We start from the raw sequence: 56,217 nt of genomic DNA on the forward strand, positions 1-56,217 counted from the left end.
CAGCGGGTCTACCTTGGGAGGAGCCAACCCAAGGGACTCTTTTTAGCGAGGTATCGTTGCTGATCGAGGCGGCAGAATGTTCACAAGGAGTAGGACTAGTCCTGAGCGCCTTGGTGAAGTCCCAGCTCGAAAGTGGCGTGTTGCTCAAGCTCTTCGACGTTGTTCAGGAAACTGAGAAGGCCTATTACGTGGTCATGGCAAGAAATGCTGAGCACAGTCTGCAGGTCCGACGCCTGATTGATTGGTTGATCGACAACGCCTGAAGCAGCACGCGAGCGAATCGAGTAGTGGGTGGTGCGTCAGTGGTCTTCTATTCAAGCGTTATTGTGTGCCACCTCATCTCTAGAATGGGAGGCCATGTCGTCACGCCCCCCATCTAAGCTGTCGAGCTTCGTAGAGCTCTGCTTTGCTTCTTCTATTTCTTTTGATCATACTGCCGACTCTTTTCTCTTGAAATCGCCGATGCGCTGAGGATCCGTCTTGTTATAGAACTGATTCAATCGTGCTGCGACGTCCTTGCCAGATGCCATGCGGCTATATCCCGCAACTGCCTCCTGATGCAGCTGGTCGTCCAGGCCGCGCCCAATCATGTTCAGGATGGTCAATTTCGCAGACCGAATGGCAGCTTGGTCATTTCGGAGCAAACGAGCAGCCATGTCTTCGGCTGCATCCATGAGGCTGTTGTGCGCCACCACCGAAGAGACAAGGTTGAGCTGGTAGGCTCGTTCGGCGGTGATTGGGTCTGCAGTCAGCAGGAGTTCCAAAGCAGGACCAACACCGCAAGTGTTCACGAGCCGTGGGATACCGCCGTCGCAGTGGTGGAATCCGCGCCTGGCTTCTGAAGAGCAAAATACCGCCTCCTCAGACGCAATACGAATATCGGATGCCAGAGCGAGCTCGAATCCTGCCGCCATCGCCCAACCGTTGACCGCAGCGATAATGGGCTTATCGATTCGGTGCAGACCCCGTGTGATTCCACCCAGACCCATCTTGGCGATGTCCTGAATGTCTTGAGGAGATGCGCCAATGACTGTCGGCACAAATTTCTTGAGATCCATGCCCGCGCAAAATGCTTCTCCTTGTCCTGTCAGGATCGCCACATCGGCTTCCGGGTCGTCCCTGAACTGTGAGAAAGCTGCGATGAGCAGGCTGTGCACGTCCTGATCGATCGCATTCCTGGCATCAGGCCGGTTGATCGTGATTTTTGTGATCCGGTTTTTTGTTTCGCAGAGTAGCTTTTCCATGTTCCCTCCAATCATTGCATGACCTCTAAATGGGAGCCCTCTTAGGAGCGCATTTCCGATTTGATTTGCTTGATGGACTTGCCCTTGAAACCCCAGCACTCTGTAGGTACTCGTGTGAAAACCACGTAAGGGGGCAGTGCGTTTTTGCCAAGGAGATCGGTGAGTGTTGCTTGAATAGACTTCATCGCTGTAGCCATCTGCTGTTCGTCAACAGCATCCGCCGCGATCAGAATTTCCACGAAGGCGCCTGTGCCGGCGGTTGATTCGTCAATCGCAATGCCAGCAACTGACCAAGTGCCAGCGTCGTCCCAAAGCACACGGGTCGAAACAAGTGCTTTCAGGGCGCCGAGATCCCGTTCAATGATCAAGGCCATTTCCCGGTGCAACGTGTTGATCCTGGCCGCTTCCGGCTTCTTCCCACAAAGCACTACGGTTGCGCTCGGCATACGTTATCTCCTTCTGTTAAGGGTCTATTCCCTCGAAAAACTCTAGCCGAAGCACCTTTTCCTGGAATGATGTTTTTTCATGCCCCTATTAGAGGGGCTCATCGAAGGTTGGAAGTCTCATAGAGGCATGAGAAACTTTCATCCCACAAAACTTGGCCACTCGTACATTTGCTCCTCATTAAAGCGAGCGAATGGAGACGAAATGGACTTTCGCGATCACATTTATATCGACGGCCATTGGGTATCCCCGGCTTCCCATCGACGGATTTACGTCATAAACCCATACACGGAACAGGCGATAGGGAGGGTGCCTGATTCAGACTCAAGGGACGTGAATTTGGCTGTGCAAGCGGCGAAGCGCGCTTTTCAGAGTTGGTCGGCAACTTCCATTGGGGAGAGAGTTAGGCTTCTGAAGCGCTGCAGAGATGCTTTCTCGTCGAGGATAGACAAGTTGACTGCGGCAATTCTCGCTGAAGTCGGCATGCCGGAGACGCTGACTAGCAAAATTCAGGTGGGATTCCGGCAGCCATCTTCTCGACCATCCACGCTTTCAGCGATTTCACACCTGGTTGAAGTTCGTCCGCATCGGGGTGTACGAGATAGTATCCATTCGGCAGCGGCAGCGCTTTGCCGAACGGTTCGACAAGCGACCCTTCAGCAAGCTCGGACTCCACGAGGATGGGACTTGTCAGGACCACCCCTTGTGCGCGCACGGCTGCTTCGATTGCCATCAAGGACTGATCGAATTGAATGCCGGCGATCGCTTCGATCTGCGCTTCGCCAAGATTGCTGAAGCGCGTCAACCAGGCCGACCAGTGCGGATGCAACGTGTTGTGGAGCAGCGTCGCCAATCGAAGGTCTTCGGGTCGCTTCAATTTCCACTTCTTCGCGTAAGCCGGGCTGCAGTAGACGCGCCCCTCATCGGGGCAAAGCAGTTGAACTGAAAGCTGCGGATCGGCGCCGTTGAAATATCGGATCGCGAGATCGACGGCATCGAGTTCGAAATCGACGAGCGTGGTGGACGTCGAAAGGCTCAGCGCGATTCCCGGGTGCGCCTGCAGCAAGTCCGCCATGCGCGGAGCAAACCACTTTGCGGCAAAGCTCGGCGGCATCGAAAGCCGCAGGCCTTTGTTCCGACGTTCCCGCAAGCGGCGGCTTGCATGGATGATCTCCGCGAGCGCCGGCTGGATTCGCGCGAAATACGCGCGGCCTTCGGCAGTCGGCGTCACCTGCCTTATCTGCCGCACAAACAGGGCGACGCCGAGCCATTCTTCGAGCTTCTGGATTTGCTGGCCGACCGCGCCGGGCGTCACGCTCAGCTCTTCGGCAGCTAGAGTAAAACTGCCGAGCCGCATTGCAGCCTCCATAGCCACCAAGGCCTTCATGGGCGGGATGGGTCTCATGGCGTAGTTTTCCTATTGCATTGGAAAAATTTAATCATTTGTACCGCATCGGCGGCGTAACGACAATGAAGACTGGAAACATTCTTCGAGTTCGTCGCCATGAACCCCGCCTACCTCGCCTTTGCAGCGCTCGGCCTCATCTGGGGCACCAACTTCATGTTCATGAAATGGGCAAGTGTCGACATATCGGCGTCCCAGATCGTCTTTCTCCGGACGTTGTTTGGCTTCCTGCCTATCCTGGCAATCGCGCTGATCAGGGGCGAGCTGAAATGGCGCCATCTGCGCCACGCACCTCATTTTCTCGTAATGTCGCTGCTTGCCACCGTGGTCTACTACTACGCGTTCGCGAAGGGGGCGGCGCTGCTGCTATCCAGCGTGGCGGGCATGCTAAGCGGAGCGATCCCGCTGTTTTCTTTCCTCGCCGCATGGGCGCTATTGGGCCTGGAGCGCCCAACTGCGCGGATGATTTTTGGCATCTTGAGCGGCTTTGTGGGCGTGTTGATGATTGCACGGCCATGGAATGCCCATGCAAGCGGCTTGGATTTGCTCGGAGTCTTTTATATGGTCGCCGGTTCACTCAGCGTCGGATGCTCGTTCGTGTACGCGCGGCGCTTTCTCTCCGGCCTCGACCTCTCGCCACTGGCGCTTTCGACATGGCAGATCGGCTTCGCGCTTGTCGTACTGAGTTGCATCACAGACTTCCACGGCATGGCCCGTGTAACAGGTGACACGCGAGCAGCGCTTGGGCTCGTCTTGGGTCTCGGGCTGACAGGAACGGGGATTGCCTACATCCTGTATTACTACATTGTCGGGCGGCTCGGTGCGGTCGCGGCTTCCAGCGTGACGTATATCCCGCCTGTCATTGCCTTGCTGTTGGGATTGTCGATCGGCCACGAACCGATGCGCCCGCTCGATCTGATCGCGATGGCGGCCATTCTCGCGGGAGTCTACCTGCTCCAGAGCCGGGCGCGCGAGAAGCCGACTGGCGTGCCGCAGACTCGATCAGCGATGGGTTGGATGCGGTCGCGTTGATCGGAACGATGTCAGTGGCCGTTTGATTCGTTTGGGGACTGTTCAATGAAACCGCCGGCTTCCGCACGCCCCAATCAGGCGAAGTTCTGGCGAGAGCCGGCGTTCGCCGGCGCGGAATTACTGAGAGCGCAATACCGGTCACCAAGTGCCATCTGGAATTTCCGCGTATGCGTCTGCTTCTTGGGGCGGAGCGGCCAAAGGTATCGGCGTGGCGCGCGATATATGCCCGTTTCACTGTCTGGTTACGCCTTGTCAGGTAAAGCTCAGCGGCAGGTAAGAGCCCCCGTAACCAAAACTAAATCGAGGCCTCTTAACCGAAACTAATGCAACTTAGCACATGGACAATACCGGTGCCGCCCCCTCACTCCACCGTCACTGACTTCGCCAGATTCCTCGGCTTATCCACATCCGTGCCCCTTGCACAAGCCGTGTGATAAGCCAGCAACTGCAACGGCACAACGTGCAGAATCGGCGACAGCAGGCCGTAGTGCTCCGGCATCCGGATCACATGCAGCCCTTCATCATTGACGATCTTCGTATCGGCATCCGCGAACACATACAGCTGGCCGCCGCGCGCGCGCACCTCCTGAATATTCGACTTCAGCTTTTCCAGCAGCGCGTCGTTCGGCGCCACCGTCACAACCGGCATGGCTTCAGTCACGAGCGCCAACGGACCATGCTTCAGCTCACCGGCCGGATACGCTTCCGCGTGAATATAGGAAATTTCCTTGAGCTTCAGCGCGCCTTCAAGCGCGATCGGATAATGCAACCCGCGCCCGAGGAACAATGCGTGCTCCTTGCGCGAAAACTCTTCCGACCACGCGATGATCTGCGGCTCCAGCGCCAGCACGCTATTCAGCGCAGCCGGCAAGTGGCGCAGCTGCTTGAAATAGTCCGCCTCCTGCGCGGCATTCACATGCCCACGCAACTTCGCGAGCGTCACCGCCAGCACGAACAGCGCGACCAGTTGCGTCGTGAACGCCTTGGTCGACGCCACGCCGATCTCGCGCCCCGCGTGTGTCAAGAACGACAACTCGGTCAGGCGCACCATCGCGCTGGTGCCCACATTGCACACCGCCAGCGTATGTTTGTGCCCCAGCGATTGCGCATGCTTCAGCGCGGCCAGCGTATCCGCCGTCTCGCCCGACTGCGAAATCACCACCACCAGCGACTTCGGATTCGGCACCGACTCCCGATAGCGATACTCGCTCGCAATCTCAACCTGGGTCGGAATCTTCGCGATCGATTCGAGCCAGTACTTCGCGGTCAGCCCCGAGTAGTAGCTCGTGCCGCACGCCAGAATCAGCAGGCTGTCGATATCCGCGAACACCTTGTCCGCGCCTGCGCCGAATAGCGAAGCGTCGAACGAATCGGCTGGCGGAATCGTGTCGGTGATCGCGCGTGGCTGCTCGAAGATTTCCTTTTGCATGAAGTGACGATACGGGCCGAGTTCGACCGCGCCGCCATACGCCGCAACCTGACGCACTTCGCGGCGCACTTCGTTGCCGTCGCGCTCGGCGATGCGAACGCCGTCGAGCGACAACTCACAAACGTCGCCTTCTTCGAGGAAAATGAAACGCTCGGTGCTGCCGGCCAGCGCCAGCGCATCCGAAGCCAGGAAGTTCTCGCCGCTCCCGAGGCCCACTACCAACGGCGAACCTTGCCGCGCGCCGACCACCGTATGCGGCTGATCCTTGTGCAGCACCGCGATCGCGTAAGCGCCGTGCAACTGCCCGACGGCCTCGCGCACTGCGGCGAACAGATCACCGCGATACAGACTGTGAATCAGGTGTGCGATAACCTCCGTATCGGTCTGCGAGACGAACGCGTAACCCTTGCCCCGCAGCATTTCGCGCAAGGACTCGTAGTTCTCGATGATGCCGTTGTGTACCAACGCGAGCGCATCTTTCGAAAAGATCGGGTGGGCGTTGTCCGTCACCGGCGCGCCGTGCGTTGCCCAGCGCGTATGCGCGATCCCCGTGATGCCTTCAAGACGGCCCTCGTGCACCTGTTCGTCGAGATCCGCTACACGCGCGACGCTGCGTGCGCGGCGCGGCCCGTCATTGCCGAGCACGACGACGCCGCACGAGTCGTAGCCGCGATACTCCAGACGCCGCAGTCCTTCGATCAGGACGGGAACGATATTACGTTGCGCAACCGCGCCGACAATGCCGCACATGGCTTAATTCCTTTTCAAGGCCGGGTTTCAGGGACGCGCCTCACGCGCGTCGTACCCATCAGCTTTTCTTCTTGGTCGGACGGACATAGCCCGTCTTGCTCGTTTGAGTCTTGTCGTTCAGGACCAGCATGTCTTCTTCGACGTCCTTCCAGACCGTCGTGCCCGCCGCGATCGTCACGCCGCGCTTCACGCGTACCGGCGCGACGAGTTGGGTGTCCGAGCCGACGAACACGTCGTCTTCGATGATCGTGCGGGATTTGTTCGCGCCGTCGTAGTTGCAGGTAATGGTGCCCGCGCCAATATTCACGCGCGCGCCGATGTCCGCATCGCCGATGTAGGTCAGGTGGTTCGCCTTCGAGCCGCGGCCGAGCACCGCGTTTTTCACTTCCACGAAATTGCCGACGTGCGCTTCGTCGTGCAACGACGCGCCGGGACGCAGCCGCGCATACGGCCCGAGCACAACGTTCGCGCCGACTTCGGCGCCCTCGATATGCGTGAACGCATCGACACGCGTCCCCACGCCGATGGACGCGTTGCGGATCACGCAGTTCGGTCCGATCGTCACGTTGTCGGCCAGCGTGACGCGGCCTTCGAACACGCAGTTCACGTCGATCGAGACGTCGCGCCCGCATTCGAGCGTGCCGCGCACGTCGAGCCGCGCCGGATCGGCCAGCGTGACGCCCGCGACCAGCAACGCATCGGCGACGTTGTGCTGATGAATCCGCTCGAGTTCGGCAAGCTGCTGCTTGCTGTTCACGCCAAGCGTTTCCCACTCTTCGTCCGGCTGCGTGGTCACGACTTCGAGCCCAGCTTCGATTGCCAGCTCGACGGCATCGGTCAGGTAGAACTCGCCTTGCGCATTGTCGTTTTTCAGCGACGCGAGCCAGCCGCCGAGGCGCTCGGTCGGCGTGACGATGATGCCGGTGTTGATTTCGGCGATGCGCAGTTGTTCAGGCGTGGCGTCTTTCTGTTCGACGATGCGCGATACCTTGCCCTGCGCGTCGCGTACGATGCGGCCGTAGCCGCTCGGGTCGGCGAGCGTCACCGTCAGGACGCCGTAGCCGCCCTGCCCCGCACGGTCGGTCAACGCCTGCAGCGTGCTGGCGCGGGTCAGCGGCACATCGCCGTACAGCACGAGCGTGGGCACGGCAGGATCGAGCAGCGGCAGCGCCTGCTGCACCGCGTGGCCGGTGCCGAGCTGCTGCTCCTGCACGGCGAACTGGACATCCGGCGCCGCCACGGCTGCGCGCACGGCTTCGGCGCCATGGCCGATCACCACGACGAGACGCGTGGGCTTGAGCGTGCGGGCAGTGTCGATGACGTGAGCGAGGAGTGGCCGGCCGGCCAGAGGATGGAGCACCTTGGGAAGCGCGGAGCGCATGCGCTTACCGGTGCCTGCCGCCAAAATCACGATGTTCATGGCGTCGGCGAAGAGACGAGTTTGGAGCCCGCAATTCTATCATGCAGCGTCTGACGGCAAGGCCGCACGCGATACCCTGTTACAGGCTGAAATAGCCGGAAACATGCGGGTTCCGGGCGCTTCACAGCGACTCGGACAGCCGCTCGAACAACCGCCCCAAGCAGCCGCTCGAACAACTACCCGAACAACTACCCGAACAACCGGCCAATCAACCGCTCGAACAGCCACCCAAGCGGCCGCTCAAAGATCGTCGAACTGAACGATCGAGATCGGCTTCGATCCGATGAGACTTGCGCCTTCGCCGGCGTCGGTCGAACACGGTTCCTCGTCGAACGCGATATCGCCTTGCGGGTCGGCCTCGCCGGTTGCGCGCAGACCGGCGAACGGGAACAGCGTGTGATCCATCAGATGTGACGGCACGATGTTCGACAAGGCATTGAACATGTTTTCGACGCGGCCCGGGAAGCGCTTTTCCCAATCGCGGATCAGCGCCTTCATTTCCGCGCGCTTCAGGTTCGGCTGGCTGCCGCACAGGTTGCACGGAATGATCGGAAATTCGCGCAACTCGGCATATTTTTCCAGATCGGTTTCCTTCACATAGGCGAGCGGACGGATCACGATGTTCTTGCCGTCGTCCGATTGCAGCTTGGGCGGCATGCCCTTCAGCTTGCCGCCGTAGAACAGGTTCAGCAGCAGCGTTTGCAGGATGTCGTCGCGATGATGGCCGAGCGCGATCTTGGTCGCGCCGAGTTCGCCCGCGACGCGGTACAGGATGCCGCGCCGCAGCCGCGAGCACAGCGAGCAGGTGGTCTTGCCTTCCGGCACCAGCCGCTTGACGATGCTGTACGTATCCTGGTTCTCGATGTGAAACGGGATGTCGAGCTGCGTCAGATACTCGGGCAGCACGTGCTCAGGAAAGCCGGGCTGCTTCTGGTCGAGATTCACGGCGACGATGTCGAAGTGGATCGGCGCGCGCTCGCGCAGCCGCATCAGCACGTCGAGCATCGCGTAGCTATCCTTGCCGCCCGACAGGCAGACCATCACCTTGTCGCCGTCCTCGATCATGTTGAAGTCGCCAATCGCCTGACCGACCTGGCGCGCGAGGCGCTTGAACAGCTTGTTGTTCTCGTACGCTTCTTTCTGCTCGCGGCGCGTGAGCGGCGACCTGGCCTTCGCGGCGTGCCCGGCTTCGGTGGCTTCGGTGGCCTCGGTGGCTTCGGTGGCCTCGGTGGCTTCGGTGGCCTCGGTGGCTTCGGTGGCTTCGGTGGCTTCGGTGGCTTCGGTGGCTTCGGTGGCCTCGGTGGCCACGACGGCCGAGGTGCCGTTCAGGAGTTCCTGAGCATTCATGGCTCAATCCTCTTTGATACGGAAGACTTCGACGCCCACCGCGTCGCAGTCGGGATAAACGTCCGGCTTTTCGGTCGACACACGCGCCGCCCGCACTTGCGGATGCTCGAGCATCGTCTTGACGAGGTCGTCGCAGAGCGTTTCCTGCAAGTGGATGTGTCCTTGCTCGACGCGGCGCGCGATGGTCGAACGCATGAAGTCGTAGTCGACGACTTCGCGCAGCTTGTCTTCGACCGGCGTGGACAGCGCGAGCGGCACGAACAGTTCGACGTTGATCACGACGCGCTGTTCGCCGCGCTTTTCGAAGTCGTGCACGCCGATGTTGATGTGCACTTCGTAATTGCGCAGAAAGAGCCGGCGGCAATCGGCGAGCCGGGGATGCGAAAGTGCGGCAAACATGTTCGTTCCAGTCGAAAAAAGCGTGCGGAGCACGCAAAGGGACGCTTCAAAGCGCGGCAACCGCCATGATCGGCAAGCCGCGCGCGCTTCAGACGCCCGTCAAAAACATAACGTCGCGCGGCAGCGGCACGAGGTGCTGCCCGCCGTCGACCACCAGCGTCGTTCCGGTGACGCCCGCTGCATCGGCGAGATACAGCGCGGCGGCGACAATATCCTCCGGCCGCGACGCACGGCCCAGAGGCGTAGCCCGGTGAGCTTGCGCAAAACCGGCCGGCGTCTGATCGCCGGATTGCATCGTCAGACCCGGCGCGAGCCCGACCACGCGCACTTTCGGCGCCAACGCCTGCGCGAGCGCAACCGTCGCCGACTGCAACGCCGCCTTCGACAGCGTGTACGACAGGTAATCCGGGTTCATGTTGTACAGCTTCTGGTCCAGCACGTTGATGACCACCGCGCGCTGGCTTTCGTCGGCGCGCGCGGCCTCCGGCGTCGCCTCGAACAGCATACGCGCGAGCACCAGCGGTGCGCCGAGATTCATCGCCGTCAGCTTCAGCAGCAGCTCATAGCCGACGTTCTGCGCGGTATCTTCCTCGAAGCGCGACGCATTGTTGACGATGCACGCCGGGCGGCCCAGCGCGGCGGTACACGCCGGCAGGAGCCGCTCGACCTGGGCTTCGTCGCCCAAATCCGCGTGCAGAGCGACCGCCCGGCGGCCCATGGCGACGATTTCCTTGACCACTTCGTCGGCCTGAGCCTTCGACGCGCCGTAATGGACCGCCACGTCCCAGCCGCGCGCGGCAAAGCCGAGCGCGAGCGCCCGGCCGATGCGCCGGGCGGCGCCGGTAATCAGCACGATGCGCGGCGTTTCGGGCGCGCGGGCGGCGGCGGTGTCGAAAGAGGCGGTCATTTACAATGCGGGGATGAATCCGAAAGCTCACCAACCCGATAGTTTACCTGCTCCCGGCCCGAGCGCGCTTGCGCAGTCCGAAGCGCTGGTCGCGCAGCTGCGCGCGGAGCTCGAAGCCGCCGGCGGCTGGCTGCCGTTCGACCGCTACATGGAACGCGCGCTGTACGCGCCGGGGCTCGGCTATTACAGCGGCGGCGCCCGCAAATTTGGCCGCCGCGCGGACGACGGGAGCGACTTCGTCACCGCGCCGGAGCTGTCGCCGCTGTTCGCCGCCACCTTGGCGCGCCCGATCGCCGAGGCCTTGCAGGCGAGCGGCACGCGCGACCTGATGGAATTCGGCGCCGGCACCGGCAAACTGGCCGCGGGGTTGCTGAACGCGCTCGACGCGCTGGGCGTCGCATTCGAGCGCTACTCGATCGTCGATTTATCGGGCGAATTGCGCGCGCGCCAACGCGAAACCATCGAAGCCGCCGCGCCGGCGCTGGCAGCGAAGGTGCGCTGGCTCGACGCGTTGCCGGAGCGCTTCGAGGGCGTGGTGATCGGCAACGAAGTACTGGATGCGATGCCGGTGCGGCTGTTCGCTTTTGGCGGCGGCGCCTGGCACGAACGCGGCGTGGTATGGCGCGATGACGCGTTTGCGTTCGACGACCGTCCTGTTTGCGCGGCCGCGGACATCGCGTTTCTCGCCCAGATCGAAGCTGCCGGCGACGATTACGTGACCGAGACGCACGAAGCGGCGTCCGCCTTCACGCGGACCATTTGCACGATGCTGACACGTGGCGCGGCCTTTTTCATCGACTATGGTTTTCCGCGTCACGAGTACTACCATGCGCAGCGTGCGCAGGGCACGTTGATGTGTCACTACCGGCACCGGGCGCACGGCGATCCATTTGTTCATCCTGGCTTGCAGGACATCACCGCGCATGTGGAATTTACCGGCATCGCCGAAGCCGGGGTCGAGGCCGGCGCGGATCTGCTGGGGTTTACGTCGCAAGCGCGGTTTTTGTTGAATGCGGGGATTACCGAGGCATTGTCGGAGATCGATCCTTCTGATACGGCGAGATTTTTGCCTGCGGCGAATGCCGTGCAGAAGTTGTTGTCCGAGGCGGAAATGGGAGAGCTGTTCAAGGTGATCGCGTTTTCGCGTGGATTGGATGACACGCTGGCGGCGTTTTCCAGTGGCGACCGGTCACATACGCTTTGATTTTCTTGCCTTGAGGATTCGCGATGATCCGCTGGCTGTTGACTACGTTTATCGCCGTGGCGGTGTTGTCGGTCTGCTGGCCATGGCTCAGGAAGATCGGGATCGGACGGATGCCCGGGGATGTGACCTTGCACCTCTTCGGGCGGGAGTATCCGTTTCCTTTTATGTCGACGCTCGTGCTGTCGATAGTGTTGTCTCTTCTGGCGCGGGTTTTGTAGGTTTCACACAGACATGAACCGCCGGGCGGGCCCAAAAAGCCCTTACCCGAGGCCGCTACCCCAGTCCCTTACCCGATAGCCGCTTCGACAGCCCGAACTCTCTCCTGATGCACCGCGTCCTTGATCAACCCCGGTGAGTCAGCGAGCCGACTGGCCACGGCACCGGCATCGACAGCCCGTGCAGCCACCAGCGCAATTCGCAAACGCTCGGCTTGCGGATAAGCCTGCATCTCAAACCCAAGCCTGCCACGAGCATCAGCCTCACAAGCCTGCAAGGCTTCCGCAAACCGCGCAGGTTTCCGAATCGCATCGCTGCGCTCGAGCAACCTCACCAGCGCGGCAGCGCCCATCTCCATCACGCGATGGATATTCCCATGCTCCCGCGCGACCAGCAGCGCCAGATCGCGACACTCGTTGGGCACCCGCAGCCGCTCGCATAAGGGCTTCAGCAAATCCACGCTGCGCCCCTCATGCCCGATATGCCGCGGCAACACGTCCTCCGGTGTCGTCGCCTTGCCGAGATCGTGGGTCGACGCGGCGAACCGCACGGCCAACGCGTACCCCTGCTGCGCAGCGTAATCGACCACCATCATCACATGCACCCCCGTATCCACCTCGGGGTGATAATCGGCCCGCTGCGGCACGCCGAATAGCGCGTCGATCTCCGGCAGAATCCGCGCGAGGGCACCGCACTCGCGCAGTACATCGAACATCCGCGAAGGCTTCTTCTCCATCAAACCTCGCGACACTTCCTGCCACACGCGCTCAGCCACCAGCGCATCCACTTCGCCGTCGGCGACCATCTTGCGCATCAGCGTCATCGTTTCGGGCGCCACCGTGAAATCGACAAACCGCGCCGCAAACCGCGCAATCCGCAAAATCCGCACGGGATCTTCGAGAAACGCATCGCTGACATGACGGAACAGCTGTGCCTGCAAATCGGCCTGGCCATTGAACGGGTCGATCACCGGCCCGGTCAACTCACCGTCCGGGCGCACCTCGCGCGCCATCGCGTTGATCGTCAAGTCGCGGCGCGCAAGGTCTTCTTCAAGCGTGACCTCGGGCGCGTAGAAAAACTGGAAGCCGTGATAGCCCGCCGCCGTCTTTCGCTCGGTGCGCGCGAGCGCGTATTCCTCGTGCGTCTGTGGATGCAGGAACACAGGAAAATCCTTGCCGACCGGCCTGTAACCCTGCGCAACCATCTGCTCGGGAGTCGCGCCGACCACCACGTAATCGCGATCCTGCACCGGTACGCCCAACAACTCGTCGCGGATCGCGCCGCCTACCGCGTAGATTTTCATGGGCAGACGTCTTGATAAGGAATCGCATGCGATTCACCCAGCGCGCCGTCGATCCACGCCTTCACAGCCGGCAACGCCGTCACGCGCCGAACGTAAGCCGCGGCGGCTTCGGACAAAGCCGGCTGCCAGGTCGTGAAGCGCATCACCACTGGCGCGTACATCGCGTCGGCAATGCCGAACTCACCGAACAGGAATGGACCACCATATGTGTCGAGGCACCCGCGCCAGATCGCGTCAATGCGCGCGATATCGGCCAGCGCGCCTGGCGTGCCGTTCTTACCCGGAAACGACGCGCGGATGTTCATCCACATGTTCGAGCGCAATTCGCCGAAGCCCGAATGCATCTCGGCGCTGATGCTGCGTGCGTGAGCGCGCGCCTTTGCGTCGCGTGGCCAGAGCGCGTGTTGCGCAAAGCGCTCAGCCAGCGTCTCGGCGATCGCCAGCGAATCCCAAATGGCCGAGCCGTTTTCGTCGATCAGACACGGCACCTTGCCGGGGCCCGTGGGCGCGTGAGCCAGAATCGCGGACTTCGTGTTGGGTTCACCCAGTTCGACCGGCACTTCCTCGAACGGAATGCCGAAATGTTTGAACAGCAGCCACGGACGCATCGACCACGACGAATAGTTCTTGTCACCGATAAGCAGCTTCATGCTTCGTATAGAAAGTAGAGAGAAAAAGGTTCAGCGCCCCGCGTTGGCGCGAAAAGAGTTGACGCGCGAGCGGCTCGACGCGCCGGTCAGATACACGGGCGCAATCGTCTCGATGCTGGCCGGTTCGATGCCCAGTTCGGGCGCAATCGGCCCGCTCAGCACGTTGTCGACTTTCATCGAATCGAGATTGTCGCGCGAAATCACCGGCTCGCCGGGCGCCATTTCGAACGTCAATGCCTGCAAACGCGCCAATACTTCCGGCAGACGGATGATCCGCGCATGCCGCCCGATTACGTCGCCGCAATACCTGACGAGGTCTTCGAGCGAATAGACAGTGGGGCCGCCCAGTTCGTAGGTACGGCCGCTGGCTGCGTCGAGATCGAGGACGTTGACGATTGCTTTGGCGACATCGCCGACATACACCGGCTGGAACTTTGCATCCGGCATGGCGAGCGGGATCACGGGGAAGACACGCTGCAGGAACGCGAACTTGTTGAGGAATTCGTCTTCGGGGCCGAACACCACGGAAGGCCGGAAGATCGTCCACGCTACATTGGCCGCATGCACGGCCTTTTCGCCGTCGCCCTTCGAGCGCGAGTACATGCTCGGCCCGTTCATGTCGGCGCCGAGCGCGCTGAGATGAATCAGCCGATGCACGCCCTTGCCTTCGCAAGCAGCAACGATTTTACTCGGCAGTTCGACGTGCGCGCGGGCGAACTCGCGGCCATACGGCGTGCCGCGTTTGCCATGCAACGTGCCGACCAGGTTGATCACGGCATCGGCATTCTCGACGAAGCGCGCGAGTTGGACCGGATCGAATACGTCGGCTTCGATCACGTCGATGGGCAGCAGTGTGAGATGGCGGGCGTTATAGCGGCGGCGAGTGGCAATGCGCACGTCTTTGCCCATTTCAACGAGCGCGTTGACGAGATGGCTGCCAATAAAACCGGAGCCGCCGATGATCGCAATGGCTTGATGTCGCATTTTCGACTCCCCTGGTGGAAGCCGCGGCAACGGCTGGCGTGGCGCACCGCCGCATCGACCGGATGCGGCGGCGGCACGGCGCTTACGGTGCGATATAACCCAGACGCGCCTTCAGCGATTGCGGACGGCCTTCGAACAACGCCGCGTAGTAGACCGTGTTGGACAACACATTCTTGACGTAGTCGCGCGTTTCCTGGAACGGAATCGTCTCGGCGAAGATCGCGCCTTCCACCGGGTGCGGCAACGATTCCCGCCAGTTGCGCGGACGGCCCGGCCCGGCGTTGTAGCCGGCCGTTGCCAGCACGGCTGACCCGTCGAACTGATTGTAGATCATCGATAAATAGTTAGTGCCGAGCAGGATATTGGTGTTGATATCGTTCATCTGCTCGCGCGTAATCGGACCGAGGCCGATCTTTTTTGCGACCAGTTGCGCGGTGCCCGGCATCAACTGCATGAGGCCGCTCGCGCCGACTTCCGAGCGCGCGCTCAAGATGAAGCGCGATTCCTGGCGAATCAGCCCGTACGCCCATTCGACATCGAGCCCGTTCGACTGCGAATCGCGCTCGACGATATCGCGGAACGGCGACAGATAGCGCAGCGAAAAATCGTGCTCGCTCTTCGTGCGATCCGCTGTGTTCACGGTACGGTCATACAGTTCGGCACGGCGCGCGTATTCGGCGACGGCGAGTAGTTGCCGGTCGCTCATGGCGCGCAGCGGCCAGTTCCATTCGCGATTGCCTTCGAGCCGCAGATTCAGCGCATAGAAACGCTGCGCCAGATCGAACCCCGGCGTAGTGCCCGCCTGCTGGACTTCGGCGTCGGTCACGCTGGTTTTCGGCGGCACGGTGATCTTCTGGCCGAGATCTTCCGCAGCCAGTTGGCCGTAGAAGTTGAAACCCTGCGAGATCGATTCGAATTCCTGGTTGGCCGTTGTGATGTCGCCGGCCTGCTTCAGCGCGCGCGCGTGCCAGTACACCCATGACGGCTGGTTGCGCAGCGGCGCCGGCATCTGTTCGGTCGACCAGCGCACCATGCTCCAGTCGCCCGCCAGCAGCGCGGTGCGGGTGCGCCATTCGTACGCGGGATTCGACAGCGGCGCATTCGCCGACAGTCGATACCAGTCGAGGGCGCCCGGCATCTGCCTGGCGGCGGCCTGATAGGCAATCGTGCCCCAGCCGATCGCGCGCTCGGGCGAGCTCAGCGACGGCGCCACCGACGCGAACGTGGTCGCCGCCGTGGCCGGGTCGTTGCGCGCCATCCGCGTGATCGCCAGCAACGCGAGTTGATGCGACTGCGCATCGGGACCGACGCCGCGCGCCAGCAACAACGGCGGCGTGTCCGCGGCCTGGCCCAACAGCACCGGATCGGGCGCCTGCTTGCCGAGCGCATCGACCAGCTTGCTGCCGGTATTCGTGTAGTTCTGCTCGTACGCGAGACGGATCTGCTGCCACACGTCGTCGGCGCTGAATTGCTGGTTGACCGCCAGCGCAGTGATCAGATCGACGCAGCCGTCGCCATACACTTTCGGATCGACCAGCAGTGCGCGAGCCGCCTCGGCGACGTTCTCGCCGTGCGCCGCGCGCGATTCCAGCGCGTAGCACTTCACCTGCGTATCGTCGTTCAGCACGAAGCGCGCGTATTGCTGGTCGAAGTTGCGCCAGTCGTGACGCGTGCCGAGTACGGTGAGGTAGTCGTTGCGCATGCGGTCGGCGATCGCCTGGCCCTCGTACTTCTGCAGGAAGGCCAGAACCGGCTCATCGGGCGCGTCGATGCGCGCATGGCCGGCGGAATCGAACAGCTGCGGCTTGATCTGGAAATACGCCAGATAAGACGGCGCCGGATAGTCCGGAATCATGCTCGCCAGTTGCGCTGCGCGCGCCGCGTCATTATTGCGGGCGGCTTCGCGAAGCTGAACGAAGATCTGGTCGTCGTTCGTGAGTTGCGAAAGGGGAACGGGCTTGACGGCGGAAGCAGTGCCGCACGCGACGAGCGCCGCTGCAGCAAGCGCCAGACAAGCCGCGCGATATACTCGGAAGAGGCGTTTTGACATCGTTGTTTCTGGAGCGCGAATTGAACCCAAGCATAGCATGCAACCCCGTCGCCGAATCGAAAAAGGCACTGCGTCGAATGCTATTGGAAGCAAGGCTGCAAGCGGCTTCCGAGCCGGCGCACAATGTCGCGCTGAGCCGTCGCATACTCGATGCGCTGAAACGCTTCAGCGTGAACGGCGTGGGGTTTTACTGGCCGCTCGCGGGCGAATTCGACGCGCGCGCCGCGATCGCAGTCTGGCTCGCGGCAGGCGCGCAACGCGAAGCGAGTTTGCCGGTCGTCAAGGAACGCGGCGCGCCGCTCGAGTTCCACGCATGGACGCCTGATACGCCGATGAAGATCGGTCATCACAAGATTGCCGAACCGGCTTCGGGGCGCGTCGTAATTCCCGATCTGCTGTTCGTGCCGTGCGTAGGTTTCGACGAGGACGGTTACCGGTTGGGCTACGGCGGCGGCTATTACGACCGCACACTGGGCGCGTGGCCGGGGCCGAAGCAACCGGTCACGGTCGGCATCGCCTATGAAGCGTGCCGCACGCCAGCGCTGCAACGCGAAGCCCACGACGTCCCGCTCGATCTGATTGTGACCGAAGCCGGCTTCTATCCACGCTCGGCGGGTTAAGCGGATCGGCTGGCCAGCGGGTCATCGTGTCGGCGGATCGAGCGCTCAAGCGTTCGGCAAGCGCTCCGTCGACGACATCCGCGCCAGGATGCGGCCGCGACGACCTCTTATAAAGACGCCGCGGCCCGCGCGGCCGTGTCGTACAGCCCTGACGCGTTGCGCATCAACTGGGCAGCCTCGCCGATCTGCTCATTGGTCAAGCCGCTTTCCTTCAGCGTCGAAATCAGACAGCTCTCGCGCACCTCGCGATACTTCAGACAGAGCTCACGGCCGGCATCGGTCGCCGAAAAGAACACTTCCTTGCCGGTCTTTTCGCTTTTTACATACCCTCTAGCTACGAGCTTCTTCAACGCGTAGGTGGCGACGTGCGTGTCCTCGATGTTCAGCACGAAGCAGATATCCGCGAGCTTCTTGCGGCGCTCGCGATGGCTGACGTGGTGCAGCAGCGAGACTTCGATGGCGGTCATGTCCTTGTCGCCGGCCGCCGACATGCAACGCACCATCCAGCGGTTGAACGCATTACCCGCCATGATGAGCGCGTACTCCAGCTCGGACAGCTCCGCGCTTGTATCAGACACGAGATGTTCCGAGGAGACGATCTTGGTGGGGTGGCGCGACATGGTGAAGATTCTCGAAGCTGAAAAGGGAGGTGTCGGGAGTGTACGACGAGCCACCGATTCCCGGGAGCCTGGCGAAAACTCTTATTTAGAATTTGTCGATATTTTATTGATAATGTACGCTTCAAACATCGCGTGCCCTCTGCCGATAACCTTCTATGGGGGCGACGCACCCGAATTCTCCGACTCGATCTGGGCCAGCAAGTGATGAGCCAACCAAGAATTTTTCCGCTCGGCGATGCCGCGCTTGTCTGCGAGGCGCCGCCGCCCGCGACGCTGGAATGCCAGCGGCGCGTGTGGGCCGCCGCCGAGGCCGCGCGTGACTGGCCGCATGTGCTGGAGGTCGTGCCGGGCATGAATAACCTGACGCTGGTGTTCGATCCGCTCGAAGCCGATTGCGAGATGCTTGCCGGCCAGTTGCGGGCCGCGTGGGAGGCGCCCGGCGATGCGCCCGTGCCGGGCCGCGAAGTCGAGATTCCGGTGCAGTACGGCGGCGAGTTCGGCCCCGATCTGCAGGTGGTCGCCAATCACACCGGCTTGACGGTGCGGGAAGTCGTGCAGCGTCATGCGGGGGGCGAGTACGTGGTGTTCTTCCTCGGCTTCCAGCCGGGCTTCGCCTATATGGGCGGCCTCGCGCAAGCGCTGCACACGCCGCGCCGTTCGTCGCCGCGGCTCGAAGTGCCGGCGGGTTCGGTCGGCATCGGCGGTGCGCAGACCGGCATTTATCCGGCCACTTCGCCCGGCGGCTGGCAGTTGATCGGCCGCACCGAACTGCCGCTGTTCGATCCGGCGCGCCGCCCGCCCACGCTGCTGCAACCTGGCGACCGGGTGCGCTTCACCGTCGCGGGGATACACGCATGATCGATGTAATTCGCGCGGGTCTCCTGACCACGATTCAGGACCTCGGCCGTCACGGCTACCGGCATCTCGGTGTCGCGATGGGAGGCGCGCTCGACCGTTTGTCGCTCGAAGTCGGCAATCGCCTCGTCGGCAACCGGCCCGATGCGGCCGGCCTGGAAATCACCTTCGGCCCGACCGTGCTGCGCTTTCTGCGCGCCACGCGCGTGGCGATCACCGGCACCGAATTCGGCGCGACGCTCGACGGCAAGCCGGTCTATTCGTGGTGGAGCCTGCCGGTGCAGGCCGGCCAGGAACTGGTGCTGCAAGCGGCCAAACGCGGCATGCGCGGCTACGTCTGCATCGCGGGCGGCATCGACGTATTGCCGATGCTCGGCTCGCGCAGCACCGATCTGGCCGGCCATTTCGGCGGACTCGGCGGCCGGGCGCTGCGCGACGGCGACCGCCTGCCGGTCGGCGCCCCGCAGCCGCGCGGCCATGTCGGCTTCAGTTCCGAGGCGCCGGAGTTCGGCGTGAAAGCGCCCGCCTGGTGCAAGTTCGTGCTGGTCCACGAGCCGCTGCGGCGCGGCCGGCATCCGTCGGGCGTGCCCTGGGCCGTGCCAATCCGCGTACTGCGGGGACCGGAGTACGACAGCTTCACACCCGAGGCTCACGAGAGCTTCTGGTCCGACGAATGGCTCGTCACGCCGAACAGCAACCGGATGGGTTACCGACTCGCGGGCAGCGAACTGAAGCGCACCCTCAAAGCCGATCTGCTCTCGCATGCGGTGTTGCCGGGCACGATCCAGGTGCCCCCCAACGGCCAGCCGATCGTGCTGATGAGCGACGCGCAGACCACCGGCGGTTATCCGAAGATCGGCGCGGTGATCCAGGCCGATCTCTGGAAACTCGCCCAGGTTCGCCTGAACGCGGCAGTCCGTTTCATCCCGACCACGCCGTACGAAGCCCGTCAGGCTCTTATGGAAGAACGCACGTATCTGCGGCAGATCGATGCCGCGATTGCGATGCACGAAGAACGCTGCGCGCGCCGGTTGGCCGTCGCAGCGCTGTAATACGGAGCAGAGGAACATCATGGAAATCGATCTGAACGCCGATCTCGGCGAAGGCTGCGGCTCCGACGAGGCGCTGCTCGACCTCGTCAGCTCGGCGAACATCGCGTGCGGCTGGCACGCGGGCGGCGCCAATGCGATGCGCGACTGCGTGCGCTGGGCGGTACAGAAAGGCGTGTCGATCGGCGCGCATCCGAGCTTCAACGACCCCGAGAATTTCGGCCGCAAGGAAATGGACTTGCCGGCCCACGAAATCTACGCAGGCGTGCTGTATCAGCTGGGCGCGCTGTCGGCGATCGCACAAGCGGAGGGCGGGCGCATCGTGCACGTCAAACCGCACGGCGCGCTCTACAACCAGGCCGCGCGCGACGCGAAGATCGCCGACGCGATCGTGTCCGCGGTGCACGATTTCGATCCGTCGCTGGCGGTGTTCGCACTGGCCAACAGCGGCCTGGTGACGGCCGCACGCAACGCGGGCCTGACTGCCATCGAAGAAGTATTCGCAGACCGCGGCTATCGCGCCGACGGTTCGCTGGTGCCGCGCAAGGAGCCAGGCGCGCTGCTCGACGACGAAGACGAGGTGCTGAACCGCACGCTTGCCATGGTGCGCGAGCGGCGCGTGCAGGCCGTGGACGGCCAATGGGTGCCGCTCAACGCGCAAACCATTTGCCTGCATGGCGACGGTCCGCATGCGCTGGCGTTTGCGCGGCGCATCCGCCGTGCGCTCGAAGAGGCCGGCATCGAAGTTCACGCAGCCGGCACCGCCCGCGTCTAGGCGTCGGGCCAGGCCGAGCCGGACAGCGCGCGAGCCAACGCTCGCGAAGCCCGAACGCCCCGCTCCTCGCGGGGCGTTTGCCAGGTGCGCCAGGTGCGGGAGTCGTTGCGGTACCCGCGGTAATTCAGCAGATGCAGGTGTAGTCGAAGCAACGCGGCCATCAAGAGCCGCGGCAGCAAGACGGCGCGTGGATCATCAGGCGCCGGCTCACGTTAGCCGCCACCAGCGGCGAGGTTGTGAATCCCTGTTTGGAGATCCAGATGCAGTCAACAGTCAGTCTATGGCCGCTCATTGGCGTGGCCGTCATCATCGCCGGCTTTTTATTACGGTTCAATCCGATGCTGATCGTGGCGCTCGCCGCGATCGTCACAGGTCTGGCCGCGCACTTCCCGCCCGAAAAGATGCTTGCCGAAATCGGTACCGGCTTCATCAAGACGCGCAATATCCCGTTGATCATCCTGCTGCCGCTCGCCGTGATCGGTCTGCTCGAACGGCATGGACTGCGTGAACGCGCACAAGCATGGATCGGCGGCATCAAGGCCGCCACGGCGGGGCGTTTGCTGATCGTCTATCTGCTGGTGCGCGAACTGACCGCCGCGGTCGGTCTGACCGGTCTCGGCGGCCATCCGCAGATGGTGCGTCCGCTGATCGCGCCGATGGCCGAAGGCGCGACGGAAACCCGCTTCGGCAAGATCAGCGATGCGATCCGCTTCAAGCTGCGCGCGTTCTCCGCCGCGACCGACAACGTCGGCCTGTTCTTCGGCGAGGACATTTTCGTCGCCTTCGGCGCGATCGTGCTGATGACGACCTTCCTGAAAGAAGCAGGCATCGTCGTCGAGCCGATTCGCGTGGCCGTGTGGGGCATTCCGACCGCGGTTTGCGCGTTCGTCATTCACGGTTTCCGCCTGTATCTGCTCGACCTCAAGCTCGAGCGCGAATTGCGCGGCAATGCGTCCGTGAGCACCGCTGCTGTTACGTCGACGCAACCTGCCGCAGGAGACAAGGCATGACGCTCTCGATTACCTATCTGTTCTGGCTGCTGGGCGTCGTGCTGCTCGTGATCGGCGGCATGATCGTCACGGACAAGGCGCACCCGCGCCGCTTCACCGCCGGCGGTTTCTGGATGCTCTACGCGCTGATCTTCCTGATCGGCGACAAGCTGCCGCCCGCTGTGGTCGGCGCGGCGGTGATCGTGATGGCGCTGATTGCCGGCTTCGGCGGCGTGACAGCGGCCAAGCCGAAACTGCTGTCGCTCGAAGCCCGCAAGGCCAGCGCCGCGCGTCTGGGCAACAAGCTGTTCGTGCCCGCACTGACGATTCCGGTCGTCACCGTGATCATCACGTTGTCCGCGAGCCATCTGATCTTTGGCGGCATGCCGCTGATCGAAAAAGCCAACGTGACGCTGATCGGCTTCGGGATCGGCTGCGTGATCGCGCTCGCGATTGCTTGCGTGCTGACGCGCGACACCGTCGGTCAGTCGACGAAGGAAGCGCGCCGGCTGGTCGATGCGCTCTCGTGGGCCGCGGTGCTGCCGCAGATGCTCGGCATGCTCGGCCTCGTGTTCTCGGACGCCGGTGTGGGCAAGGCGGTCGCTCACGTGACCACGGCCTATATCAGCCTCGACTACCGGTTTGTCGCGGTGGCCGTGTACTGCATCGGCATGGCGCTCTTCACGATGGTGATGGGCAACGGCTTCGCCGCGTTCCCGGTGATGACGGGCGGGGTCGGCGTGCCGATTCTGGTCGGCGTGTTTCACGGCAACCCGGCGGTGATGGTCGCGATCGGCATGTTCTCCGGCTACTGCGGCACGCTGATGACGCCGATGGCCGCCAACTTCAACATGGTGCCCGCTGCGCTGCTGGAACTGCCGGATAAGAACGCGGTGATCAAGGTGCAGGTGCCGACCGCGTTGACCTTGCTGATTGTGAACATCTTCCTGTTGAATTTCCTGATGTTCCTGTAGGACTGTGGCCTTTGCCGGGCGTGCGCGGCGACCTTCGATGGATGACGGGTTCGGCGGTGTTTGCCGTGTTTGCCGTGTTTGCCGCGCAAGAACGCGGCAAGCGGATGCCGCGCAGAACCTCTGCCCACGTCTGCCCGCGGCAACCCAGCGCCGCCGAATTAGGACGCATCCGATCGTCAGGATGAGCGCGGAAACATAAGCTGGCGGATGGTTTCCCATCCACACGCGCCGGCGCGCACAACGTGCGCCGCCGGCGCTCTCCAGCAGGTTCCCATGGAACAGTCTTCCCACCGCGACACCGCGCGCGCCGACGCGCCGGGCGTCGATACGCCGGGCGTCGGTACGCCGCCTTCCGCCTATCTCGCCTCCGTGCTCGACGCCGCACTCGAAGCGCACCAGGCCGGCCGGCTCGATGCCGCCGAGCCTTTCTACCGCGAAGCCCTCGCGCTCGATCCCGCACATGCGAAGGCACTGCACTACTTCGGCGTGCTGCAATACCAGCGCGGCAACCATGGCTTCGCCGCAGAGCTGATCAGCGAAGCACTCACACTCGATCGTACGGACGCCGCCTGCTGGAGCAATCGCGGCCTGGTGGCTGCCGCCCTCGGCCATCCCCGCGAAGCAATGGTCTGCTATGACCAGGCGCTGCAACTACAGCCGGATTTCGCCGACGCGCGCAACAACTTCGGTGTCGCGCTGCAAGCGCAAGGTTCGCTCGATGCAGCGATCGAGCAATATCGTCGGGCGTTGGCGGCGAATCCGTCGCTCAGCGACGCGCATTTGAACCTCGGCACCGCGTTGAGCAAGCTCGGCCGCTACGACGAGGCCCTGGCGTGCTATCAGGAGGTGCCAGCGCTCGATCCGCAGTTGGCGGAGGCGCACTTCAACGCAGGCAATGCGCACAACGAGCAGGGCAACCACGACGCTGCAATGGCCAGCTTCCAGCAAGCGCTGCTGTTGCGCCCGAGGTACGCCGAGGCGCACGTCAACCTGGGCAGCCTGATCGGCAAGCTCGGCGACTATACCGGCGCCGAAACCCACTACCGGCAAGCAGTCGCACTCAGGCCGAACCCGACCAATCTGGTGTGCCTCGGTGGATCGCTCGGCGCGCAAGGCCGTCTCGACGAAGAAGAAGGCTTCTATCGCCGAGCATTGGCACTGGATCCCGAGTACTCGGATGCGCACCAGAATCTCGCCTGGCACCTGCTCAAGCGTGGCGATTACAAGCAAGGTTGGACGGAGTATGCGAAGCGTTGGCGCGCGACCGACTACGCGGCGATCGCCATCCCGAAGCTTGCCGAATGGCGCGGCGAGCCGCTCGGCTCACGCCGCGTGCTGCTGGTAGGCGAACAGGGTTTCGGCGACCAGTTCCAGTTCCTGCGCTATGCACGCGTGCTCGATCGACTAGGCGCAACCGTCGACACCTGCGTGAGGGAGCCGTTGCTGCCTCTGGCCGAACGCGTACCGGGCGTGCGCCGCGCGTTCAGTGGCAAACCTGACAGCGAGTACGATTTCTGGGTACCGATGACGAGCGTGCCGTCGTGCGTCGGCACGGAACTGACCACGATTCCGGTCGAAGTCCCTTATCTGTTCGCCGACAAAGCGAAGGTCAACGCATGGCGCAAACGGCTGGTCGCCGGCGCCGGATCGAAGCGCAAAGTGGGTTTGGCGTGGGCAGGCAGTCCGACGTTTGGCAATGACCGCTATCGGTCAATCGCACTGGCCGACCTGTCCGCGCTAAGCGAAGTAAAGAATGTCGCGTGGTATCCGCTGCAGAAAGGCCCGCCGCACGCACAGCTAGCCGGCGCGCCTGACGCTTTCCGTGCTCACGATTTCACCTCTGGGCTCAATAGCTTCGACGATACCGCCGCGCTCATCATGAATCTCGATCTGGTGATTGCCGTGGACACGAGTGTCGCGCACCTGGCAGGCGCACTGGGCAAGCCAGTGTGGGTGCTGCTACCCGCCAACTCCGACTGGCGCTGGCTCGAAAACCGCAGCGACTCGCCGTGGTATCCGACCATGAAATTATTCCGGCAAACAGAGTTGGGGAATTGGGCGCCGGTGGTCGAAGAAGTCGCTAAAAGCTTACTCGACCAGTAGCTTCACCCCGCCTCCACCACAAACCCGTGCTGCCGCAAAACCTGCAGCACGCCTTTACGTCCACCCAGATGCAACGCGCCGATCGCCACGAACACCGGCTTGTTCGGCGCGGCAATCAGCAGCATCCGCGACACGAAGCGCCGGTTGCGCTCGTACACGATCCTGTTGTCGATCTGATCGGATATCCGCTTGTCGCGCGCCAGCTTTTCCGACTTCGCCGCCTGCCATGCCGCGATCGCATCGGCATCGCCCACCCTCCACAGTTTGTGCAAAGTCCGCACGTCGTCGACATTTTCCGCGGCCGTCTGCACCAGGTCCTGGGCAAGCATTTCGCGTTGCTGCGCCAGCGTCAGCCCCGTGAACGCGTGCATCTGCTGCGGCAAGGTCTCGAGTCCGACGATCTTGCCGCGCGTCCTGATGTAGACGTTCTGCAATTGCGCCTCCGTGCCGTATTCGGTCTGCAAGCCGGCGCTCAACGAATCGTAGGTTTCGACCAGCAAGGACGCGAGCCACGGCCGCATCTTCTTGATTTCCTCCAGCGCGGCAGGATTGCCTTGCAAGCGAAACGCGAGCTTGCGCCACAAAGGATCGGGCAACAAACCGGGCAGGCAGTCGCGCCGGCATACGCCGTATTTCGACACGTCGTCTTGCGAGACCAGCAGCTCGTCGGGCGACAGTTCGAGCGCAAGTGTCCCCGAGGCGGCGAGCGCACCCAGGATAGGCGGACGAAAGGGCTGATTGGGCGGGTAGTCGGCGGGATCGCCGACGTGCAACGTGCCGAGCAGGTAGATCGTGGTAGTGCCGCGCGTGGCGACATAGAACGGCATGCGCGCCGGCTGCAAACGCACCGGACCGCTGGCCGTGGTGCCGGGCGCGGCGGGCGGCGGATTGGAGCCGGGCAAGGTGGCGCGCGTCGGCGCCGGCAGATTGGGCACCGGCAATGCCGGCCGCCCTGCCGGAGCGGGCGCGTTGGCGGAGGCCCCCGCGGCATGCGCCGCGATGATCGGCCCGCCACCGCTCAAATGGAAGACGGAACAAACGCCGAGGAGCGCGGCACCGGTCAGTGCGCGCGCCCTCCAGCGCCGCGCGAAAGCGGCGTTGCCGCCGTCACGCGAGCGGCGCGTAAAACGACGCGCCGCCACCCCATCAGGCATCCACGTCCCCCACCTCCTCGGCGCGGTGACACGACACCTGACGGCCATCCACTTCACGCAGCTTCGGCTCTTCGCTGCGGCACCGGTCGATCGCATACGGGCAGCGCTGGTGGAACGTGCAGCCCGACGGCGGATTCAGCGGCGACGGCAGCTCGCCTTGCAGCTTGATCTTGATGCGGCGATCCGATTCGAAGATCGAAGGGGTCGCCGACATCAACGCCCGCGTATACGGATGCCGCGGCTTCGAGAAAATCCGCTTCTTGTCGCCGAGCTCCGCGACGCCGCCGAAGTACATCACCATCACATCGTCGGCGATATGCTCGACCACCGACAGATTGTGCGAGATGAACACGTAGCTGGTCTTGAACTGCTCCTGCAGATCCATGAACAGATTCAGGATCTGCGCCTGGATCGACACGTCGAGCGCGGATACCGGTTCATCCGCGACGACGATCTGCGGATCGAGGATCATCGCGCGCGCGATCGCCACACGCTGCCGCTGGCCGCCGGAGAACATATGCGGATAGCGTTTGGCATGTTCCGGACGCAAGCCGACGGTGCGCATCATCTGCGCAATCCGTTCGGCGCGTTCGCTGGCAGTCAATTGCGTGTTGATCGCGAGCGGTTCGCCGAGCGTCTGCTCGACGGTCTTACGCGGATTCAGCGAGGCAAACGGATTCTGGAACACCATCTGCACGCGCCGCCGCAACGCCGCGATCTTCGCGTGATCGGCGCCAGCTACGTCTTCGCCGTCGATCAGCAAGCGGCCCGCGGTGGGCGCCTCGATCATCGTCAGTTGGCGCGCGAGCGTCGACTTGCCGCAACCGGATTCGCCGACCACCGCGAGCGTCTTGCCGCGATCGAGCGCGAACGACACGCCGTTGAGCGCCTTCACCGTGCCTTGGGCGAACATGCCGCGCTTCACCGTGTAGTGACGCGCGAGCTGGTCGGCGACCAGCACGTGATCGCCCGCATGGTCCGACTGGCGCCGCGTTTCGAGTACTGCGTTCATCGTGCGCCTCCATGCGTGTGAACGTTGGCGTCGCCGCTCAGGTTCAGGGGTTTGATGCAGCGCACGCGCGCCACTTCAGCGTGACCTTGCATCGGCGCGAGTCCCGGCCGCGCCTTCATGCAGTCGTCGACCACATACTTGCAGCGCGGCGCGAAGAGGCAGCCTTTCGGCCGGTCGTCGCGACCCGGCACCATGCCCGGCAGTGCGGCGAGCCGCACCGCGCCGACATTGTGCTCGGGAATCGCCGCCAGCAGCGCTTCCGTGTACGGATGATGCGGCGCGGCGAAGATATCGGGCACGCGGTTGGTTTCGATCACTTCGCCAGCGTACATGACCGCGACGCGCTGCGCGACTTCGGACACCACCGCCAGATCGTGCGAGATCAGCACGAGCGCCATGCCGCGCTCCTTCTGCAGCTTGATCAGCAGCTCCATGATCTGCGCCTGGATGGTCACGTCGAGCGCGGTGGTCGGTTCGTCGGCGATCAGCAGCTTCGGATTGCAGGCAATCGCCATCGCGATCATCACGCGCTGGTTCATCCCGCCCGACATCTGATGCGGAAACGCGCCGATACGGTTCTTCGCGTCCGGAATGCCGACCTGGTCGAGCAATTCGAGCGCGCGCCTGTCCAGCTCGCTGCCGCGCAAGCCTTCGTGCAGCTTCAGCACTTCCTTGATCTGATAGCCGACCGTGTAGCTCGGATTCAGACTGGTGAGCGCGTCCTGGAACACCATCGCGATGTCTTTGCCGATGATCTTGCGGCGTTCCTTCGCCGACGCCTTCAACAGGTCTTTGCCGTTGAAGGTGACTTCGTCGGCGGTGACTTTGCCCGGCGCGTCGATCAGGCCCATCAGCGCCATCATCGTCACGCTCTTGCCCGAGCCCGATTCGCCGACCACGCCGACGACTTCGCCCGGCGCGACATCGAGGTTGATCCGGTCGACCGCCGGCAGTCCGTTGAAGTTCACCGCCAGATTGCGGATGGTCAATAGTTGTTCCATGTCAGGCCATCCGTTTCAGTTTGGGATCGAGTGCGTCGCGCAGCCCGTCGCCGAGCAGATTGATCGCGAGCACCGAGATCAGGATGGATAGACCCGGCATCGTGACGATCCACCAGGCGCTTTCGATGTAATCGCGCGCCGAAGCGAGCATCGCGCCCCACTCCGCCGACGGCGGTTGCACGCCGAGGCCGAGGAAGCCGAGCGCCGCGGCATCGAGAATCGCCGACGAGAAGCCCAGGGTGGCCTGCACGATCAGCGGCGCGGTGCAGTTCGGCAGCACTTGCGAGAACATCAGCCGCAGCGTGCCGGCGCCCGCGACGCGCGAAGCCGTCACATATTCCTTCTGCAGTTCGCCTTGCGCCGACGCACGCGTCAACCGCACATAACCCGGCAGCGCGACGATCGCGATCGCCAGCATCGTGTTGACGAGGCCCGGACCGATGATCGCGACCACCGCGACGGCGAGCAGCAGCGACGGCAACGCGAGCAGCACGTCCATGATGCGCATGATCGGCGTGTCGGCCCATTTCTCGAAGAACGCGGCGATGAGGCCGAGCACGATGCCCGGAATCAGCGCCAGCACCACCGAGACGAAGCCGATCCAGAACGACAGCCGCGCGCCATACATCAGACGCGAGAGGATGTCGCGGCCCGCTTCGTCGGTGCCGAGAATGAACTTCCAGTTGCCGCCTTCGAGCCACGCGGGCGGAATCTTGACGAAGTCGCGATACTGCTCGATCGGGCTATGCGGCGCGATCAACGGCGCGAAGATCGCGATGAAGATCAGCACCAGCACGACGATGCCGGCGCTGACCGCGCCGCGGTTACGCGAGAAATTCGCCCAGAATTCGCGGGCGGCGATGGCGCGGCCACTCGGAGGAGTGACGGCCTGGGGGACGGTATTTTGAATGTCTGCCATGTTCGGATCACCTCGTATGGCGAATGCGCGGATTCAGCACGCCGTACAACAGATCGACGACGAGGTTCACGACGATCACCAGGGTGGCGATCATCAGGATACCGCCCTGCACCACCGGATAATCGCGCCGGCCGATCGCATCGATCAGCCACTTGCCGATACCCGGCCACGAAAACAGCGTCTCGGTCAGCACCGCGCCGGCAAGCAGCGTGCCGACCTGCAAGCCGATCACGGTCACCACCGGAATCAGCGCATTGCGCAACGCATGCACGACGATCACACGCCCGGGCGACAGCCCCTTCGCGCGTGCGGTGCGGATGTAGTCTTCGCGCAGCACTTCGAGCATCGACGAACGCGTCATCCGCGCGACCACCGCCAGCGGAATCGTGCCGAGCACGATGGCCGGCAGGATCAGATGGCTCAGTGCGGATTTGAGCGCGCCTTCGTCGGTGGACATCAGCGCGTCGATCAGCATGAAGCCGGTCACGTGCGGAATGTCGTATTCGACCGCGATGCGGCCCGACACCGGCGTCCAGCCGAGCTTCACCGAGAACATCATGATGAGGATCAAGCCCCACCAGAAGATCGGCATCGAGTACCCGGTCAAGGCCGTGCCCATCACGCCGTGATCGACCACCGTGCCGCGCCTGAGTGCCGCGAACACGCCCGCCGGCAAGCCGACGATCAGCGCGAACAGCATTGCGCACATCGACAGTTCGACGGTAGCGGGAAAGCGTGCGAGGAATTCGCCCATCACGCTGGTGTTGGTGATGATCGAGGTGCCGAGGTCGCCGTGCAGCGCGCGGCCGACGTAGTGGATGTATTGCAGCGGCAGCGGCTCATCGAGCCCCAGCCGGTGCATCGCGGCCGCATGCATGGCCGGATCGACGCCGCGCTCGCCCATCATCACTTCGATGGGGTCGCCCGGGATCAGGTGAATCAGCGCAAACGCGAGGATGGTAATGCCGATGAAAGTCGGTATCACCATGCCGACGCGGCGCAAAACGAAGCGGAACATGGTTTGTCCCTATGGTCTTGATGAAGAAAAAACGCAACCGGCGACAAGGGCTCGTGACCCCGGCCGCCGGACCATTTCGACCAGTTTTCTAACCGTGCGAAAAGCGTACTGCGTGAGCTTGACGAATTACTTGACGCTGACACCGTCAAAGCGCGCGTAGCCGAGCGGCTCGATACGCATGTCGACGACCTTCTTGCTGACAGGCTGATACACAGTCGAGTGAGCGATCGCCGAGAACGGCAGTTGCTGCGCGAAGATCTGCTGAGCCTGCATATACGCCGTCGTGCGCGCGCCCTGTTCGGACGTGACGCGGCCCTTCTGGATCAGATCGTCGAACGGCTTGTAGCACCACTTCGAGAAGTTGTTGCCGTTCACCGCTTCGCAACCGAGCAGCGTGCCGAGCCAGTTGTCCGGATCGCCGTTGTCGCCGGTCCAGCCGATCAGCATCGTGTCGTCTTCGCCTGCATGCGCACGCTTGATGTACTCGCCCCATTCGTACGTGACGATCTTCGCCTTCACGCCGATCTTGGCCCAGTCGGCCTGGATCATTTCCGCCATCAGGCGGGCGTTCGGGTTGTACGCGCGCTGCACCGGCATCGCCCACAGCGTGAGGTCGAAACCGTTCGGGTAGCCGGCCTTCGCCAGCAGCGCCTTGGCCTTGTCCGTGTCGAAAGACGCGCTCTTCAGGTTCTTGTCATACGACCATTGAGTCGGCGGCATCGGATTCGTGGCAGCCTGGCCCGCACCCTGATACACCGATTCGACGATCGCCTTCTTGTTGATCGCCATGTCCAGCGCCTCACGCACTTCGAGCTTGTCGACCGGCTTGTGCGTCACGTTGTACGCGAGGTAGCCGAGGTTGAAGCCCGGCTGCGACGGCATCTCGATGTTCGCATCGGCCTTGAGCGGCGCGATGTCGGCCGGACGCGGATAGCTCATCACCTGGCATTCGTCGCGCTTGATCTTCTGCACGCGCACGCCGGCGTCCGGCGTGATCGAGAAGATCAGCTTCGAGATCTTCACCGTGTTCGGCTTCCAGTAATCCGGATTGCCGTCGAAGCGGATCGTCGCGTCCTTCGTATAGCTGCGGAAGATGAACGGGCCCGTGCCGACCGGGAACTGGTTGATGTCGGCCGCCTTGCCGGCCTTCAGCAGTTGATCGCCGTATTCGCCCGACAGGATCGACGCGTATTCCATCGCCATATTCTGGATGAACGGCGCGTTGACTTCCTTCAGCGTGAACTTGACGGTGTACGGATCGACCTTTTCGACGCTGGTGATCAGCTTGTCGAGGCCCATGTCGGTGAAGTACGGGAACTGCACCGGGTACGCCTTGCGGAACGGCTGGTTCGTATCCAGCATGCGCTGGAACGTGAACACGACGTCGTCCGCATTGAATTCGCGCGTCGGCTTGAAGAACGACGTGGTCTGGAACTTCACGCCATGACGCAGATGGAACGTGTAAGTCTTGCCGTCCGGGGACACGTCCCACTTTTCGGCGAGGCCCGGCTCGACTTTGGTGCCGCCGCGCTCGAATTCCACGAGGCGGTTGTAGACGGTGAACGTATTAGCTGTGAAATCCGTGCCCGTGGTGTATTGGGCAGGATCGAAACCCGCGGGACTGCCTTCTGAGCAGTAGACCAGGGTTTTATTCGGAATCTCGGCGCGCGCGACGCTTGCACCCACCATCGATGCCGCTGCAGCTGCGACGAGCGTCGTAACACGCGCGGCGCGCAACAGATTGTTTTGCTTCATGTTTCCTCCAGGTTCGGGGCCGGCTTCCACCGGCGTAGCGGGATATTACTTGAGCTTGGCTCACACCAACAAGCGGAGGAAATTCCCTCTGTTGACGATCGGAAACCATTCGGGCAGACAAAAGCCGCACGCCGGCGCTGGCCGGAACGTGCGGCTCACGAGGGCGGGGCCGGCAAAAAGCGGCCCGCTCACGGTCATTTCAGGCCGACGTTCATGAATTGGGTCGGGCCGAACGGGTCGATCTTGAAGCCGGTGACGTCCTTGCTGATCGGCTGATAGACCGTGGAATGGGCGATCGGCGTGAACGGGACCTGTTGCTTGAAGAGTTCCTGAGCTTCGGTATACGCCTTGGTGCGCTCCGGCAGATCCGTGGTGCTGCGGCCTTTTTTGATCAAATCGTCGTAGGGCTTGTAGCACCATTTGGAGAAGTTGCTGCCGTTCACCGCATCGCAGCCGAGCAACACCCCTAACCAGTTGTCCGGATCGCCGTAATCGCCGGTCCAGCCGATGAGCATCGCTTCATGCTCGCCGGAATGGCCGCGGCGAATATATTCGCCCCATTCGAAGGTGGCGATCTTCACCTTGACGCCGATCTTCGCCCAGTCGGCTTGCAGCATTTCGGCCATCAGCCGGGCGTTCGGGTTATAGGGGCGCTGCACCGGCATCGCCCACAAGGTGAGATCGAAGCCGTCCGGATAGCCCGCCTGCTTGAGCAGCGCCTTCGCTTTGTCCACGTCGTATGGGGCGTCCTTCAGGTTCTTGTCGTAACCCCATTGCGTCGGCGGCATGGGATTGGTTGCCGCCTGGCCGGCGCCCTGATACACCGAGTCGATAATCGCCTTCTTATTGATCGACATATCGAGCGCGCGACGCACCATCACATTGTCGAGCGGCTTTTTCGTGGTGTTGTAGGCGATATAGCCCAGGTTGAAACCGACCTGGCTCGGCATGGCCAGCGACGCGTCGGTTTTGACTGCGGGAATATCGGCCGGACGCGGATAAGCCATGACCTGGCATTCGCCGCGTTTCAGCTTTTGCAGCCGTACCGCCGCATCGACGGTAATTGCGAATATCAGTTTGCTGACTCTGACGACGCCCGGTTTCCAGTAATCCGGATTACCGTCGAAGCGAATCGTGTCGTCTTTGGTATAGCTGCGGAAAATAAACGGGCCGGTGCCGACCGGATATTGGTTGATATCCGACGCTTTACCCGCTTTCAATAACTGGTCGCCGTATTCAGCCGACAAAATCGACGCGAACGGCATCGCAATCTGCTGCAGGAACGGCGCATCGACTTCCTTCAGGGTGAAGCGCACCGTATAGGGATCGAGCTTCTCGACTTTCGAAATATTCTTCGCGAGGCCGAGATCGTTGAAATACGGGAACGGCACCGGGTACGCCTTGCGGAACGGCTGCTCCGGATCGAGCATCCGCTGATAGGTAAAGACGACGTCGTCGGCATTGAATTCGCGCGTCGGCTTGAAGAACGACGTGGTCTGAAACTTCACGCCGTGGCGCAGATGGAACGTGTATTGCAATCCATCTTGCGACACGTCCCATTTCTCGGCGAGGCCCGGTTCGATATCGGTGCTGCCGTGTGCGAATTCCACGAGCCGGTTATAGACCGTGTACGAGCCGGCGCTGAATTCGACGCTGGTGGTGTATTGCGCGGTGTCGAAGCCCGCCGGGCTGCCCTCGGAGCAGAACACGAGGGTTTTGTCGGGCAGCGTGGCCGCCTGAACCGCGGCGGGTGAAAGGCCGGCGGCCAGAACCGCGCAGGCGCTCAAAGCGGGAAGGCAGGCATGGCGAACCGCAAACAGCAACTTGGATACTGTCATAACGTTCTCCGCACAGCAGCCACGTCAGCTGCGCTTTGATCATAGACAGCACAAAAATCGGGTTCAATCCGTGCTTACACGCCGCAAGCAAAATACGCATGGGCCCCCGCCGCTGCAATGCAACAACGGTTTTCGCCGGGCCAAAAAAAACCGCGCGGCCTGATGAGCCGTGCGGTTTCCGTACTACGTGTCAGCGGTGCCGGCAGGATCAGACGCCCAGCCGTTCGCAGATCCCCTTGGTCGCCGCCGCGCCGTTCAGCGTGTAGAAATGCAGACCCGGCACCTTCGCTGCGATCAGACGCCCGCACAGGTCGGTCACCACATCCAGCCCGAACGCGCGAATCGACTCGCGATCGTCGCCGAAGCTTTCCAGACGGCGTGCGATCCAGCGCGGCACTTCCGCGCCGCACATCTCCGAGAAACGCATCAGCTGCGAGAAATTCGTGATCGGCATGATGCCCGGCACGATCGGTACGTCGACGCCGAGCTTCTTCGCATCTTCGACGAAACGGAAGTACGCGTCCGCGTTGAAGAAATACTGCGTGATCGCGGAGTTGGCGCCGGCCTTCACCTTGCGGGCGAAGTTTTCCAGATCCTGGCGCGGCGAGCGCGACTGCGGGTGGTACTCCGGATAGCCGGCCACCTCGATCCAGAACCAGTCGCCGAACTCGGCGCGGATAAAGCTCACCAGTTCCGACGCGTAGCGCAATTCGCCGACTGCGCCCATGCCGGACGGCAGATCGCCGCGCAGCGCGACGATATGGCGGATGCCATGCGCGCGGTACGCGTTGAGAATCGCGCGCAGGCTCTCTTTCGACGAGCCGATGCACGACAGGTGGGGCGCGGCTTCGAACCCCTCCTTCGCCATCTCGACGACGGTATCGAGCGTGCCCTGTTGCGTCGAGCCGCCCGCGCCGAACGTGACGGACACGAACTTGGGCTTGAGCGCCGCGAGCTGCGCACGCGTGGCGCGCAGCTTGTCGACGCCTTCCTGCGTCTTCGGCGGGAAGAATTCGAATGAAAGTTCGATCGGGTTCATGATTCAGTAGCTCAACCGATACTGCGGTTGCCGAAAATAAGCGCGGACAGCAGCCACGAAACGATGCTGTACAGAATCGAGCCGAAGAACGCCGACCAGAAACCCGACACTTCGAAGCCCTTCAGCAGCGACGCGCACAGCCAGAAGCACAGCGCATTGACCACCAGAATGAAGACTCCGAGCGTGAGAATCGTCACGGGCAGCGTCAACAGGATCAGCACCGGCCGCAAGATCGTATTGATCAACCCGAGCACCACCGCGACGATCAATGCGGTGCCGAAACTGCGGATATGAATCGACGGAACGAGGTAGGTGATGATCAGGAGCGCGAGCGCGTTGATCAGCCAGGTCAGCAGCACGGTCATGTAGAGCTCCTTGTGGGCCAGTGTCCGTTCAATGAAAAGAGACGGGCATGGCGAACAAAGCGGCGCCTCGTGCGCCGCCCTGTCGTCAAACCGTCATGCTTTGAAACCGCCCGTGTGCTTAGTAGCGGTAGTGGTTCGGCTTGAACGGACCGTTCTTGTCGACGCCGATATAGCCCGCCTGCGCGTCCGACAACACCGTCAGGTTCGCGCCGATACGCGCCAGATGCAGACGTGCGACCTTTTCGTCGAGATGCTTCGGCAGCACGTACACCTTGTTCTCGTACTTGTTGCCTTGCGTGAACAGTTCGATCTGGGCCAGCGTCTGGTTCGTGAACGAGTTCGACATCACGAACGACGGGTGGCCCGTTGCGCAACCGAGGTTCACGAGACGCCCTTCAGCCAGCAGGATCACGCGCTTGCCGTCCGGGAAAATGATGTGGTCGACTTGCGGCTTGATGTTGTCCCACTTGTACTGGCGGGTCGACGCCACGTCGATTTCCGAGTCGAAGTGGCCGATGTTGCAGACGATCGCGTTGTGGCGCATCGCCTTCATGTGATCGTGGTTGATCACGTGGTAGTTGCCGGTGGCCGTCACGAAGATGTCGGCCTTGTCGGCCGCGTATTCCATCGTCACGACGCGGTAGCCTTCCATCGCCGCCTGCAGCGCGCAGATCGGATCGATTTCGGTGACCCACACGGTGGCGCCCAGACCGCGCAGCGATTGCGCGCAGCCCTTGCCCACGTCGCCGTAACCGGCCACGACCGCGATCTTGCCCGCGATCATCACGTCGGTTGCGCGCTTGATGCCGTCGACCAGCGACTCACGGCAGCCGTACAGGTTGTCGAACTTCGACTTGGTGACCGAGTCGTTGACGTTGATCGCCGGGAACGGCAGACGGCCTTCCTTTTCCATCTGATACAGACGGTGCACGCCGGTCGTGGTTTCTTCGGTCACGCCCTTGATGTGCGCGAGGCGCGTGGAGTACCACGTCGGGTCGGCATCCAGATGACGCTCGATCGACTTGTACAGCGCGACTTCTTCTTCGTTGGTCGGCTTGGCGATCACCGAACGGTCTTTCTCCGCCTTCGAGCCGAGGATCAGCAGCAACGTGGCGTCGCCGCCGTCGTCGAGGATCATGTTGGCGAATTCGCCGTTCGGCCATTCGAAGATGCGGTGCGAGAACTCCCAGTATTCGTCGAGCGACTCGCCCTTGAATGCGAACACCGGCGTGCCGGCCTTGGCAATGGCCGCAGCGGCGTGGTCCTGCGTCGAGAAAATATTGCACGATGCCCAGCGGACATCCGCGCCGAGCGCGGTCAGCGTTTCGATCAGCACGCCGGTCTGGATCGTCATGTGCAGCGAACCGGCGATGCGCGCGCCCTTCAGCGGCTGCTGCGCCTTGTACTCTTCACGCGTTTGCACGAGGCCGGGCATTTCCGTCTCGGCGATGTTGAGTTCCTTGCGGCCCCAGTCGGCAAGCGACATGTCGGCAACGATGAAATCCTGGGAATCTTGGGAAGCGATAACTGCGGCGTTCATCACGCCCTCCTTTCTAAGAAATTGACTAGAAATTTGACGTGAGCGCGGTTCGATGCGGGGGATGGGACAGCGCAAAGCGCATCCGAGCCCGCCGATTGAAGCCTTCGAGCCTGGCGGGCGGCCGGCGAATATGCTGATTCGCGGTACCCGTCGCAACGCTCCTCGAAGACGAACGGCGATTGTAGCAAATCGAGATGGCTTCGGGGTGCGGGATCGGGTGGGTGGAATTCGAGCGTGTGGGACACGCCCCGGTGTCAGATGGGCAGCAGCCCGAGCATTGGCGCAAGCAGCACCATCACCACGCCGGCGATCATCATCGTCAGACTGGCGACCACGCCTTCCTCGCTACCGAGTTCACGCGCCTTCGCGGTGCCCACGCCGTGCGCCGCCGCGCCGAACAGCGCGCCGCGCGCGAGCCGCGTGCGCAGGGGCACGAGCCCCAGCACCAGTTCACCGAACAGCATCCCGCACACGCCCGTCGCGATCACGAACAGCGCGGTCAGGTCCTTCGGCGCATGAATCTTGTCGGAGACGGCAAGCGCAAACGGCGTCGACACCGAACGGGTCATCAGACTGCGTTGCAGTTCCGGCGAAAGATGCAACAGCTTCGCCAGCATCAGCGAGCCGCCGACCGCGACCACGATGCCCACCGTCACGCCGACCGTCAGCGAGATCCAGTGCTGTTTGAGCAGCTCGCGGTATTCATAAATAGGCACGGCGAATGCGACCGTGGCGGGACCGAGCAGCCACATCAGCCAGCGTGTGTCCTGGAAGTAGACCGGATACGGAATATGCAGCAGCACGACGATCGCCGCGAGCACCGCCGGCACGGCGAGCAAGGGCGTGAGCCACGGCGACTTGAAGCGCGCGTAGAGCGCCTTCGACGCGAAATACAACGCCACCGTCAGCACGAAGCAGCCAGCCGCGATCAGACGCGACGCATCGTCGGCGAACAGGGACGAATAAAACGCGTTCATGGGCAGGCTTCAGCGTGGCAGAGAGGTTGAAGAATCATCAGACGCGGGCCGCATGCCGCGCGACCATCACGCGGCGCAGCGCCAGCCGGCGTTCGAGCCGTGCGGCCTGGTCGACCGCAAAGGCGACCGCGACCATCACCATCAAAGTGCCGGCGACCACCACCAGCGCGAGACGCCACCCGTCCTCGCGAAACAGCCCGCCGTACTGCACCGCGGCAACTGCGGCCGGAATGAAGAACAGCAGCATGTCGGACAGCAGCCAGTCAGCGCCGGCCTTGATCCAGCGCGGCGCGATACCGCCGCAGAACAGCAGCGCGAGCAACGCGACCAGACCGACCACGCCGCCCGGCACCGGCAAATGGAGCTGACGCACGACGAAATCGGCGACCAGCCAGAGGCCGGCTAGCGCACCGCTCTGCGCGGCGATCCGCACCACGCGCAGCGCGCCGCTGGCGCGGCCGGCGTGGGCGAAACGGGAGAGAAGCTGCGTCGTCATGGCAAACCCTAGGTGACTTTTGATGAAAGTCAGTATAGGTTGCAACGCAACATAAATATAATGACTTACTACCATCAAAACCATTCCAATTTGGAATTTCGGAGTCCCAGATCGTGGAACTACGTGCGTTGCGCTATTTCGTCGAAGTGGTGCGTCAACAGAGCTTCACCGTCGCCGCCGAGCAGATGTTCGTGACGCAGCCGACCATCAGCAAGATGGTCAAGTCGCTGGAAGATGAGATCGGCTCGCCGCTGCTGCTGCGCGACGGGCGCCAGATGGTGCTGACCGACGCCGGCCGCATCGTCTATCAGCGCGGCCAGGACGTGCTGGCCGCTCACGCGCAGTTGCAGGCGGAGCTGAACGATCTCGACACGCTCGGCCGCGGCGAACTGACGATCGGCATTCCGCCGATGGGCGGCTCGCTCTTCACGCCCGCGATCGCCGCGTTCCGTCAGCGCTACCCGAAAATCGAACTGAAGCTGTTCGAGCAGGGTTCGCGCGCGATCGAAGCCGCGCTGATCAACGGCGAGCTGGAGTTGGGCGGCGTGCTGCAACCGGTCGACCCCGAAAATCTCGACGTTCTCCCGATGACGCGGCAATTGCTGTGGCTGGTCGCGCGTACCGGTTCGCGTTGGGACGATCTGCACGAGGTGCCGCTCGGCCAGCTGGCCAGCGAACCGTTCGTGTTCTATGGCGAGAGCCTTGCGCTCAACGATGTCGTTCTGAACGCGTGCCGCGCGGCGGGGTTTGCGCCGACCATCGTCGGACGCAGCGGGCATTGGGACTTCATGGCGGCGCTGGTGCTGGCCGGGGTCGGCATCGCCCTGTTGCCGGCGCCGTATTGCCGGCGGCTCGACGCCGCGCAATTCACCTGCCGGCCGGTCGTCGAGCCGGAGATTCCCTGGGAGATGGCGATAGGCTGGCGCCGCAACGGCTATCTGTCGCATGCGGCGCGCGCGTGGCTCGAAGTTGCCCGCGAGACGCTGCCGGGCCAGGCCGGCGACGATTTCATGCTAGGGCCGGGTATCGGCATGACTGGAATCGCAGCGCCGCTTGCCAGATAAAAACAGGCCGCCCGGCGCCCCGCTCAAGCCGCTCAAGCCGCACTCGCCGTCAGGCCCGCACGACCCGCCGCCGCAGCCGGAAGCGCCGTGTCCGCCCCGCCCCGCGCCGCCGCGATCAGTTCAGCCGCGCGCTCGCCGATCATCACGGTCGGCGCATTGGTGTTGCCGCCGATCAGCGTCGGCATCACCGATGCATCGACGATCCGCAGCCCTGTCACGCCTCGCACCCGCAGTTGCGGATCGACCACGGACTGCGCGTCGCCGCCCATCCGGCAGGTGGCGACCGGGTGATAGATCGTGTCCGCATGCTCGGCAATCGTCCGGCGCAGCTCGGCCTCCGTCTGGCCTGGATGCGTATACAACTCCTTGCCGCCGTGCAGCGCGAGCGAAGGCGCATCGAGAATGCGCCGCGCCATCTGCGTGCCTTCCACCAGCAGATCCAGATCGCGCGAATCGCTGAAAAAGCGCGGATCGATCACCGGCGCGGTGCGCGCGTCGGCGCTCGCCAGCGTCACGGTGCCGCGGCTATGCGGCCGCAACACGCATACGTGCAGCGAATAGCCATGACCCCAGTGCATATGCCGGTTGTGATCGTCGACCAGCGCCGCGCAGAAATGCAGTTGCAGATCCGGCCGATCGAGCGTCGGTCGGCTCTTCAGAAAGCCGCCCGCTTCCGCGACGTTGCTCGACAGCATGCCGCGCCCATGCCGCATGAAGGTGACGAACTGCGGCAGTATCCGCGCAATGCCGCGCACCGAAAAACCGGTCGGCTCGATCGACGACACCCGCTTGTTGATCGTGAAATCGACATGATCGATCAGGTTCTGGCCGACCTCCGGCGCATCGTGCAGCACCGCAATGCCGAGCGCTTGCAGATGCGCGGCCGGCCCGATCCCCGAGCACATCAGCAGTTGCGGCGAATTGAACGCGCCCGCCGCCAGCACCACTTCGGCACGCGCTTCGAGCGTTTCGCTGCGGCCGCCGCGCACGATCTCGACCCCGCTCGCGCGCTTGCCGTTGAACGTCACGCGCAGCACGGTCGCATCTGCGATGGTGTGCAGATTGGGCCGCTGGCGGTCATAGATATAGGCGCGCGCGACACTGCAACGGCGTCCGTCGCGCTGCGTCACCTGATAGAAACCGATGCCTTCCTGCGCGAGGCCGTTGAAGTCGCTGTTCAGCCGATAGCCCGCTTCGATGGCGGCCTGCACGAAGCGCTTCGAAAACGGGTTGCGATAACGCAGATCGGACACCGTCAGAGGACCGTCCGCGCCGTGCCATGCGTCGGCGCCGCGCTCGTTGCCCTCGGCGCGGCGGAAATACGGCAGCACGTCCGCCCACGACCAGCCGTCGCAGCCGAGTTGCGCCCATTCGTCGTAATCGAGCGGATGGCCGCGCGTGTAGATCATCGCGTTGATCGCGCTCGAACCGCCAAAGCCGCGCCCGCGCGGCTGATAACCCTGGCGCCCGCCGAGCCCCGGCTGCGGCGTGGTCAGATAGCCATAGTTGGTCTTGAGTTTGTGCGGCACGACGGCCGCCACGCCGACCGGCATATTGACGAACAGATTGCGCTCCGTGTGCGGACCGGCTTCGATCAGCGCGATCGTCGCAGCGGGGCAGCTATCCGCGAGGCGGCTCGCCAGCGAGCAGCCGCCCGAGCCTGCACCGACGATAATGTAGTCGTATTGCATCCGCTCCTCCTGATGGGCCGCGCTGCTCGCGGACCCTGACCCTGTCTTGTGTCGATCGGAGTTAACGCTTTAGCGGTTACTCCGATCCCATGCAAAGCTGTCGATCGGAGTTAGCGTGTCGACCAGAGTTGGCGCTTTAGCGCTTACTCTGGTCCCATAGCGGTTACTCCGATCCCATGCAAGCGATTGCGGCACACTTGTCTACGTGTGTTTCACCGGCATTGTAGGGAGCGTTGCGGCGCCACGGCGCGTTCATGTCAGAGCGATCCCTCTAAACGAAAGCGCAGTGGCGACCCTATGATGAAAGACGCGCGAGCGCCCGCCAGGCGGCCCGCGCAAGGGATTCGAACACGGCGCCGGGCGCGCCGTCCCGTCAGCGTGCGGCACGACACGCAGCGATCGAACAGCACGGTGCAACGCAGCGCCGATCAGCGCCGGCGCGCACCCGGTGAACGGAGACAGCAGATGGAACCGCAACAGCGCGGGCACGCCCGCAGCCACACATCCGGTCACACGCACGACGTGACAAATCAGGCGCCGCCGCTGGCGGACTACAACCTGTTCGCGAGCGACGCCGCTTTATCCGCCGCCCTCGAACGCGAAGGCGCCGCGTGGCATCGCGAGACGCTGCTGCGCGACGGCGCTGCGCTCACCGCGCCGGAAACGCTTGCGCTCGCCGAACTGGCCAACCGCCACCCTCCCGAACTGTTCACGCACAGCCCCCGCGGCGAACGCATCGACGCGCTGGAGTTTCATCCGTCGTGGCATACGCTGCTGTCGCTGCTGCGCCGCGAAGGTCTGCACGCGCTGCCGTTTTCCGACCCGCAGCCCGGCGCGATGGTCGCCCGTTGCGCCGGCTACTTCCTGCACGCGCAACTCGAATCCGGTTCGCTCTGCCCGTTGACGATGACCTTCGCGAGCATTCCGGTGTTGCAGCGCGAACCGGCCTTGTTCGACATGCTGCGCGACAAGCTCTATACCCGCGAACACGATCCGCGCGACGTCCCGCTCGCGCAGAAAACCTCGGCGATGATCGGCATGGGCATGACCGAGAAGCAAGGCGGCTCGGATGTACGCAGCAACCGGACCCACGCGTACGCCACGCGCGGTAGCGGTCGCGGCGCCGAATACCGCCTCGTCGGCCACAAATGGTTTTTCTCCGCGCCGCAATGCGACGCGCATCTGGTGCTCGCCCGCACCGGCGATCACGAGGGCCTGTCGTGCTTTTTCGTGCCGCGCTTCGCGCCGGACGGCAGCAAGAACGCGGTGCAGATCCAGCGTCTGAAAGACAAGCTCGGCAACCGCTCGAATGCGAGCAGCGAAGTCGAGTTCTTCGACGCATTCGGCATCCTGATCGGCGACGAAGGCCGCGGCGTGCCGACCATCATCGAAATGGCGAACTACACGCGGCTCGATTGCGTGATCGGCAGCGCGGCGTTGATGCGCGCGGCGCTGGTGCAGGCGATCCATCACGCGCGGCATCGCAGCGCGTTCGGACGGCATCTCGCCGATCAGCCGCTGATGCGCAATGTGCTGGCCGATCTTGCCTTGGAGTCGGAAGCGGCAACGGTGCTCTTCATGCGTCTCGCGCGGGCTTTCGAAGAATCGGCCGATGCCGCCAACGCGGCGCCCGCCGAGCGTGCGTGGCGGCGCATCGTCACGCCGGCGGCGAAGTATTGGGTCTGCAAGCGGGCACTCGAATTCACCGGCGAGGCGATGGAAGTCTGGGGCGGCAACGGCTATGTCGAGACGGCGCCGATGGCGCGTTTTTATCGCGAAGCCCCCGTGAATTCGATCTGGGAAGGTTCGGGCAACGTGATGTGCCTCGACGTGCTGCGCGCACTGGAGCGCGAACCCGAAGCGGCGCAAGCGTTGTTCGCCGCGTGGCAAGCGGCGGCGCAGAGCCACCCGGCGCTGGGCGCGGCGCTCGCGAGGCTCGCCGCCGCGCTCGACGGCCCGGCCGAACATCGCGAGGCATCGGCGCGGCGCATCGCGCAGCAAATCGTGCTGATCGCGCAGGCCAGCTTGCTGATCCAGCATGCGCCCGCCGACGTCGCCGAGGCCTTCATCGCCACGCGGCTCGCCGACTGCTGCGGCGAAAGCGGTCGAGTGTACGGCACGCTGCCGGCTACGTTCGACCACGCGGCGATCGTCGAGCGAGCGTTTGCCGCCTGATTGCCTCCTGATTGCCTCCTGATTGCCGCCTGATTGCCACGTGAGCCGCGTGAGGTTCACCGCTTGAAGCGAGCCAACCCGCTCGCATGCCGGAACACAACAAACCAATAAGCGCGGTTCACGCGCACCAACATCCATCAGGGAGTGGACGCACATGAAGAACGATCTGCCCGAGCTAGGCACGCTCGAAGCGCTCGAAGCGCTGCTGCGCGAGCAACGCCATGCTTATTTGCGCGCGCCGTATCCGTCGTGGGAAACCCGCGCCGCGCATCTGAAAGCGTTGCGCAAAGTCATACTCGACAATCGCGACGCGCTCGCCGACGCGATGAACGCCGACTTCGGCAATCGCGCGAAGGAGGAAGTGCTGCTCGCCGAATTCCTGCTGATCAAGGAAGAGATCGACGCCGCGCTGAAACACGGCAAGCGCTGGATGAAAGCGCAGCGCCGCAGCACCAGCAAATGGCTGCTGCCGGCGCGTGCGGCAGTCGTGCCGCAGCCGCTCGGCGTGGTCGGCATCATCGTGCCGTGGAATTATCCGGTGCTGCTGGCCGCCGGCCCGTTGATCAGCGCGCTCACCGCGGGCAACCGCGCGATCATCAAGATGTCCGAATTGACGCCCCGCACCTCGGCGCTGTTCGAGCAGCTGATCGGCCAGACCTTCGCGCGCGATCACGTCGCCGTGGTGAACGGCGACGCGGCGCTCGCCGCCGCCTTCAGCTCGCAACCGTTCGACCATCTGCTGTTCACCGGTTCGACCAAGGTCGGCCACGAAGTGATGCGCGCCGCCGCCGAGCATCTCACGCCGGTGACGCTGGAGCTCGGCGGCAAGTCGCCGGCGATCATCGGCCAGCATGCGCGCTTTCACAACGCGGTCGACAACCTCGTCGCCGGCAAGACGCTCAACGCCGGCCAGACCTGCGTCGCGCCCGACTACGTGCTGCTGCCGCGCGGCCAGGAGCAGGCGTTCATCGAACGGGCGCGCGCGCGGATGGCGAAGATGTATCCCGACTTCGCGCACAACCGCGACTACACGTCGATCATTTCGGAGCGGCATTTCGCGCGGCTGCAACGCCTCGCCGACGAAGCGCAGGCCGCCGGCGCGCAACTCCATACGCTGACCGGCACCGCGCCCGACCCTGCCAGCCGCCGCTTCCCGCTGACCGCCGTCACCCAGGCGCCGGACCAATGCGCGCTGATGCAGGAGGAAATCTTCGGGCCGCTGCTGCCGATCGTCCCCTACGACACACTCGACGACGCGATCGCGTGGATCAACACGCGGCCCCGTCCGCTCGCGCTCTATCTGTATGCCGACGACGCCGCCACCGTCGAGCGCGTCACGCTCGAAACTATCGCGGGCGGCATGGCGGTCAACGAAACGCTGATGCATCTGGCGTGCGAGAGCCTGCCGTTCGGCGGGGTCGGGGCGAGCGGGATGGGCGCGTATCACGGCTACGAAGGCTTCGTGACCTTCTCGAAGATGAAGCCGGTGCTCACGCAGGCGCGTCTGAATGCGCGCGGACTGGTTTCGCCGCCGTATGGCAAGCGGGTGAATGCGCTGCTGAAGCTGATGCTGCGGTTCTGAGGCGGCCGGACTCAGTCCGGGCGCTTCTCGCCGGAACCATCGCCGGAAACATCGCCGGAAACCTCGGTGGCGACCACGTCGGTGACGTCCGTCTTCCGGGCCGCCCCGTCTTCGGGCCTATCCTCCGCGCCGCTTTCCAGCCGATGCAGCCACGCCAGCAATTCCGCCACCGCCTGGTAAAGCTGCGGCGGAATCCGCGTATCGAGGTCCACCTGCATCAGCAGCGACACCATCTCCGGCGCTTCATGCACGTAGAGGCCGGCTTCCTTGGCGCGCTGCACGATCATCTCGGCGACGAGGCCATAGCCCTTGGCGATCACGCGCGGCGCGGGCTCGCCGCCTTGCGCGTCGTAGACGAGCGCCGCCGCGCTGCGGCGGTGTTTGCGGCTCATCGCATGTCCCAATCGAAATCGTCGAGCGGCGCGGCCTCCGGCCGGACCGCGCTTGCGGCGCGGCGCGCAGTCGGGGCCGGCGAGGCGGAGCGCGCATACGCCGAAGCCGCCGCCGCGCCGGCTGCGTTGGTCGCCGCGGCAGGCGCGCCGCCGCCGATCTCGCGGATCGTCAGCCCGTTCAGTTCGATGCCCGCCGCCGCCAGCCGCTGACGAAAGCTCTCGCCCTGCATCGCCAGCCGCGCCGCACCGCCGGGACTCGCCTGCACGCGCGCCACCAGCCGCGTGCCCGTCAGCGTCAATTCCGCATCGACGGTACCGAGCGTCGGCAGCGACAGCGTCAGACGCGTGCGCCATGGCTGATCGTCGTCGCTCGCGGCGCCGCCGCCGCTGCGGTTCCATTCGTCGCCGTCCTGCTCGATCGTCCAGTCGAGCTTGGCGCCCGGCCAGGCTTCGCCGGTCCAGCGAAACTGCCCGGTCGCGAGCAGATCGAGCTGCTGACGCACCAAGGGAATCGTCGCCGGATGAACCTGGGCTCCCATCGATTGCGCGTTTTGCGACGGCGCGCCGTCGGCCAAAGCCGCCGAGGCGTTATGCAAGCTCGCGTGCGCGTGCTGGCCGTTCAGATCCGAAAGAGAGTTGGCCAGTAATTCGCCGGCCACGAAACGCGCGGCCTGCGCCGTCTGGATCGCCGGTGTGGCGCGCGCGGCGGCGTTGCCTTCGGGCCCGCCGTTGGCCGAGGCGCCCAACCCCTGGCGCTGCGTGGGATTCGCGCTTGTGGCCGGCTCGGCATCGCTTGCCCAGTCGAGCGGCAATTGCGCGGCAGCGGCCACCAGCTTGTTTTGCGCCTCGCCGGCGAGCGCGGCGGGAGGCCGCTGGCCCGCCAGCCATTGCGCGAGATGGGCTTCGTAGAACAAACCGCTGTCGCCGACCGTCTGTTCGAGCGCCGCCGCCAGCGCGGCGACCGGCACCTGCGCGGCGGCCACGTTCGCGGTGGACGCGGCCGCGGCGGCATTCGCAGGGGCATTCGCAGCGGAAAACGCGGTATTGGGGGAAGCCGCGGAGAAAGTGTCGAACAGCGGCAAGCCGTCGATTCCGACATCGAGCGCCGGTGCGGCTGGCCAGATCGGCGTCTGGCCAAGCACGGCAGGCGTCGCCTCGCCGCCCGAGCGCACGATCGCGTTGAGCGTCAGCGCGACGGCGGACAGCGCGGTTTGTGCCGAAGCCGGCGGCGTGGTGGGCGCCGCATCGGGTGTCGCCGTCGACGGCGCGGTATCGACGCCTGCCGCACCGGTCTGCGAGGCGGCCGCCGAGCCCGGCGCAATATTGAGCAGACTGTCGATCCGGTTCGCGAGCAGCGAAGCGACGGCCGTGTCGATTCCGTTCATGCCGATTCCTTGGTCACATGGGCAGCGCGCTCAGGGACGATGCGGCGCGCCTGGGCGAATCCGGCCCGCTCCAGGCAACCCCGGCGCGCCCGGTCAAACTCAGCGCGCCCCGTACAGCTCCTTGAGCACGCGGGCCGACCGTCCGGCGAACAGGGCCGACAGCGTGGCCATGCGCGGATTCGCCAGATCGCGGACCGCGGCGTCGTCGGCGAGGATCTGCCGGATCAGCGCGTATTTGCGCAGGCGCTCCGCTTCGTCCAGCTTGACGCCGGTCTCCGCATCCCGGAGCGCCTCCACCAGAATCCGATACTCCTCCTGCAAGTGCACCAGATCGCTCCACAGGGCCCGCCGCGCAGCCGTCAGCATGCGGCGGGAAATCGCTGCAATCGCCTCATAGCGGGCGAAATATTCTGCGTTCGATGTCATCTCATGCTTTCCGCGGCCGGCTGTGCCGCCATCCGCGCGATCTCCGGGGCAATCCCGATCCAGGCTTCTTCCAGCGTTGCCAGCAGGCCATCGACCTCGACCAGCATCGCCTCGCTTTGTTTTATGTTGGCTTCGAGCAGCCGGCGCGCCATATAGCTGTATAGCGCGTCCAACCGCTCTGCAATCTCGCCGCCCGCCTCCAGATTGAGCGACTGCTGCAGCCCGCTTTCGACGATCTGAATCGCCTTGCCGATCGCTTCTCCGCGTGCCGGCACATTGCCTTGCTGCACATGCATGCGCGCCTGCGCGATGGCTTGCCGGGCGCCCTGATACAACATCACGATCAGACGATGCGGACTCGCGCCCATCACCCCTGTCTCGACGCCCACGCGTGCGTACGCATTGGCTCCAGAGTGTCCTGGGGAAAACATCGGCGCTCCTCCTCTCTTGCACTGCGGTTAGTCATCGCAACCCATCCGTGCACGTTGCCGCGCGCCGAACTCTGCCTGTACCTGGTTATCGGATAGGCAGCGGGAAAGCTTTAGTGTGGTGTAAGGGGGATTAAGGGCTGATTGGAGCGGTCCACGCTGGGCGGCCCACGTAGGGCTGCCCGGTGGTCACACGGTGTCCGGCGTTCAGGCAGGCAAGCGGAACGGCCTTGCCGCCCGGGTCGCGCTCACACCTGCATCTGCATGATGTCGTTATAGGCCGACACCAGTTTGTTGCGCACCTGCAAGCCGAACTGGAAGCCGACGTTGGCCTTCTGCATGTCGACCATCACGTCGTTCAGCGACACGTTCGACGCGCCGAGTTCGAACGCCTTCGATTCGCCGATCGCCTTGGTCTGATCGCCGCTGATCTTGTCGAGCGACGCCTTCAGCGCCGAGGCGAAGCTGCCGGCCGTCGCCGCGCCGGACTGGCCGGCCGCCTGAGCGCCGGCCAGCGGGTCATTGTTGCCGGCCGCTTGCGCCGCCATCGACTGCATCTGTTGCAGCGCCGACGAAAGCGCGTTCACGGGCATAGTCATATTCTCTCCAGGGAATGACGACCGGCATGCCGAACCGCACCGATCTGAGCGAAAGCATAGCAGCGGGCCTTTAGGGAAAGCCCCGAAACTAGGGGGAAAACCCGGCTCTATTCAAGCAATCGGGTTGAGCGGCCCTGCGGATAATTTCAATGGTGAAAGTATCTGTCCGTGCGCCCGCCGACCCTCGGTGCGGCGGGGCGGCAGAACGCAAAGGCATCCCGGAGATACCCGACGCATGGATTCGTCAGCCAACTCTTTGATCAACCCCGACGCCCGCATGGGCCTCGCCGGCGCGCAGCCGGGCGCGGGCGCGTCCGGCGCCGGCCAGCCGGGCGGCGCGGCCGATCTCGGCGGCCTGGGGGGCAACCTTGGCGGCATGGGCGGCAACTTCGGCCAGCGCCTGTCGGGCCTCACGCAAATGCGCGGCAATCCACGCGCGCCGCTGATTTTTGCCGTCGCGCTGCTGGTGGCGATCGTGGCGGGTCTGTTTCTGTGGTCGCGCGCGCCGGACTATAAGGTGCTCTACAGCAACCTGTCGGACCGCGACGGCGGTGCGATCATCACCGCGCTCCAGCAGGCCAATATTCCCTACAAGTTCTCCGACGCCGGCGGCGCGATCCTCGTGCCCGCCGAGCAGGTGCATGAGATGCGTCTGCGTCTGGCTTCGCAAGGCCTGCCGAAGAGCGGCTCGGTCGGCTTCGAATTGATGGACAACCAGAAGTTCGGCATCAGCCAGTTCGCCGAGCAGATCAACTATCAGCGGGCGCTGGAAGGCGAGCTGCAGCGCACGATCGAATCGATTTCCTCGGTGAAGTCGGCGCGCGTGCATCTGGCGATTCCGAAGCCTTCCGTGTTCGTGCGCGACAAGGAAGCGCCCTCCGCGTCGGTGCTGGTCGACCTGTATCCGGGCCGCGCGCTCGACGAAGGCCAGGTGCTGGCGATTACCCATATGGTGGCGTCGGCGGTGCCGGATATGCCGGTGCGCGGCGTGACGATCCTCGACCAGGACGGCAACCTGCTGACGAACCCGTCCTCCGGCAGCGGCCTGGATGCCTCGCAACTGAAGTATCGCCAGCAGATCGAGCGCAACACGCAACAGCGCATCGACGCGATCCTTGCGCCGCTGTTCGGCGCCGGCAATGCGCATTCGCAGGTCAGCGCCGATATCGACTTCGCCCGTAGCGAGCAGACCTCGGAAAACTACGGCCCGAACGGCAGCCCGCAACAAGCCGCGATCCGCAGCCAGCAATCGAGCAGCGCCACCGAAATGTCGCAGGCGGCCGCCTCGGGCGTGCCCGGCGCGCTGTCGAACCTGCCCCCGCAGCCGGCGTCGGCGCCGATCAATGCGCCGAACGGCGCGAGCGGCGTAACCACCACGCCGCTCAGCGACCGCAAGGATTCGACCACCAATTACGAGCTCGACAAGACCGTGCGCCATCTGGAGCAGCCGATGGGCGGTATCAAGCGTCTGTCGGTGGCGGTGGTGGTCAACTATCTGCGGGTGGTCGACTCCAAGGGTCACGCCACGATGCAGCCGGTCACCGCCGGCAAGCTTACGCAGGTCGAGCAGCTGGTGAAGGACGCGATGGGCTTCGACGCGTCGCGCGGCGACTCGGTCAACGTGGTCAACAGCGCGTTCACCACCGACGTCGACCCGACCGCCGACCTGCCGTGGTGGCGCACGCCGGACATGATCGCGCTCGCCAAGCAGATCGCGACCTACCTCGGCATCGGCGCCGTCGCCCTGTTCCTTTACTTCGTGATGGTGAAGCCGGCGCTGCGCCGCGCTTTCCCGCCGCCGGAACCGGTCGTGACGGCGACGGCGCTGCCGTCGCCGGACGAACCGATCCTGCTGGACGGCATCCCGGCCGCCGAGCGCGCAGGCGCCCTCGCCGCCGCCGAAGACGAAGCCGACTCCGAGCTGCTGATGCTGGAGAACGCAAAGCACAAGTACGAGCGGAATCTGGAATTCGCGCGCAACATCGCGCGCCAGGATCCGAAGATCGTCGCAACCGTCGTGAAAAACTGGGTCTCCGATGAGCGCTGAAGGCGTAATGAAGAGCGCGCTCCTGCTGATGTCGATCGGTGAGGAAGAAGCCGCGCAGGTGTTCAAGTTTCTCGGGCCGCGTGAGGTCCAGAAGATCGGCGTCGCAATGGCCGCGCTGAGGAACATCACACGTGAACAGATCGACGACGTCCTGCAGGAGTTCGTGCGCGAGGCCGAAAAGCATACCGCCCTGTCGCTCGATTCGAGCGACTACATCCGCTCGGTGCTGACCAAGGCGCTCGGCGACGACAAGGCCGGCGCGATCATCGACCGGATTTTGCAGGGCAGCGATACCAGCGGTATCGAGGGCCTCAAGTGGATGGACTCCGCGGCGGTGGCCGAGCTCATCAAGAACGAGCACCCGCAGATCATCGCGACGATCCTCGTGCACCTGGACCGCGATCAGGCGTCGGAAATCGTCGCGTGCTTTACCGAACGTCTGCGTAACGACGTGCTGCTGCGGATCGCGACGCTCGACGGCATCCAGCCGGCCGCGCTGCGTGAACTCGACGACGTGCTGACGGGCCTGCTGTCCGGCAGCGACAACCTCAAGCGCAGCCCGATGGGCGGCATCCGCACGGCGGCCGAGATTCTCAACTTCATGTCGAGCAACCATGAAGAAGGCGTCATCGAAAACGTCCGCCAGTACGACGCGGAACTCGCGCAGAAGATCATCGACCAGATGTTCGTGTTCGAGAACCTGCTCGATCTGGAGGACCGCGCGATCCAGCTGCTGCTGAAGGAAGTCGAGTCCGAGGCGTTGATCATCTCGCTGAAGGGCGCGCCGCCCGCGCTGCGCCAGAAGTTCCTGTCGAACATGTCGCAGCGCGCCGCCGAACTGCTCGCCGAAGACCTCGACGCGCGCGGTCCGGTGCGTGTCTCCGAAGTCGAGACGCAGCAGCGCCGCATCCTGCAGATCGTGCGCAATCTGGCGGAAAGCGGCCAGATCGTTCTAGGCGGCAAGGCGGAAGATGCCTATGTCTGATACGAACTCCACGCGCAAGGACAGCCTCTCGGCCTACCAGCGCTGGGAGATGGCCTCGTTCGATCCGGTGCCGCCGGCGCCGCCCGAAGCCCAAATCGACGACGGCGCGTTCGAGGCCGAACTCGAACGTCTGCGCGAGTCCGCGCATTCGCAGGGCATTGCGTCGGGTCACGTGGCCGGCCAGGCGCTCGGTTATCAGGCCGGTTACGAGCAAGGTCACGCGCAGGGTTTCGAGCAGGGCCAAAGCGAAGCGCGCGAGGAAGCCGCGCGTCTGGCCGCCTTGGCCACGACCTTCAAGGCTGCACTCGACGGCGCCCAGGGCGCGATCTCGGAGACGCTGGTCGCGTTGGCGCTGGACATTGCGCAACAGGTGGTGCGCCAGCACGTGCAGCACGACCCGACCGCACTGATTGCCGCCGCGCGCGAGGTGCTGGCCGCCGAACCGGCGCTGGTCGGCGCGCCGGCGCTGATCGTCAGTCCGGCCGACTTGCCGGTCGTCGAAGCCTATCTGTTGGAAGAACTGCAAACGCGCGGCTGGACCGTGCGCACCGATGCGTCGGTGGAGCGCGGCGGCTGCCGCGCGCAGGCCGGCAGCGGCGAAGTGGATGCCGGCATCGACACGCGCTGGGAGCGCGTCGCCGCGGCGCTCGGCAAGGTGAGCACATGGTGAAGCCGACGCTCGACGAGATTCGCGCCAGCGATCTGACGCCACTCGAACGCGAGCTCGCGCTGGCGTCGTTCGGCGCCGAGGCGCTGGCGGACGAGTCGGCGGCGAGCGCTCCCGCCCGGGGCGCGGCGTCTGCGACAACCCATGCCGCAGCGCGCGATCCGCGTCACGGTCATCCGGCAACCGGCGCCGCCGCGAGCCGCGAGTCTGCTGCCGCGGTTACGTCGGCGGCTGCGGCGGCCGCGAATTCAGCTTCGAGTCCGGCTTCAAGTCCAGCTTCAAGTCCGGCTTCACATCCGGCCTTACACGCGGCTTCACATCCGGCCTCACCTCCCGCTTCGAGCCCTGCGTCAAACCCTGCCGCCCACGCGCCTTACGATCCCGCCCTCGACACCAATCCGCACATGCAGGCGTGGCGCGACCGGCTCGACGCGCTGCGCGCGCGCAACTCGATCGCCAAGCCGATGCGCGCGTGCGGACGCCTGACGCGCGCCGCCGGTCTGGTGCTCGAAGCGGTTGGTCTGCGTCTGTCGGTGGGGGCCGAGGTGATGATCGAACTGCCGCTCGGCAGTCCGCTGCCGATGGCCGAAGCCGAAGTGGTTGGCTTCTCCGGCGACAAACTGTTTCTGATGCCGACCACCGAGGCGATCGGCCTCTTGCCCGGCGCGCGTGTCTATCCGCTCGAAAGCGCGCCGATCGCCGATCCGATGGCGGGCGCCAAGCGCCTGCCGGTCGGCTGGGAATTGCTCGGCCGCGTGCTCGATGCGTCGGGCCGGCCGCTCGACGGCCACGGCCCGCTCGGCACGCACGCCGATGCGCCGCTGTCCGCGCCGGTCATCAACCCGCTGAACCGCGAGCCGATTCACAAGGTGCTCGACGTCGGCGTGCGTGCGATCAACGCGCTTCTGACCGTGGGCCGTGGCCAGCGCATGGGTCTGTTCGCCGGTTCGGGCGTCGGTAAATCGGTGCTGCTCGGCACGATGGCGCGCTACACCAGCGCCGAAGTGATCGTGATCGGCCTGATCGGCGAGCGCGGCCGCGAAGTGAAGGAATTCATCGAACAGATTCTCGGCGAGGAGGGTCTGGCGCGCTCCGTCGTGATCGCCGCGCCGGCCGACGTTTCGCCGCTCTTGCGGATGCAGGCCGCGGCGTACTCGACCTCGCTTGCCGAATATTTCCGCGATCAGGGCAAGCATGTGCTGTTGCTGATGGATTCGCTGACCCGCTACGCGATGGCGCAGCGCGAAATCGCGCTGGCCGTGGGCGAGCCGCCCGCCACCAAGGGTTATCCGCCTTCGGTGTTCGCCAAGCTGCCGGCGCTCGTCGAGCGGACCGGCAACGGCCCGGCGGGCGGCGGCTCGATCACTGCGTTCTACACCGTGCTGACCGAAGGCGACGACCAGCAGGACCCGATCGCCGACTCCGCGCGCGCGATTCTCGACGGCCATATCGTGCTCTCGCGTTCGCTCGCCGAGGCCGGCCACTATCCGGCGATCGACATCGAAGCGTCGATTAGCCGGGCAATGACCGCGCTAATCGACGATAACCATCTCGACAAAACGCGTATGTTCAAGCAGATGCTGTCGCGCTATCAGCGCAACCGCGATCTGATCAACGTCGGCGCCTATTCGAGCGGGCGCGACGCGCTGCTCGACCGCGCGATTGCGCTGTATCCCCGGATGGAAGCATTTTTGCAGCAAGGTTTTCGCGAGTGCGCGAACTTTGAACCGAGTATCGCGATGCTGGACGCACTGTTTGCCCAAGGAGGCTGACGATGGCGAAACACTTTCCGATCGAGACGCTCATCGGCCTCGCCAGGGACGATGTGGACGCCGCCGCGCAGCGCCTCGGCCGGGCCCAGCGCGAGCGCAACGACGTGCAGGCGCAGCTCGATTCACTGGTGCAGTACCGCGACGAATATCACGCGCGCTTCACGGCGACCGCCCAGACGGGCATGCCCGCCGGCAACATGCGTAATTTCCAGGCGTTCATCGACACGCTCGACTCCGCCATCGAACAGCAGCGCAATCTGCTGGTGACGGCCAATGCGCGCCTGGAGGCCGCCAAGCCGGACTGGCAGCGCCAGAAGCAAAAACTCGGCTCGTTCGAAGTGTTGCAGGCGCGCGGCCAGGCCGCCGAAGCGAGGCAAACGGCGCGGCGCGACCAGCGCGACGCCGACGAACACGCCGCCCGAATTCTGAGGATGCGCGCCGAGGGCGTCTGACGCGCCGCGCGCCGCCTCGACAGACCGAACACTCCGTTTTGACGGATCGACAGGATCATCTATCTATGTCAGCACTCTCATCGATCGGCTCACTGCTCGGCTCCGCCAGCAGCACGTCCACCAGCGCGGCCATGGCCGCCGCGGCGAACGCCAAGCCGTTCGCGCAAACGCTTCAGGACAGCATCGCCGCGCAGAGCGCGAGCATGCCGGCGGCGACGTCTTCGTCGTCTTCGTCCTCCTCCTCGTCTTCCTCATCCGCATCGTCTTCGCAGGCATCGTCGTCGAGCGTGCATGACGCTCCGCCCGCCCCCGACGACGCCTCACAGAGCACGGACGACACCGATACCGGGAACGACAGCAAAACCGACAGCACCGCGGCGAGCGCATCGTCGTCCAGTGCGTCCTCGTCGGGAGCAACGCAGCAGGCCGCGAACGACAAACCTGCCGCGAACCAGGTGACCCCGGCGAACGCGGCGAAATCGGGCAACCCGGCCACGCAGACCGCCGCCGCCGCAGTCATCGCGGCGGCGGCGGCGGCTGCCGCGCAGGCTCAGGCCAACGCCAACGGCGCGGCTGCTCCGGCCGTCCCCGACCCCGCTGCGGCGTTGGCTGACGCAGCGGCTTCGCTGCCTGACGCGACGACGGACGCCACGACGGGCGGCACCTCCGGCAAGAAGACGAGTGCGGCCGATGCGAAGTCCGCACAGGACGCATTGCAGGCGGCGTTGGCCGCGCTGGCGAGCGCCCAGGGCGCGGCACCGGTGCCGGCTCAGGCGCTGGCGAGCGGCGCGGCGGCGAACGCGTCGAGCGCCGCGAGCGGTTTGGCTGGCGATGCGACTGCCGGACTGAATGCATCGGCGGACGGCAAGACGCTTGCCGCCGGTTTGTTCGGCGACGGCAAGGGATCGAATGCGGCCAAAGCTGCCTCGCTGACGGCAGCCGCTATTACGGTGACGGATCCATCGGCGGCGGTGAAGACGGCGGTTGACGCGTTGGCGTTGGCGTCGACGGCTTCCGGCGCCGCTCAGGCCGACAATCTTGCGTCCTTCAAGAGTGCTGCCGATGCGGCGGCCGCAGCTTTGGCCGCCACTCAGGCGGTGGCCGGCGCCGCGGGCACGACTGCGGCTGTGCAGACGACGGGTAATGCCGGCGCGGCTGAAGTGGCGAATGGATTGGCGCCGCAGGTCGGCACGACTGACTGGGAAGACGCGTTGAGTCAGAAGGTGGTGTTCTTGTCGAATGCGCATTCGCAGAGCGCCGAGCTGACTTTGAATCCAAAGGATTTGGGGCCGCTGCAAGTTGTGTTGCAGGTTGCCGATAACCATGCCCATGCGCTTTTCGTTTCTCAGCACCAGCAGGTGAGAGAAGCCGTCGAGGCGGCTTTGCCGAAATTGCGGGAGGCGATGGAGTCCAATGGGATTGGGCTTGGCAGCGCGAGTGTCAGCGATGGGTTTGGCCGATCGGGGAGCGGACAGCAGCAGAGTGCGGATTCTGGGCGCTCGGGTGGAAGGGCTTCAGTTGCTGCTTTTGCCGGTGGCGCTGGGGAGTCTGTTGGGGCTGTGGGGGGCGATGTTGCCGTGCGGCGCTCTGTTGGGTTAGTGGATACGTTTGCTTGATTTTTTTGCCTTCGCGGCGGTTTGTGGCCTATTAGCTTTCCCCCTGTGCGGGAGAGCACCTACTTCTCTTTGTCCCCCAAGGGGACTTCCTTCGGGGCGCCGGCCGCCTGAGGCGCTCGGAGTGAGCCGCGGCGAGCGCGCGCCCGCTACTTCAACCCAGCCGCGACGCGCCCCATCTGATCGATACCGATGTCGAACAGTCGCGTGAAGAACGGAATCATGTTGGGGATCATCAGCTGCAGGAGCAGCAAGCCGATCAGCATCGTCAGCGGAAAGCCGATCTGGAACACGCCGATTTGCGGCGCGGCGCGGTTGAGAATGCCGAGCGCGAGGTTGGTGATCAGCAGCGCGGCGACCACCGGCAGCGCCAGCAGCAGGCCCGCTGAAAACACCGTGCTGCCGAAGTTGGCCAGCGTGCGCCAGCCGGGCGCACCGAGAATGTTCGCCGACACCGGCACGGACTGGAACGTGGCCAGCAGCGCGCCGATCATCTGCAGATGGCCGTCGATCACCAGAAACACCAGCATCGCGATGATGTTCATGTAGCTCGACAGCACCTCGCTCGAACTGCTCGCCTGCGCATCGAAGAACGTCGCGAAGCCGAGGCCCATGCCCAGACCGACGAATTCGCCGGTGGCGGCGATCGCCTGAAACACGATCTGCATCGTCACGCCGAGCGCGATGCCGATCAGGAACTGGTTGACGATGATCCACACGCCTTCGGCGGAAAACACCGTGACCTGCGGCAGCGCGCCGAGCGTCGGCGCGACGATGATCGTGATGAAGGCCGCGAGGCCGATTTTTACGCGGATCTGCAGCGACCGGTTGCCGAGCACCGGCGCTGTGGCGGTCAGCGCGAGGATTCGCACGAACGGCCACAGGAACGCCGTGAGCCAGGTGTTCAGTTGCGCGTAGGTGACGGAAAACATGGCGGCGGCGCGAGCGGACGGGCGGCGGTGTGGGGCGAGGGGGTCGGCGCGGCGCTCAGTTGACGAGCGCCGGGATGTTGGTGAGCGTCTGGCGCAGATAGTCGAGCATAGTCGTCAGCATCCA

General features: G+C 64.1%; 53 protein-coding genes, 1 pseudogene and 1 riboswitch (2 of these 55 running past the window's edge). Of the genes and pseudogenes, 21 read left to right on the plus strand and 33 right to left on the minus strand.

Annotation, left to right across the window (positions count from 1 at the left end; all coding sequences use genetic code 11):
• Nucleotides 1-263 carry the final stretch of a LysR substrate-binding domain-containing protein gene (locus tag DLM46_RS15325; protein ID WP_165847983.1) on the plus strand. Its footprint begins 739 nt before the window's first position, so 263 of the gene's 1,002 nt are visible here — the last part of the coding sequence; its start codon lies beyond the left edge, outside the window; its stop codon occupies nt 261-263.
• Between the two features lie 165 nt (nt 264-428).
• Here the strand turns inward: DLM46_RS15325 and DLM46_RS15330 are convergent, their stop codons facing one another.
• Together DLM46_RS15330 and DLM46_RS15335 are read right to left on the minus strand one after the other, a co-directional pair.
• Nucleotides 429-1,244 (minus strand): enoyl-CoA hydratase/isomerase family protein, encoded by an 816-nt coding sequence (locus tag DLM46_RS15330; RefSeq protein WP_115101803.1) that lies wholly within the window; start codon nt 1,242-1,244, stop codon nt 429-431.
• Nucleotides 1,245-1,285: 41 nt separating this feature from the next.
• Nucleotides 1,286-1,690: a hypothetical protein gene (locus DLM46_RS15335; protein WP_115101598.1), complete on the minus strand. Its 405-nt coding sequence runs from the start codon at nt 1,688-1,690 to the stop codon at nt 1,286-1,288.
• Nucleotides 1,691-1,892: 202 nt separating this feature from the next.
• On the opposite strand from DLM46_RS15335, the pseudogene DLM46_RS41265 reads away from it, so the two are divergent.
• Nucleotides 1,893-2,132 (plus strand): annotated as a pseudogene (locus tag DLM46_RS41265) (aldehyde dehydrogenase family protein); the annotation flags it as partial.
• Between the two features lie 55 nt (nt 2,133-2,187).
• Here the strand turns inward: DLM46_RS41265 and DLM46_RS15345 are convergent.
• Nucleotides 2,188-3,093, minus strand: a complete 906-nt coding sequence (locus DLM46_RS15345) for a LysR substrate-binding domain-containing protein (protein ID WP_115101599.1) — start codon at nt 3,091-3,093, stop codon at nt 2,188-2,190.
• 99 nt (nt 3,094-3,192) lie between these two features.
• Between DLM46_RS15345 and DLM46_RS15350 the strand changes: the two genes are divergently transcribed.
• Nucleotides 3,193-4,125 carry a DMT family transporter gene (locus DLM46_RS15350; RefSeq protein ID WP_115101600.1) on the plus strand — a complete coding sequence of 311 codons (933 nt, stop codon included), beginning with the start codon at nt 3,193-3,195 and terminating at the stop codon, nt 4,123-4,125.
• A 361-nt stretch (nt 4,126-4,486) separates the two neighbouring features.
• On the opposite strand, the gene glmS is transcribed toward DLM46_RS15350, so the two are convergent.
• From glmS to DLM46_RS15375, 5 genes are all read right to left on the minus strand, one after another.
• Complete coding sequence (gene glmS / locus DLM46_RS15355; protein ID WP_115101601.1) at nt 4,487-6,304, minus strand: glutamine--fructose-6-phosphate transaminase (isomerizing); 1,818 nt, start codon at nt 6,302-6,304, stop codon at nt 4,487-4,489.
• Between the two features lie 58 nt (nt 6,305-6,362).
• On the minus strand, nt 6,363-7,724 hold the full coding sequence (glmU, locus tag DLM46_RS15360) for a bifunctional UDP-N-acetylglucosamine diphosphorylase/glucosamine-1-phosphate N-acetyltransferase GlmU (RefSeq protein WP_115101602.1): 1,362 nt from the start codon (nt 7,722-7,724) through the stop codon (nt 6,363-6,365).
• Between the two features lie 240 nt (nt 7,725-7,964).
• Nucleotides 7,965-9,071: a tRNA 2-thiocytidine(32) synthetase TtcA gene (gene ttcA, locus DLM46_RS15365; RefSeq protein ID WP_115101603.1), complete on the minus strand. Its 1,107-nt coding sequence runs from the start codon at nt 9,069-9,071 to the stop codon at nt 7,965-7,967.
• A gap of 3 nt (nt 9,072-9,074) precedes the next feature.
• Nucleotides 9,075-9,470 carry a dihydroneopterin aldolase gene (locus tag DLM46_RS15370; RefSeq protein ID WP_115101604.1) on the minus strand — a complete coding sequence of 132 codons (396 nt, stop codon included), beginning with the start codon at nt 9,468-9,470 and terminating at the stop codon, nt 9,075-9,077.
• An 88-nt stretch (nt 9,471-9,558) separates the two neighbouring features.
• Nucleotides 9,559-10,377: an SDR family oxidoreductase gene (locus DLM46_RS15375; RefSeq protein ID WP_115101605.1), complete on the minus strand. Its 819-nt coding sequence runs from the start codon at nt 10,375-10,377 to the stop codon at nt 9,559-9,561.
• 13 nt (nt 10,378-10,390) lie between these two features.
• On the opposite strand from DLM46_RS15375, the gene DLM46_RS15380 reads away from it, so the two are divergent.
• Nucleotides 10,391-11,581: a class I SAM-dependent methyltransferase gene (locus DLM46_RS15380; RefSeq protein WP_115101606.1), complete on the plus strand. Its 1,191-nt coding sequence runs from the start codon at nt 10,391-10,393 to the stop codon at nt 11,579-11,581.
• A gap of 23 nt (nt 11,582-11,604) precedes the next feature.
• On the plus strand, nt 11,605-11,799 hold the full coding sequence (locus tag DLM46_RS15385; RefSeq protein WP_115101607.1) for a DUF2905 domain-containing protein: 195 nt from the start codon (nt 11,605-11,607) through the stop codon (nt 11,797-11,799).
• A 68-nt stretch (nt 11,800-11,867) separates the two neighbouring features.
• On the opposite strand, the gene DLM46_RS15390 is transcribed toward DLM46_RS15385, so the two are convergent.
• The 4 genes from DLM46_RS15390 to DLM46_RS15405 all read right to left on the minus strand — a co-directional run bounded on the left by DLM46_RS15390 (nt 11,868) and on the right by DLM46_RS15405 (nt 16,784).
• Nucleotides 11,868-13,100, minus strand: coding sequence for a multifunctional CCA addition/repair protein (locus tag DLM46_RS15390; RefSeq protein ID WP_115101608.1), 1,233 nt, complete (start codon nt 13,098-13,100; stop codon nt 11,868-11,870).
• Complete coding sequence (locus DLM46_RS15395) at nt 13,097-13,750, minus strand: glutathione S-transferase family protein (protein WP_115101609.1); 654 nt, start codon at nt 13,748-13,750, stop codon at nt 13,097-13,099. The genes DLM46_RS15390 and DLM46_RS15395 overlap by 4 nt, the downstream gene beginning before the upstream one ends.
• A gap of 30 nt (nt 13,751-13,780) precedes the next feature.
• Nucleotides 13,781-14,734, minus strand: coding sequence for a complex I NDUFA9 subunit family protein (locus tag DLM46_RS15400; RefSeq protein ID WP_115101610.1), 954 nt, complete (start codon nt 14,732-14,734; stop codon nt 13,781-13,783).
• Between the two features lie 82 nt (nt 14,735-14,816).
• Nucleotides 14,817-16,784, minus strand: coding sequence for a lytic transglycosylase domain-containing protein (locus DLM46_RS15405; protein ID WP_115101611.1), 1,968 nt, complete (start codon nt 16,782-16,784; stop codon nt 14,817-14,819).
• A 77-nt stretch (nt 16,785-16,861) separates the two neighbouring features.
• Between DLM46_RS15405 and DLM46_RS15410 the strand changes: the two genes are divergently transcribed.
• Nucleotides 16,862-17,404 carry a 5-formyltetrahydrofolate cyclo-ligase gene (locus DLM46_RS15410; RefSeq protein ID WP_244306228.1) on the plus strand — a complete coding sequence of 181 codons (543 nt, stop codon included), beginning with the start codon at nt 16,862-16,864 and terminating at the stop codon, nt 17,402-17,404.
• A gap of 107 nt (nt 17,405-17,511) precedes the next feature.
• Here the strand turns inward: DLM46_RS15410 and DLM46_RS15415 are convergent, their stop codons facing one another.
• A complete protein-coding gene (locus DLM46_RS15415; protein ID WP_115101612.1) occupies nt 17,512-18,024 on the minus strand; it encodes a winged helix DNA-binding protein in 513 nt (170 codons plus the stop codon).
• A gap of 204 nt (nt 18,025-18,228) precedes the next feature.
• Between DLM46_RS15415 and pxpB the strand changes: the two genes are divergently transcribed.
• The 6 genes from pxpB to DLM46_RS15450 all read left to right on the plus strand — a co-directional run bounded on the left by pxpB (nt 18,229) and on the right by DLM46_RS15450 (nt 24,769).
• Nucleotides 18,229-18,882, plus strand: a complete 654-nt coding sequence (pxpB, locus tag DLM46_RS15425) for a 5-oxoprolinase subunit PxpB (RefSeq protein ID WP_115101614.1) — start codon at nt 18,229-18,231, stop codon at nt 18,880-18,882.
• Nucleotides 18,879-19,931, plus strand: a complete 1,053-nt coding sequence (locus DLM46_RS15430) for a 5-oxoprolinase subunit C family protein (protein WP_115101615.1) — start codon at nt 18,879-18,881, stop codon at nt 19,929-19,931. The genes pxpB and DLM46_RS15430 overlap by 4 nt, the downstream gene beginning before the upstream one ends.
• 19 nt (nt 19,932-19,950) lie before the next feature.
• Nucleotides 19,951-20,703, plus strand: a complete 753-nt coding sequence (pxpA, locus tag DLM46_RS15435; RefSeq protein ID WP_115101616.1) for a 5-oxoprolinase subunit PxpA — start codon at nt 19,951-19,953, stop codon at nt 20,701-20,703.
• Between the two features lie 260 nt (nt 20,704-20,963).
• Nucleotides 20,964-21,713, plus strand: coding sequence for a DUF969 domain-containing protein (locus tag DLM46_RS15440; RefSeq protein ID WP_115101617.1), 750 nt, complete (start codon nt 20,964-20,966; stop codon nt 21,711-21,713).
• A complete protein-coding gene (locus tag DLM46_RS15445) occupies nt 21,710-22,666 on the plus strand; it encodes a DUF979 domain-containing protein (protein WP_115101618.1) in 957 nt (318 codons plus the stop codon). The genes DLM46_RS15440 and DLM46_RS15445 overlap by 4 nt, the downstream gene beginning before the upstream one ends.
• Before the next feature lie 273 nt (nt 22,667-22,939).
• Complete coding sequence (locus tag DLM46_RS15450) at nt 22,940-24,769, plus strand: tetratricopeptide repeat protein (protein ID WP_115101619.1); 1,830 nt, start codon at nt 22,940-22,942, stop codon at nt 24,767-24,769.
• Between the two features lie 2 nt (nt 24,770-24,771).
• On the opposite strand, the gene DLM46_RS15455 is transcribed toward DLM46_RS15450, so the two are convergent.
• From DLM46_RS15455 to DLM46_RS15510, 12 genes are all read right to left on the minus strand, one after another.
• Nucleotides 24,772-25,923, minus strand: coding sequence for a TraB/GumN family protein (locus DLM46_RS15455; RefSeq protein WP_115101620.1), 1,152 nt, complete (start codon nt 25,921-25,923; stop codon nt 24,772-24,774).
• Nucleotides 25,916-26,935 (minus strand): peptide ABC transporter ATP-binding protein, encoded by a 1,020-nt coding sequence (locus DLM46_RS15460; protein ID WP_115101621.1) that lies wholly within the window; start codon nt 26,933-26,935, stop codon nt 25,916-25,918. The genes DLM46_RS15455 and DLM46_RS15460 overlap by 8 nt, the downstream gene beginning before the upstream one ends.
• Entirely contained in the window at nt 26,932-27,936 is a 1,005-nt protein-coding gene (locus tag DLM46_RS15465) for an ABC transporter ATP-binding protein (protein WP_115101622.1), read from the minus strand. Before DLM46_RS15465 ends, DLM46_RS15460 begins: the two co-directional genes overlap by 4 nt.
• Before the next feature lies 1 nt (nt 27,937).
• Nucleotides 27,938-28,855 (minus strand): ABC transporter permease subunit, encoded by a 918-nt coding sequence (locus DLM46_RS15470; protein WP_115101623.1) that lies wholly within the window; start codon nt 28,853-28,855, stop codon nt 27,938-27,940.
• A gap of 7 nt (nt 28,856-28,862) precedes the next feature.
• On the minus strand, nt 28,863-29,873 hold the full coding sequence (locus tag DLM46_RS15475) for an ABC transporter permease subunit (RefSeq protein ID WP_115101624.1): 1,011 nt from the start codon (nt 29,871-29,873) through the stop codon (nt 28,863-28,865).
• A 126-nt stretch (nt 29,874-29,999) separates the two neighbouring features.
• Entirely contained in the window at nt 30,000-31,628 is a 1,629-nt protein-coding gene (locus tag DLM46_RS15480) for an ABC transporter substrate-binding protein (protein WP_115101625.1), read from the minus strand.
• Between the two features lie 194 nt (nt 31,629-31,822).
• A complete protein-coding gene (locus DLM46_RS15485; RefSeq protein WP_115101626.1) occupies nt 31,823-33,466 on the minus strand; it encodes an ABC transporter substrate-binding protein in 1,644 nt (547 codons plus the stop codon).
• Between the two features lie 208 nt (nt 33,467-33,674).
• Nucleotides 33,675-34,505: a methylenetetrahydrofolate reductase [NAD(P)H] gene (gene metF / locus DLM46_RS15490; protein WP_115101627.1), complete on the minus strand. Its 831-nt coding sequence runs from the start codon at nt 34,503-34,505 to the stop codon at nt 33,675-33,677.
• Nucleotides 34,506-34,516: 11 nt separating this feature from the next.
• Complete coding sequence (locus DLM46_RS15495) at nt 34,517-34,870, minus strand: phage holin family protein (protein ID WP_115101628.1); 354 nt, start codon at nt 34,868-34,870, stop codon at nt 34,517-34,519.
• A gap of 118 nt (nt 34,871-34,988) precedes the next feature.
• Nucleotides 34,989-36,410, minus strand: coding sequence for an adenosylhomocysteinase (gene ahcY / locus DLM46_RS15500; protein ID WP_115101629.1), 1,422 nt, complete (start codon nt 36,408-36,410; stop codon nt 34,989-34,991).
• 33 nt (nt 36,411-36,443) lie between these two features.
• Nucleotides 36,444-36,580, minus strand: a riboswitch (S-adenosyl-L-homocysteine riboswitch).
• A gap of 84 nt (nt 36,581-36,664) precedes the next feature.
• Nucleotides 36,665-37,387, minus strand: a complete 723-nt coding sequence (locus DLM46_RS15505) for an LrgB family protein (protein ID WP_115101630.1) — start codon at nt 37,385-37,387, stop codon at nt 36,665-36,667.
• A 37-nt stretch (nt 37,388-37,424) separates the two neighbouring features.
• A complete protein-coding gene (locus DLM46_RS15510; RefSeq protein WP_115101631.1) occupies nt 37,425-37,883 on the minus strand; it encodes a CidA/LrgA family protein in 459 nt (152 codons plus the stop codon).
• Nucleotides 37,884-37,996: 113 nt separating this feature from the next.
• On the opposite strand from DLM46_RS15510, the gene DLM46_RS15515 reads away from it, so the two are divergent.
• The gene (locus DLM46_RS15515) at nt 37,997-38,947 is read left to right on the plus strand and encodes a LysR family transcriptional regulator (protein ID WP_115101632.1); all 951 of its coding nucleotides are present in this window, start codon (nt 37,997-37,999) and stop codon (nt 38,945-38,947) included.
• A 32-nt stretch (nt 38,948-38,979) separates the two neighbouring features.
• On the opposite strand, the gene DLM46_RS15520 is transcribed toward DLM46_RS15515, so the two are convergent.
• Nucleotides 38,980-40,638, minus strand: a complete 1,659-nt coding sequence (locus DLM46_RS15520) for a GMC family oxidoreductase (protein WP_115101633.1) — start codon at nt 40,636-40,638, stop codon at nt 38,980-38,982.
• Nucleotides 40,639-41,103: 465 nt separating this feature from the next.
• Between DLM46_RS15520 and DLM46_RS15525 the strand changes: the two genes are divergently transcribed.
• Nucleotides 41,104-42,813: an isovaleryl-CoA dehydrogenase gene (locus DLM46_RS15525; RefSeq protein WP_115101805.1), complete on the plus strand. Its 1,710-nt coding sequence runs from the start codon at nt 41,104-41,106 to the stop codon at nt 42,811-42,813.
• A gap of 154 nt (nt 42,814-42,967) precedes the next feature.
• The gene (locus tag DLM46_RS15530) at nt 42,968-44,395 is read left to right on the plus strand and encodes a coniferyl aldehyde dehydrogenase (protein ID WP_115101634.1); all 1,428 of its coding nucleotides are present in this window, start codon (nt 42,968-42,970) and stop codon (nt 44,393-44,395) included.
• 11 nt (nt 44,396-44,406) lie between these two features.
• Here the strand turns inward: DLM46_RS15530 and DLM46_RS15535 are convergent, their stop codons facing one another.
• The 5 genes from DLM46_RS15535 to fliE all read right to left on the minus strand — a co-directional run bounded on the left by DLM46_RS15535 (nt 44,407) and on the right by fliE (nt 47,625).
• Nucleotides 44,407-44,787, minus strand: coding sequence for an EscU/YscU/HrcU family type III secretion system export apparatus switch protein (locus DLM46_RS15535; protein WP_115101635.1), 381 nt, complete (start codon nt 44,785-44,787; stop codon nt 44,407-44,409).
• Entirely contained in the window at nt 44,784-46,172 is a 1,389-nt protein-coding gene (gene fliK / locus DLM46_RS15540; protein WP_115101636.1) for a flagellar hook-length control protein FliK, read from the minus strand. The genes DLM46_RS15535 and fliK overlap by 4 nt, the downstream gene beginning before the upstream one ends.
• Nucleotides 46,173-46,271: 99 nt before the next feature.
• A complete protein-coding gene (locus DLM46_RS15545; RefSeq protein ID WP_115101637.1) occupies nt 46,272-46,598 on the minus strand; it encodes a flagellar protein FliT in 327 nt (108 codons plus the stop codon).
• Entirely contained in the window at nt 46,595-47,029 is a 435-nt protein-coding gene (gene fliS, locus DLM46_RS15550; RefSeq protein WP_115101638.1) for a flagellar export chaperone FliS, read from the minus strand. The genes DLM46_RS15545 and fliS overlap by 4 nt, the downstream gene beginning before the upstream one ends.
• Nucleotides 47,030-47,274: 245 nt before the next feature.
• Nucleotides 47,275-47,625 (minus strand): flagellar hook-basal body complex protein FliE, encoded by a 351-nt coding sequence (gene fliE, locus DLM46_RS15555; RefSeq protein WP_115101639.1) that lies wholly within the window; start codon nt 47,623-47,625, stop codon nt 47,275-47,277.
• A 235-nt stretch (nt 47,626-47,860) separates the two neighbouring features.
• On the opposite strand from fliE, the gene fliF reads away from it, so the two are divergent.
• From fliF to DLM46_RS15585, 6 genes are all read left to right on the plus strand, one after another.
• A complete protein-coding gene (gene fliF / locus DLM46_RS15560) occupies nt 47,861-49,672 on the plus strand; it encodes a flagellar basal-body MS-ring/collar protein FliF (protein WP_115101640.1) in 1,812 nt (603 codons plus the stop codon).
• Nucleotides 49,662-50,657, plus strand: a complete 996-nt coding sequence (gene fliG, locus DLM46_RS15565) for a flagellar motor switch protein FliG (protein ID WP_115101641.1) — start codon at nt 49,662-49,664, stop codon at nt 50,655-50,657. Before fliF ends, fliG begins: the two co-directional genes overlap by 11 nt.
• A complete protein-coding gene (fliH, locus tag DLM46_RS15570; RefSeq protein WP_208866281.1) occupies nt 50,644-51,327 on the plus strand; it encodes a flagellar assembly protein FliH in 684 nt (227 codons plus the stop codon). The genes fliG and fliH overlap by 14 nt, the downstream gene beginning before the upstream one ends.
• Nucleotides 51,321-53,096, plus strand: a complete 1,776-nt coding sequence (gene fliI, locus DLM46_RS15575; RefSeq protein WP_115101643.1) for a flagellar protein export ATPase FliI — start codon at nt 51,321-51,323, stop codon at nt 53,094-53,096. Before fliH ends, fliI begins: the two co-directional genes overlap by 7 nt.
• Before the next feature lie 2 nt (nt 53,097-53,098).
• Nucleotides 53,099-53,548 carry a flagellar export protein FliJ gene (gene fliJ, locus DLM46_RS15580; protein ID WP_115101644.1) on the plus strand — a complete coding sequence of 150 codons (450 nt, stop codon included), beginning with the start codon at nt 53,099-53,101 and terminating at the stop codon, nt 53,546-53,548.
• Nucleotides 53,549-53,613: 65 nt separating this feature from the next.
• Nucleotides 53,614-55,164, plus strand: coding sequence for a flagellar hook-length control protein FliK (locus DLM46_RS15585; protein ID WP_115101645.1), 1,551 nt, complete (start codon nt 53,614-53,616; stop codon nt 55,162-55,164).
• Between the two features lie 146 nt (nt 55,165-55,310).
• Here DLM46_RS15585 and fliR read toward each other — a convergent pair whose 3' ends face one another.
• Complete coding sequence (gene fliR, locus DLM46_RS15590; protein ID WP_115101646.1) at nt 55,311-56,093, minus strand: flagellar biosynthetic protein FliR; 783 nt, start codon at nt 56,091-56,093, stop codon at nt 55,311-55,313.
• 55 nt (nt 56,094-56,148) lie between these two features.
• Nucleotides 56,149-56,217, minus strand: partial view of a flagellar biosynthesis protein FliQ gene (fliQ, locus tag DLM46_RS15595; protein WP_115101647.1) — the 3' end only. Its footprint extends 201 nt past the window's final position; 69 of the gene's 270 nt are visible here — the last part of the coding sequence; the start codon falls outside the window, past its right edge; its stop codon occupies nt 56,149-56,151.

Origin of the sequence: Paraburkholderia lacunae, from assembly GCF_003353175.1 — a bacterium.
Classification (GTDB): domain Bacteria; phylum Pseudomonadota; class Gammaproteobacteria; order Burkholderiales; family Burkholderiaceae; genus Paraburkholderia; species Paraburkholderia lacunae.

Bases quoted from the DNA above. Each gene is read 5' to 3' on its own strand.
- glmS (WP_115101601.1), bottom strand. From the start codon at position 6,304: ATGTGCGGCATTGTCGGCGCGGTTGCGCAACGTAATATCGTTCCCGTC.
- DLM46_RS15525 (WP_115101805.1), top strand. From the start codon at position 41,104: ATGGAACCGCAACAGCGCGGGCACGCCCGCAGCCACACATCCGGTCAC.
- DLM46_RS15465 (WP_115101622.1), bottom strand. From the start codon at position 27,936: ATGGAACAACTATTGACCATCCGCAATCTGGCGGTGAACTTCAACGGA.
- DLM46_RS15585 (WP_115101645.1), top strand. From the start codon at position 53,614: ATGTCAGCACTCTCATCGATCGGCTCACTGCTCGGCTCCGCCAGCAGC.
- DLM46_RS15415 (WP_115101612.1), bottom strand. From the start codon at position 18,024: ATGTCGCGCCACCCCACCAAGATCGTCTCCTCGGAACATCTCGTGTCT.
- metF (WP_115101627.1), bottom strand. From the start codon at position 34,505: ATGAACCCGATCGAACTTTCATTCGAATTCTTCCCGCCGAAGACGCAG.
- ttcA (WP_115101603.1), bottom strand. From the start codon at position 9,071: ATGAATGCTCAGGAACTCCTGAACGGCACCTCGGCCGTCGTGGCCACC.
- DLM46_RS15430 (WP_115101615.1), top strand. From the start codon at position 18,879: ATGATCGATGTAATTCGCGCGGGTCTCCTGACCACGATTCAGGACCTC.
- DLM46_RS15530 (WP_115101634.1), top strand. From the start codon at position 42,968: ATGAAGAACGATCTGCCCGAGCTAGGCACGCTCGAAGCGCTCGAAGCG.
- DLM46_RS15450 (WP_115101619.1), top strand. From the start codon at position 22,940: ATGGAACAGTCTTCCCACCGCGACACCGCGCGCGCCGACGCGCCGGGC.
- DLM46_RS15535 (WP_115101635.1), bottom strand. From the start codon at position 44,787: ATGAGCCGCAAACACCGCCGCAGCGCGGCGGCGCTCGTCTACGACGCG.
- fliH (WP_208866281.1), top strand. From the start codon at position 50,644: ATGCCTATGTCTGATACGAACTCCACGCGCAAGGACAGCCTCTCGGCC.
- DLM46_RS15350 (WP_115101600.1), top strand. From the start codon at position 3,193: ATGAACCCCGCCTACCTCGCCTTTGCAGCGCTCGGCCTCATCTGGGGC.
- DLM46_RS15480 (WP_115101625.1), bottom strand. From the start codon at position 31,628: ATGAAGCAAAACAATCTGTTGCGCGCCGCGCGTGTTACGACGCTCGTC.
- fliE (WP_115101639.1), bottom strand. From the start codon at position 47,625: ATGACTATGCCCGTGAACGCGCTTTCGTCGGCGCTGCAACAGATGCAG.
- DLM46_RS15470 (WP_115101623.1), bottom strand. From the start codon at position 28,855: ATGGCAGACATTCAAAATACCGTCCCCCAGGCCGTCACTCCTCCGAGT.
- DLM46_RS15390 (WP_115101608.1), bottom strand. From the start codon at position 13,100: ATGAAAATCTACGCGGTAGGCGGCGCGATCCGCGACGAGTTGTTGGGC.
- fliI (WP_115101643.1), top strand. From the start codon at position 51,321: ATGGTGAAGCCGACGCTCGACGAGATTCGCGCCAGCGATCTGACGCCA.
- DLM46_RS15330 (WP_115101803.1), bottom strand. From the start codon at position 1,244: ATGGAAAAGCTACTCTGCGAAACAAAAAACCGGATCACAAAAATCACG.
- DLM46_RS15455 (WP_115101620.1), bottom strand. From the start codon at position 25,923: ATGCCTGATGGGGTGGCGGCGCGTCGTTTTACGCGCCGCTCGCGTGAC.
- DLM46_RS15520 (WP_115101633.1), bottom strand. From the start codon at position 40,638: ATGCAATACGACTACATTATCGTCGGTGCAGGCTCGGGCGGCTGCTCG.
- fliS (WP_115101638.1), bottom strand. From the start codon at position 47,029: ATGTTTTCCCCAGGACACTCTGGAGCCAATGCGTACGCACGCGTGGGC.
- DLM46_RS15335 (WP_115101598.1), bottom strand. From the start codon at position 1,690: ATGCCGAGCGCAACCGTAGTGCTTTGTGGGAAGAAGCCGGAAGCGGCC.
- DLM46_RS15405 (WP_115101611.1), bottom strand. From the start codon at position 16,784: ATGTCAAAACGCCTCTTCCGAGTATATCGCGCGGCTTGTCTGGCGCTT.
- DLM46_RS15505 (WP_115101630.1), bottom strand. From the start codon at position 37,387: ATGAACGCGTTTTATTCGTCCCTGTTCGCCGACGATGCGTCGCGTCTG.
- DLM46_RS15445 (WP_115101618.1), top strand. From the start codon at position 21,710: ATGACGCTCTCGATTACCTATCTGTTCTGGCTGCTGGGCGTCGTGCTG.
- fliK (WP_115101636.1), bottom strand. From the start codon at position 46,172: ATGAACGGAATCGACACGGCCGTCGCTTCGCTGCTCGCGAACCGGATC.
- pxpA (WP_115101616.1), top strand. From the start codon at position 19,951: ATGGAAATCGATCTGAACGCCGATCTCGGCGAAGGCTGCGGCTCCGAC.
- DLM46_RS15495 (WP_115101628.1), bottom strand. From the start codon at position 34,870: ATGACCGTGCTGCTGACCTGGCTGATCAACGCGCTCGCGCTCCTGATC.
- fliR (WP_115101646.1), bottom strand. From the start codon at position 56,093: ATGTTTTCCGTCACCTACGCGCAACTGAACACCTGGCTCACGGCGTTC.
- pxpB (WP_115101614.1), top strand. From the start codon at position 18,229: ATGAGCCAACCAAGAATTTTTCCGCTCGGCGATGCCGCGCTTGTCTGC.
- DLM46_RS15400 (WP_115101610.1), bottom strand. From the start codon at position 14,734: ATGCGACATCAAGCCATTGCGATCATCGGCGGCTCCGGTTTTATTGGC.
- DLM46_RS15370 (WP_115101604.1), bottom strand. From the start codon at position 9,470: ATGTTTGCCGCACTTTCGCATCCCCGGCTCGCCGATTGCCGCCGGCTC.
- ahcY (WP_115101629.1), bottom strand. From the start codon at position 36,410: ATGAACGCCGCAGTTATCGCTTCCCAAGATTCCCAGGATTTCATCGTT.
- DLM46_RS15475 (WP_115101624.1), bottom strand. From the start codon at position 29,873: ATGTTCCGCTTCGTTTTGCGCCGCGTCGGCATGGTGATACCGACTTTC.
- DLM46_RS15510 (WP_115101631.1), bottom strand. From the start codon at position 37,883: ATGACGACGCAGCTTCTCTCCCGTTTCGCCCACGCCGGCCGCGCCAGC.
- DLM46_RS15485 (WP_115101626.1), bottom strand. From the start codon at position 33,466: ATGACAGTATCCAAGTTGCTGTTTGCGGTTCGCCATGCCTGCCTTCCC.
- DLM46_RS15345 (WP_115101599.1), bottom strand. From the start codon at position 3,093: ATGAGACCCATCCCGCCCATGAAGGCCTTGGTGGCTATGGAGGCTGCA.
- fliG (WP_115101641.1), top strand. From the start codon at position 49,662: ATGAGCGCTGAAGGCGTAATGAAGAGCGCGCTCCTGCTGATGTCGATC.
- DLM46_RS15380 (WP_115101606.1), top strand. From the start codon at position 10,391: ATGAATCCGAAAGCTCACCAACCCGATAGTTTACCTGCTCCCGGCCCG.
- DLM46_RS15410 (WP_244306228.1), top strand. From the start codon at position 16,862: ATGCTATTGGAAGCAAGGCTGCAAGCGGCTTCCGAGCCGGCGCACAAT.
- DLM46_RS15545 (WP_115101637.1), bottom strand. From the start codon at position 46,598: ATGACATCGAACGCAGAATATTTCGCCCGCTATGAGGCGATTGCAGCG.
- fliF (WP_115101640.1), top strand. From the start codon at position 47,861: ATGGATTCGTCAGCCAACTCTTTGATCAACCCCGACGCCCGCATGGGC.
- DLM46_RS15440 (WP_115101617.1), top strand. From the start codon at position 20,964: ATGCAGTCAACAGTCAGTCTATGGCCGCTCATTGGCGTGGCCGTCATC.
- glmU (WP_115101602.1), bottom strand. From the start codon at position 7,724: ATGAACATCGTGATTTTGGCGGCAGGCACCGGTAAGCGCATGCGCTCC.
- DLM46_RS15375 (WP_115101605.1), bottom strand. From the start codon at position 10,377: ATGACCGCCTCTTTCGACACCGCCGCCGCCCGCGCGCCCGAAACGCCG.
- DLM46_RS15395 (WP_115101609.1), bottom strand. From the start codon at position 13,750: ATGAAGCTGCTTATCGGTGACAAGAACTATTCGTCGTGGTCGATGCGT.
- DLM46_RS15385 (WP_115101607.1), top strand. From the start codon at position 11,605: ATGATCCGCTGGCTGTTGACTACGTTTATCGCCGTGGCGGTGTTGTCG.
- fliJ (WP_115101644.1), top strand. From the start codon at position 53,099: ATGGCGAAACACTTTCCGATCGAGACGCTCATCGGCCTCGCCAGGGAC.
- DLM46_RS15460 (WP_115101621.1), bottom strand. From the start codon at position 26,935: ATGAACGCAGTACTCGAAACGCGGCGCCAGTCGGACCATGCGGGCGAT.